The following is a 56,780-nucleotide window of genomic DNA, read 5'->3' as shown; positions in this document are numbered from 1 at the left end:
TTCGCGTTCGACGGTAAATTTCATATCAAGACGACAATGTTCTAATTAGGTTTGAATAATCTTCTTTTATATCGTGGCTTTCTTCACGCAGCTGCTCGATTTTGCGGCAGGCATGGAGCACCGTAGTATGGTCACGACCACCAAAGGCATCGCCGATTTCCGGCAGGCTATGGTTGGTCAGCTCCTTGGCCAGTGCCATCGCCATCTGGCGCGGACGGGCAACGGAGCGGGAACGGCGCTTGGACAGCATATCAGCCATCTTTATTTTATAGTATTCGGCCACGGTCTTCTGGATATTATCGATCGTTACCAGTTTTTCCTGCAGCGCCAGCAAATCGCGCAATGCCTCACGGACAAAGTCAATGGTTATGGCACGGCCGGTAAAGTTGGCGTTGGCTATCACCCGGTTCAGGGCCCCTTCCAGTTCACGGACATTGGAGCGCAGGCGCTTGGCTATAAAGAAGGCCACTTCGTCGGCCAGGCGGATATGGTGATCCTCGGCCTTTTTCATCAAAATGGCGACCCGGGTTTCCAGCTCCGGCGGCTCAATCGCCACCGTCAGCCCCCAGCCAAAGCGGGACTTCAGACGATCTTCAACACCGTTGATCTCGCGCGGATAGCGGTCAGAGGTCAGGATGATCTGCTGGTTACCTTCAAGCAGGGCATTAAAGGTGTGGAAAAACTCCTCCTGCGATCGCTCTTTGTTGGCAAAGAACTGAATATCATCGATCAGCAGGGCATCGACGCTACGGTAATAGCGCTTGAACTCTTCAATCGCATTGTTCTGCAGGGCCTTGACCATATCCTGGACAAAACGCTCGGAATGCATATAGACAACCCGGGCATTAGGCTTGCGATCGGCAATGGCATTGCCAACTGCATGTAAAAGGTGCGTTTTACCCAGACCGGTTCCGCCATATAAAAACAGCGGATTATAGGCGGCGCCCGGATTATCCGCCACCTGGCGGCAAGCGGCCAGTCCCAGCTGGTTCGACTTACCCTCAACAAAATTGTTGAAGTTATGCTTGGGGTTCACGTTCGACCGGTAGCCGGACTGAGACTCGGGCTGGACCGGTGACGGTGCAGGCTCCCAAGTACGCGGCGGCGTATCGTCCACCATCTGCGGGACTGCCGGCTCAACAACCGGCACCGAGGCTGCAGGCTGAGGTGGCGGCGGCACGGTGACCGGGCGGCTACCGACCTCAAATCGCAGGATCGGTACATCGTTGCCGCAAAATTCATTCAGCAGCCGGTTAATATTGTTGAGGTACTTATCCCGTACCCAATCAAGCACAAAACGGTTAGGCGCAAACAAGGTCAGCGTATTATCGTTCAACTCGGCCTGAAGCGGTCGAACCCACATACTGAATTCTGTTGCAGGGAGTTCTTCCTGAAGGCGTTGAAGGCACTGCAACCAAAGCGAAGATGACAAGCTCGACTCCACACTGAATAACAAAACACGAAAAGGGATGCAATTTTATACCTGCTGGCTCAGGATCGCCAGCAAAGAGATCGCAGATCCGGTGAATAAGATCAGACTTATTCACATAGATCGCACAATAAAACCCGAGATCAGCACAATTTTACCAGCCCTTACCCACAAAGCTATTAACAGCATGTAACCGTTACCTACGAACAATTGGTTATTTGAAATAACTCCAAGTTATTTAAAAAAAGCAGATATCAGCATATAGGATGTGAAAAACAGAGCATCATCACAGCCATCTGAGGAGTAAACAGGATGAAAAGCTGGATAAAAACAACATTCACAGCTGTCGCACTGACTTTGACAGCAAGCCAGGCTGCCATGGCCGCCACAGACGTGAAAGTCGGCATGTCAGGACGCTACTTCCCGTTTACCTTTGTAAAACAAGATCAGCTTCAGGGCTTTGAGGTCGACCTGTGGAACGAAATTGGTAAACGCAACGACTATAACGTCGAATTTGTGACCGCCAGCTTCTCGGGCCTGTTCGGTCTGCTGGAAACCGGCCGTATCGATACCATCTCCAACCAAATCACCATGACCGACGAGCGCAAGGCCAAGTACCTGTTTGCCGATCCGTATGTGGTCGATGGTGCCCAGCTGGTCGTGCGCAAGGGTAACGACAGCATCAAAAGCACCGATGATCTCAACGGCAAGACTGTCGGGGTCAACCTGGGTTCCAACTACGAGCAGTTGCTGCGCGAGCTGGATAAAGACGGCAAGATCAATATCAAGACCTACGATACCGGTATCGAGCACGATGTTGCCCTTGGCCGTACCGATGCCTTTGTGATGGACCGCCTGTCATCTGTCGAGCTGATCAAAAAGGCCAACCTGCCGCTGCAGCTGGCCGGCGAACCGTTCGAGCGTATCGAGAATGCCTGGCCGTTCATCAAGGGCGAAAAAGGCGAAAAGCTACGTGGCGAAGTGAACAAGGCCCTCAAGGCCATGCGCGAAGACGGTACCCTGGCAGAAATTTCAGTGAAATGGTTTGATGCCGATATCACCCAGTAATATCGCTGACGACGTTTCCCTCTAAATATCCATATACTTAAAGGCTCACCGCAAGGTGGGTCTTTGTCGCTTATTCACCCCTCAATAACGGAACTCTTATCCACATGGGCTTTGATTTTGACTACATGTTATCGCTGCTGCCTATTCTCCTGAAGTACCTGGGTACGACGTTGAATATGGCTGTCTGGGGTTTGCTTTTTGCCTTGGTCATTGCTGTGACGCTGGCGCTGGTCAGAGTGTACAAGCTGCCGGTACTGGATCAGCTCAGCCAGCTCTACATCAGCTTCTTCCGCGGCACCCCGCTGCTGGTTCAGCTTTTTTTGCTCTACTATGGCCTGCCGCAGGTGTTCCCTGTTTTTGTCGGCCTTGACGCCTTCAGCGCCGCAGTCATCGGCCTGAGCCTGCATTTTGCCGCGTACAAGGCGGAGAGTATCCGTGCTGCCATCATCGGGATTGACCGCAGCCAGATGGAGGCAAGCCTGTCGATCGGGATGACCGGCCTGCAGGCCATGAGACGGATCATTCTGCCGCAGGCAACCCGGGTCGCCCTGCCCTCGCTGATGAACTACTTCATCGACATGATTAAATCAACGTCACTGGCCTTTACACTGGGTGTGGCGGAAATTATGGCCAAGGCCCAGATGGAAGCCTCCTCAAGCTTCAAGTTCTTCGAGGCTTTTCTGGCCGTCGCCCTCATTTACTGGGGGATGGTATTGGTACTGACCCGGATCCAGAACTGGGCGGAAGCAAAACTCAACAAGGCATACACACGATGATCAAGCTTAACAATCTCGCCAAGCGCTTTGGCGACGCCACCATCTTTTCCGGCATTGACCTGACCATAGAGAAAGGCGAAATCGTCGTAGTGATCGGTCCGTCGGGTACGGGAAAATCCACCCTGCTGCGCTGTATCAACTTTCTTGAAACAGCCAACCGCGGCCACATTACTATCGGGGATGTCACCATTGACAGCCAGCAGGCCGCCAAGAGCGATATCATTGCCCTGCGCCGCAAAACCGGGTTTGTGTTCCAGAACTATGCCTTGTTTGCGCACCTGACGGCGAAGCAGAATATCGCCGAAGGGTTGATCACGGTAAAAGGCTGGAAAAAAGACGACGCCTTTCAGCGCGCGCAGCAGATTCTTGATGATATAGGCCTCGGCGACAAGGGAGAACACTATCCCGCCGCCCTGTCCGGCGGCCAGCAGCAACGGGTCGGCATCGGCCGTGCCATGGCCCTGGAGGCCGATTTGCTGCTGTTTGACGAGCCGACATCGGCGCTGGATCCGGAATGGGTCGGCGAAGTACTGACCTTGATGCAGAAACTGGCGACCCGCCACCAGACCATGCTGGTGGTCACTCACGAGATGCAATTTGCCCGCGAAGTCGCTGATCGGGTGATCTTTATGGCCGACGGTGGGTTCGTCGAACAAGGACCGCCAGAGCAGATCTTCACCAACCCGCAGGATCCTCGACTACAAAAGTTCCTGAATAAGGTTGGGATCCGCGAAGGATCCTTGCACTCAGCGACACAAGAAGTATAATTCAGCGCCCGTTGCTAACAACGGGTATAATTATTGACTATTTAGAGGTCAGTGATTACAATTCCGCCTCTTTGTTTAGAGGTACCGGTTGTTCGCAGTCGGAAACTCAGTAACAAACTTAAAAACTGATCAGTTAATTTAAGGTAAAACCATGAAACGCACTTTTCAACCTTCAGTTCTAAAGCGCAAGCGTAGCCACGGTTTCCGTGCACGCATGGCTACTAAGAACGGTCGCGCTGTAATCAACGCACGTCGCGCTAAAGGCCGTAAGCGTCTTTCTAAGTAATCTTTGATTATTTTGAATAAGCTCGCTTTCGCTCGGGAGTTACGTTTGTTAACTCCCGAACATTATAAAAAAGTCTTCCAGCAAGCTCACCGTGCTGGCTCTCCCCACTTAACTATTCTTGCCCGTAACAACGACCTTAATCATCCCCGTCTCGGCTTGGCTGTTCCCAAAAAACAGATCAAAACTGCTGTTGGCAGAAATAAGTTCAAGCGCATCGTGCGTGAAAGCTTCCGCCTCAAGCAAGCCGATCTGCCAGCCAAAGATTTTGTCGTTATCGCCAGGAAAAGCGCCAGTGAGCTGAGCAACGAAGAGCTCTTTAAATTGCTAGATAAACTATGGCATCGCCTGTCTCGCCCTTCGCGTGGCTAGTCGTTGGACTAGTCCGCTTTTACCAACTGGCAATAAGTCCGCTTATTGGACCACGCTGTCGCTATACCCCAACATGTTCCCAATACGCAATTGAAGCAATAAAAGCGCATGGAGCGATAAAAGGTTGTTGGTTCGCAGCGAAACGTCTATTAAGATGTCATCCTTTAACCGACGGTGGTTATGACCCCGTTCCGCCAACCAAGCATAACGACAGAGATAAGTAACGATGGATTCCCAACGCAATATTCTGTTAATTGCCCTACTGTTCGTCTCGTTCCTGCTGTATCAGCAGTGGAACATGGACAACGCCCCTCAACCACAAGGACAGGGTGTAGCGCAACAAGTCAACACAAGTGGTGATGTTCCTTCACATTCAGCTGACGGCCAGCCGATCACTGAACAAAGCACATCCGACAATCTAATCACCATCAATACAGATGTACTGGCGCTTACTGTCGATACGCTTGGTGGCGATGTGATCGAAGCCCAATTGCTGGCTTACGACAACGAACTCAATTCAGAAGACCCGTTTGTTCTTCTGAAAAACGAGCAGGGCCACAGCTATACGGCGCAATCTGGCCTTATCGGTGCCAACGGTATCGATACCACCGCCGGCCGTGCCCAGCTAGTGGTTGATGCAGACAGCTTTACCCTCGCCGACGGCCAGGATGAGCTGCGCGTACCGATGACGTATGAAAAAGACGGCATCCAGTACACTAAGACTTTCGTCCTTAAGCGCGGCAGCTACGCCGTTGATGTTGAATACAGCATCAACAACCAGTCAGCAGCACCGGCAAGCGTTCAGATGTATGCCCAGCTGAAGCAGAACCTGATGGATGACGGCGGCAGCCTGACGATGCCGACCTACCGCGGTGGTGCTTACTCGGCTGACGATACCAAATACAAGAAGTACAGCTTTGAAGATATGCAGGACAAGAACCTGAACCTGACTATCGCCAACCAGGGCTGGGCGGCAATGATGCAGCACTACTTCGTCTCGGCGTGGATCCCGCGTACCGACGAAGCCACCAACCTGTACACCCGTACCGGCAACGGCCAGGGTTACATCGGTGTACGTATGCCTGCAACCACGGTTCCTGCAGGTAGCGAGCAGACACTAACTGCCACTCTGTGGGTCGGTCCTAAACTGCAGGATCAGATGGAAGCCACCGCGCCTAACCTGAACCTGACCGTCGACTACGGCTGGCTATGGTTTATCGCCAGCCCGCTTCACATGCTACTGTCGTTCATCCAGGGCATCGTTGTGAACTGGGGTGTGGCGATCATGATGCTGACCTTTATTGTCCGTGGTGCGATGTACCCGCTGACCAAGGCTCAGTACACCTCAATGGCCAAAATGCGTATGCTGCAGCCTAAACTGCAGGCAATGCGCGAGCGTCTGGGCGACGATCGCCAGCGTATGAGCCAGGAAATGATGGAACTGTACAAGAAAGAGAAAGTGAACCCACTGGGTGGCTGTCTGCCAATCTTGCTACAGATGCCTATCTTCATTGCCCTGTACTGGTCACTGATGGAGTCTGTCGAACTGCGTCATTCACCTTTCTTTGGCTGGATCCACGATCTGTCAGCACAGGACCCGTACTACATCCTGCCGATCCTGATGGGTGTGTCGATGTTCATGATCCAGAAAATGAGCCCGACCACGGTGACCGACCCGATGCAGCAGAAGATCATGACCTTCATGCCGGTGATGTTTACCTTCTTCTTCCTGTTCTTCCCGTCAGGTCTGGTCCTTTACTGGCTGGTATCTAACGTCGTGACCCTGATCCAGCAGACGCTGATCTACCGTTCACTCGAGAAGAAAGGGCTGCATTCGAAGTAATGTGACCCCATGAACTCCCCAAAGGCGGCCAATGGCCGCCTTTTTACGTTATGCCACTGTGTCGCAGCGAAGCAAACCTGCCTCGCAGCCAACCATCTAAGCTATTACTAGGTTTTCCCACCGACTCTGTTTACAATTGCAGCGAATTTACAAAGCAAAGCCAAAATTATGATCGAACATACTGATACCATTGTTGCGCAAGCTACCCCTCCGGGCCGTGGCGGCGTCGGCATTATTCGCGTCTCGGGCCCAAAAGCCAACGAGGTCGCACTCGCGGTAGCCGGCCGTGAACTCAAAACCCGTTATGCCGAATACCTACCGTTCAAAAACGAGGACGGTAACGCACTGGATCAGGGCATCGCTTTATTCTTCAAGGGACCGAACTCCTTTACCGGTGAGGATGTGCTGGAGCTACAGGGCCACGGCGGCCCGGTACTGATGGATATGATGATCAAGCGTATCCTGAAAATTGATGGTATCCGCCCGGCGCGTCCGGGGGAATTTTCCGAACGCGCATTTATGAACGACAAGCTCGACCTGGCGCAGGCAGAGGCGATTGCCGACCTGATTGACGCCAGCTCGGAGGAAGCCGCCAAAAGCGCCTTCCAGTCGCTACAGGGTGCCTTCTCGGGCCGGGTCAACGAGCTGGTGGAGGCGCTCATCCATCTGAGGATCTATGTCGAAGCCGCTATCGACTTTCCGGAAGAAGAAATCGACTTCCTGTCTGACGGCAAGGTCAGCGGCGATCTCAACGGTATCATCGAACGCCTCGATGCCGTGCGCCGTGAAGCCAATCAGGGAGCGATCATGCGCGAAGGGATGAAGGTGGTTATCGCCGGTCGCCCTAACGCCGGCAAGTCCAGCCTGCTCAATGCCCTGTCCGGCAAGGATTCGGCCATTGTCACCGATATCGCCGGCACCACCCGTGACGTACTGCGCGAACATATCCATATTGATGGCATGCCCCTGCATATCATTGATACCGCCGGCCTGCGCGAAGCGACCGACGAAGTCGAGCGTATCGGTATCGAGCGCGCGTGGGAGGAAATCCAGCAGGCCGACCGCGTACTGTTCATGGTTGACGGCACCACCACCGATGCCATCGATCCCAAAGAGATTTGGCCGGATTTCATCGAACGCCTGCCAGACAGCATGGGCCTGACGGTGATCCGCAACAAAGTCGAACTGACCCACGAGGAAGCCGGGATCTGCCATGTCAACAACCCGACCCTGATCCGCCTGTCGGCACGCACCGGCGCCGGGGTCGACAGCCTGCGCGAGCACTTGAAGGAATGTATGGGCTTTGCCGGTACCACCGAAGGCGGCTTCATGGCCCGACGTCGCCACCTGGAGGCCCTGGAACGCGCGGCAGAACACCTCGAGACCGGCAAAGACCAGCTAGAGGGCTTCATGGCCGGAGAAATACTGGCCGAGGAGCTGCGCCTCGCCCAGCAGCACCTGAGCGAGATCACCGGCGAATTCACCTCTGACGATCTTCTCGGCCGGATCTTTACCTCGTTCTGTATCGGTAAATAGCAGATCCCACAACGCGATCGCCCCCCTAGCCTGTTCCGGATCCCCGGGACAGGCTGTGCATAACCCTTCAATAAAGATCCCCTCTCCAGCAAGATCATGCTTTCCTCCCTGTTCTGAAGCAGTACAATGCTGTGTATAGATTTGTTGTGAATATCTAAACGGACAGAGAGACCATGCGCTATATCACCTTGATCACCGGCAGTACCCTCGGCGGTGCTGAATATGTTGCCGACCATCTCAGCGAATTGCTGGAACAACACGGCCACAGCACAGACATCATCAATCAAGCCGACCTCGAACAGCTTTCCACCGACCATATCTGGCTACTCGTCTGCTCGACCCATGGTGCCGGTGAGTTTCCGGACAACATCCAGCCGTTTATCGAGCAGCTCACCAGCCAGAAACCCGATTTGTCGACATTGCAGTACGGGATCGTCGGGCTTGGCGACAGCAGCTATGACACCTTCTGCGCCGCGGCCAAAAACCTCGATCAGCAGCTCGCATCGCTTGGGGCAACCCGTCTCGGAGAGCGGCTTGATATCGATGTTTCCCAGGATCCCGTCCCTGAAGATCCTGCCGAACTGTGGCTGGAAACCTGGAAAAACACCCTCTGTGAATAAAATTCCGGCGAAAATTACTCAATATTTTCGCCTTTTTTAAACTTTTTTCTGTGGATAACTATAGATCTAAACGGTGATCAACCCATAGTTATCCATTGAATAAGTTTATCCCCCTCACAGCCCTGTTGATAAGTAGCTATTTTGATCCCAGCTAATCCTTGTAGAGATCCAAGCTGCTCCACAGCAAATGATCCTCTCTAACACCATGATCATTAGGATCATTTAACGGTTATCCACACGATCGGGGGATCTATATAATAGATCTAACAGAAGATCTCTTTAAAAAGATCTTATATATATTTAAAGAAGCCTTTCTTCTTGATCAAATGATCTTCACTAAAGATTCTCTCTTCCACGGAAAAAGGATAGAATAATCCACCTTTGCTCGCAGATACGTACTGGCAATTTCGAATACCTGAGGTAGTTTCATGTTTTACCAGGAAAATTTTGATGTCATCGTGGTTGGTGGTGGCCATGCCGGCACTGAGGCCGCGTTGGCAGCAGCCCGAATGGGACAAAAAACCTTACTTTTGACGCATAACATCGATACGTTGGGACAGATGTCTTGCAACCCTGCCATTGGCGGGATCGGGAAAGGACACCTGGTTAAAGAAGTTGATGCCCTCGGCGGCCTGATGGCTCAGGCGATTGACAAGGGCGGGATCCAGTTCAGAACCCTGAACTCCTCCAAAGGACCAGCAGTCCGGGCGACACGTGCCCAGGCAGATCGTGCCCTGTACAAGGCTGCCGTACGTGAAAAACTGGAAAACCAGCCTAACCTGATGTTGTTCCAGCAGTCCGTGGATGACCTGATCGTTGAAAACGATCGTGTGGTTGGTGTGATCACCGAAATGGGATTGAAATTCCGCGGCAAGGCCGTCGTGCTGACTGTTGGCACTTTCCTTGGCGGCAAGATCCACATCGGACTGGAAAACTACAGCGGTGGCCGTGCCGGGGATCCACCGTCGATCGCCCTGGCATCTCGCCTGCGTGAACTACCGTTCCGTGTTGACCGCCTGAAAACTGGTACACCACCACGGATTGATGCCCGCACCGTTGACTTTGGCCAGCTACAGGCCCAGCATGGTGACAACCCGACGCCGCTGTTCTCGTTCATGGGCAAGGCATCGGATCATCCGCGTCAGATCCCGTGTTACATCACCCATACCAACGAGCAGACCCATGAGGTGATCCGCAATAACCTCGATCGCAGCCCGATGTATTCCGGTGTGATAGAAGGTATCGGCCCGCGCTACTGCCCGTCGATTGAAGACAAGGTGATGCGGTTTGCCGACAAGAACAGCCACCAGATCTTTATCGAGCCGGAAGGCCTGACAACCCATGAGCTGTACCCGAACGGCATCTCGACCAGCCTGCCGTTTGATGTTCAGATGCAAATCGTACGTTCGATGAAGGGCTTCGAGAATGCGGCGATTGTCCGCCCGGGTTATGCGATTGAATATGATTTCTTCGATCCGCGCGATTTGAAACAGACATTTGAAACCAAGTTTATCCAGGGCCTGTTCTTTGCCGGACAAATCAACGGTACAACAGGCTATGAGGAAGCCGCCGCGCAGGGCTTGCTGGCCGGTATGAATGCCGCATTGCTGGCACAGGACAAAGAAGGTTGGAGCCCGCGTCGTGATCAGGCCTATATGGGGGTTCTGATCGACGATCTCTCGACCATGGGTACCAAAGAGCCGTACCGCATGTTTACCTCACGTGCCGAATACCGTCTGCTGCTGCGCGAAGACAATGCCGACTTGCGCCTAACCGAAATTGGCCGTGAGTTTGGTCTGGTCGACGACGAGCGCTGGGCTCGCTTCAACCAGAAGATCGAGAACATGGCGCAGGAGCGCCAGCGTCTGAAAGATATCTGGATCAATCCGGCATCGGATCATGCCGAGGCGCTGAACACGATCCTCAAGACACCGATCGCCCGCGAGGCCAGCGGTGAGGATCTTCTGCGCCGTCCCGAGGTGACCTATGAGCAGCTGACGGCCATCGAGGCCTTTGCCCCGGCCCACGATGATGCTCAGGCGAGCGAGCAAGTTGAAATCCAGGTGAAATACCAGGGTTATATCGATCGCCAGAAAGACGAGGTCGAAAAATCCCTGCGCCATGAAAACACCAAGCTACCGTTTGAGCTGGATTATAGCGTGGTGAAGGGCCTGTCTAACGAGGTCATAGCAAAACTCAATGATGCCAAGCCGGAAACTATCGGCCAGGCATCACGGATCTCGGGCATTACGCCGGCGGCAATTTCCCTGCTGTTGGTTTACCTGAAAAAACAAGGCATGCTTAAGAAAGGCGAATAGGAGTCACCGGTGAAACAACGTTTGGCGCAACTGATCGCGCAAACTGACCTCGAGGTCACAGATCAGCAAGTGGAGCAACTGGTCGGTTATGTTGCCCTGCTGCACAAGTGGAACAAAGCGTATAATCTGACCTCTGTTCGCGATCCCCAGGATATGTTGGTGAAACATATTATGGATAGTATTGTGGTAAGCACTCACCTTGACGGTGAGCGCTTTATCGATGTCGGTACGGGACCTGGCTTGCCGGGGATCCCGCTGGCGATTATGAATCCGGACAAGGACTTTACCCTGCTCGATAGCCTGGGCAAGCGAATTCGCTTTATTCGCCAGGTGATCCATGAGCTGGGCATCGAGAATGTGACGCCGGTGCAGAGCCGGGTTGAGGAGTTTCAGCCCGAAGTCGGTTTTGATGCCGTCTTGAGCCGTGCATTTGCGTCGATGAATGATATGGTGTCCTGGTGCCATCACCTGCCGAACACGAACGGGTGTTTTATGGCGCTGAAAGGACAGTTTAATCAACAAGAGGTCGTAGAGCTGCCGGAGTGGTGTTCTGTGACTGAGGTCAAATCTTTGCAAGTCCCTGAGCTAGAAGGTGAGCGCCATCTAGTAATCTTGACGGCAAAGGATTAATTGATGAGGTTTTTTCGTGGGAAGAGTCATAGCGGTTGCCAACCAGAAGGGAGGCGTGGGTAAAACCACCACTTGCGTTAATCTAGCGGCTTCACTGGCCGCAACACAGCGTAAAGTTCTAGTCATTGATCTGGATCCGCAGGGAAATGCCACCATGGCAAGCGGTATTGATAAATATCAGGTTGATGCAACAGCCTATGATCTTCTGGTCGAAGAAACCCCGTTTAGCGAAGTGGCGATCACTGACACCACCGGCGGCTATCACCTGATTGCCGCCAACGGCGATGTGACGGCCGCTGAAATCAAGCTGATGGAAGTGTTTGCCCGCGAAGTTCGCCTGCGTAACGCTTTGGAGGTAGTTCGTGATAACTATGATTTCATCTTTATCGATTGTCCTCCGGCATTAAACCTTCTTACAATCAACGCTATGACAGCAGCTGATTCTGTGCTTGTCCCTATGCAGTGTGAGTATTTTGCGCTGGAAGGCCTGACCGCATTGATGGATACCATCAGCAAATTGACCGCCGTGGTGAATGCCGACCTGAAGATTGAAGGGTTGCTTCGTACCATGTATGACCCGCGTAACCGGTTGGCCAATGAAGTCTCCCAACAGCTGAAAAAGCACTTTGGCGAGAAAGTCTACCGTACCGTGATCCCACGAAATGTCCGTTTGGCAGAAGCGCCTAGCCACGGGCGTCCGGCAATGTACTACGATAAGTATTCCAGCGGCGCCAAGGCATATCTGGCCCTGGCCGGTGAGATTATTCGTCGTGACGAAGTCGAGCGCAATGCCGGCGCTGTGGATGCATAAGGGTAAACAATGAACATGAATAAGCGAGGCCTTGGGAAAGGCCTTGATGCGCTACTGGCTACCAGCTCGGTCGCCCAGGCGAAACAAAAAAGTGCCGAGCAGGCACAATCGCTCTCTGAGGAAGGGACGCTGAAAGATCTTCCTGTCCAGGCGCTGCAGGCCGGTAAGTTTCAGCCTCGTAAAGATATGTCGGATGAGGCGCTGGCTGAACTGTCAGACTCGATTCGGGCCCAGGGGGTGATTCAACCAATTGTGGTGCGTAAGATCGCATCGCAACAGTACGAGATTATTGCCGGTGAGCGACGTTGGCGGGCAGCCCGTCAAGCTGGGCTTCAGAAAGTCCCTTGTATTATTAAGGATGTTAATGATCGGGCGACGGTCGCCATTGCGCTAATAGAGAATATCCAGCGGGAAGATCTCAATGCGATGGAAGAGGCGCAGGCACTGGAACGGCTGCAGAATGAATTTTCGCTGACCCACCAGCAGGTTGCCGAAGCCGTGGGTAAATCGCGCGCTGCCGTATCAAACCTGTTGCGTTTGAACCAGCTGTCGGAGCCGGTTAAGCGTATGGTCGAGCAGAGACAACTCGAAATGGGCCATGCCCGTGCCCTGCTTGCGCTTGAGCCAGAGCAGCAGCTGGAAGCGGCACAAATGGTTGTTGCCAAGCTGTTAACGGTTCGTGACACCGAGAAGCTGGTGAAGAAACTATTACAGCCTGTTGCCGAGCCAAAAGTGAAAGCCGTGAATGCCCAGCTCGAAGCGGCAGAAAATCACCTAAGTGAACACTTTGGCACCCAAGTGGCGATTAATCAGCAGAAAAACGGTAAAGGAAAAATCGTTTTCAGCTTTGACGAAGCCCACAAATTGAAGCAATTCATTGCAATGTTTGGTCACGAAATGTGACGTAAAACGTGCATATTTTGTTGCAAAATTTACAACGACGTGATCAGGTTATTGTGTTGTAAAATCTAACACTTTTTTTTGCTGCGATTAGATTGCATTCAATCTAATGAGCCGTATAATTTTCGCAGTTTTCCCAGCACGACGTTTGTGTAGTGGAATGGACTCGAGGAACGAATACATGGTATCGGCGCTAGTTAGACCGGGCCGCCAACTGGCGAAACGGTTGCTCTTGCTACAATCTGGCGTCGTTTTGACAACGGCATTACTGGCAGTGTTTGCTGTCAGTGTTGACTGGGGAATCTCCGCATTAATAGGTGGCGGCATTTTTGTAATTGCCAATGCTGTCTTTGCTAAATGCGCCTTTCTGTTCAGCGGAGCCCGCAGGGCCCGGCTGATCATGGCGTCATTTTACGGTGGAGAAGTGCTGAAAATCCTCATCACGGTCATCCTGTTTGCCATTGTTTACCTGTATGTCGAGGTGGAACTTGTTCCCCTCAAACTGACCTATTTGCTGGCTCTCGGTATTAATATCTTTGGGCCGGTTTTATTCATTAACAACAACAAATAGGATGAGTTATGGCTGCGCCAGGTGAAGCGCTAACGCCGTCAGGCTACATTACTCACCACTTGACTAACTTGTCGGTGGGTGAGGGTTTCTGGACGGTTCATATAGATAGCCTGTTTTTCTCCGCTTTCACAGGACTGCTCTTTCTAGGGCTATTCTACAAGGCAGCGAAAACAGCGACATCAGGAGTTCCAGGAAAACTACAGTGTTTTGTGGAGATAATGGTCGAATTCGTTGATAGCAGCGTTAAAGAGACCTTCCATGGCCGCAATAAACTGATAGCTCCTTTGGCTCTGACCATATTCTGTTGGATCATGCTGATGAACATCATGGACTTAGTGCCAATTGATTTTCTTCCGTATCCGGCGGAGCACTGGTTAGGTATTCCTTATCTTAAGGTAGTACCGAGTGCTGATGTCAACATCACCATGGCAATGGCGTTGGGTGTGTTTGCTTTGATGCTCTACTACAGCATCAAAATCAAAGGCCTTGGCGGTTTTGCAAAAGAACTGGCACTTCACCCGTTCAATCACCCGGTAATGATCCCGTTCAACTTGCTGCTTGAAGTAGTGTCGTTGCTAGCGAAGCCTATTTCGCTTGGTATGCGTCTGTTCGGTAACATGTTTGCCGGTGAGGTGGTGTTTATCCTAATTGCGGCATTAATGCCGTGGTGGGCACAATGGCTGGGCTCGGTCCCGTGGGCAATTTTCCACATCCTGGTCATTACAATTCAATCATTCGTGTTTATGATGTTGACTATTGTGTACCTGTCTCAGGCGCATGAAGACAATCATTAACGATTATTTGTAAATTTTTAATTTTTTACTGGCACTTTAGCCGACAACTATAAACTGGAGATAGTGATGGAAACTTTACTAAGCTTTTCTGCAATTGCCGTGGGCATCATTGTAGGTCTTGCTGCACTGGGTACAGCGATCGGCTTCGCACTTCTAGGCGGTAAATTCCTTGAAGGTGCAGCTCGTCAACCTGAAATGGCACCTATGCTGCAAGTTAAGATGTTCATCATTGCAGGTCTGCTTGATGCGGTTCCAATGATCGGTATCGTAATCGCTCTACTATTCACATTCGCAAACCCATTCGTTGGCCAACTAGCTGGTTAATAAATAAAAACGAACGGACCCATAGCAACCCTTTTTAAGGAGATGCGTTGTGAATATGAATGCAACTTTGCTGGGTCAGGCAATCGCCTTCTTCCTATTCGTGGTTTTCTGCATGAAATATGTATGGCCACCAATTATGGAAGCGATTGAAGAGCGTCAGAAGAAAATTGCTGACGGTTTGGCAGCCGCTGATCGTGCTGCCAAAGACCTGAACCTAGCGCAGGCAAATGCTTCTGAGCAATTAAAAGAAGCAAAACACACTGCAACTGAACTTGTTGAGCAAGCGAATAAACGCAAAGCTCAAATCATCGACGAAGCGAAGGCTGAAGCCCTTGCTGAGCGTGACAAAATTCTGGCTCAAGGTCTTGCTGAGATCGAAGCAGAACGTAACCGCGCGCGCGATGATCTGCGCAAACAAGTTGCAACTCTAGCTGTGATTGGTGCTGAGAAAATCATTGAGCGTTCTATCGATAAGGATGCCCATGCTGATCTTCTTAACAAAGTCACTGCAGAACTGTAATTAAAGGGGCAAGCACATGTCTGATATGACTACTATCGCACGCCCCTACGCTAAAGCAGCCTTTGATTTTGCGGTTGAGAAAGGTGAGCTGGCCCAATGGGCTGAAATGCTCACCTTTACTGCTGAGGTGGCAACGAATGACACTATTCAGGATGTCCTGGACAGTGGTTATGCTGCCGAGAAGCTGACTGAAATCTTTATTTCGGTTTGCGGCGAGCAACTCAACGAATTCGGTCAGAACTTGATTAAAGTGATGGCCGAGAACGGACGCCTGAAAGCGCTACCTGATGTCTGCGACGAGTTCCTGTTCCTGAAAAATGAACATGAAAAGACTATCGATGCGGAAGTAACCTCGGCGGTTACCCTCGACGATAGCCAACTTGCCGCGATCAGCGCGAAACTGGAAGAGCGTCTGGAACGTAAGGTTAAGCTGAATTGCAGTGTAGACGAGACCCTGATTGCCGGGGTTGTGATTAGAGCTGGAGACTTAGTCATCGATAACTCAGTACGCGGAAAACTAAACCGCCTGAGCGATACTTTGCAGTCTTGATTTGGGGAATTGGAGCATGCAACTTAATTCCACGGAAATTAGCGCACTGATCAAGCAGCGTATTGAAAAATTCAACGTTGTAAGTGAAGCGCGTAACGAAGGTACTATCATTTCCGTAAGTGACGGTATCATTCGTATCCATGGCCTTGCTGACGTAATGCAAGGTGAAATGATTGAATTACCTGGTGGCCGTTTTGCACTGGCACTTAACCTTGAGCGTGACTCGGTTGGTGCGGTTGTAATGGGCCCATATGCCGACCTACAGGAAGGCATGAAAGTAACGGGTACTGGTCGTATTCTTGAAGTACCAGTAGGCCCGGCGCTACTTGGCCGTGTTGTTAACACGCTGGGTGAGCCTATCGATGGTAAAGGTCCAATTGAAACCGAGACGTTCTCTCCGGTTGAAGTAATTGCACCAGGTGTTATCGACCGTAAATCAGTCGACCAGCCAGTTCAGACTGGTTATAAAGCGGTTGACTCAATGATCCCAATCGGCCGTGGCCAGCGTGAGCTAGTTATCGGTGACCGCCAGACTGGTAAAACAGCGATGGCGATCGATGCGATCATCAACCAGAAAAACTCTGGTATTTACTCTGTTTATGTTGCTATCGGCCAGAAAGCGTCAACTATCGCTAACGTAGTGCGCAAACTGGAAGAGCACGGTGCACTGGCAAACACAATTGTGGTTGTGGCATCGGCGTCTGAAGCAGCTGCATTGCAGTACCTTGCGCCATACGCAGGTTGTGCAATGGGTGAATACTTCCGTGACCGCGGTGAAGATGCGCTGATCGTATATGATGACCTGTCTAAGCAGGCTGTTGCGTACCGTCAGATTTCACTTCTTCTTCGTCGTCCACCAGGTCGTGAAGCATTCCCTGGTGACGTTTTCTACTTACACTCTCGTCTGCTGGAGCGTGCTGCTCGTGTAAACGAAAACTACGTAGAAAAATTCACTAACGGTGAAGTGAAAGGTCAAACTGGTTCCCTAACTGCGCTGCCGATCATCGAAACGCAGGCAGGTGACGTATCAGCATTCGTACCGACCAACGTTATCTCGATCACTGATGGTCAGATCTTCCTACAGACAGAGCTGTTCAACGCCGGTATTCGTCCAGCGGTTGACCCAGGTATCTCTGTATCGCGTGTAGGTGGTTCTGCTCAGACCAAGATCATCAAGAAGCTATCTGGCGGTATCCGTACTGCACTGGCACAGTACCGTGAACTAGCGGCGTTTGCCCAGTTCTCGTCTGATCTTGATGAAGCAACCAAGAAGCAGCTTGACCACGGTCAGAAAGTAACAGAGCTGATGAAGCAGAAGCAGTACGCGCCAATGTCTGTCTTCGAGCAAGCGCTTGTTATCTTTGCTGCGGAAAAAGGCTATCTGAACGATGTTGAGCTGACTAAGCTTGCTGACTTCGAAGCTGCGTTGCTTTCATATGCCAAAGCTCACTATGTAGAGCTTGTATCTCAGGTAGATGAAACGGGTGCTTGGAACGGCGAAATCGAAGAGCAGTTTGTAAAACTGGTTGAAGATTTCAAAGCGACCCAGACTTGGTAATTGGTTGGTGATCGCTTGCGATCACCTACTAACGGAGAGTAACGATGGCCAGCGCAAAAGAGATTCGTAACAAGATCGGCAGTGTGCAAAACACACAGAAGATCACAAAAGCGATGGAAATGGTGGCCGCGTCTAAAATGCGTAAAACGCAAGACGCGATGGAATCATCACGTCCATACGCACAAACTATGCGCAAAGTGATCGGTCATATCGCCCTTGGTAGCCTCGAGTATAAGCACCCTTATCTCGAAGAGCGTGAAGCCAAGCGCGTGGGTTACATCATTGTTTCTACTGACCGCGGTCTGTGTGGCGGTTTGAACATTAACCTGTTCAAACAAGTCATGACAGACGTTCAAGGCTGGTCAGAAAAAGGTGCAGACGTTGACTTGGCGCTTGTTGGTGCAAAGGCAACTGCATTCTTTAACAGCTACGGCGGTAACGTGGTCGCTCAGGTGTCAGGTCTGGGAGATTCCCCGACGGTTGACGAGCTGATCGGTACCGTTGGCGTAATGCTGAAGAAATATGATGAAGGCCAATTGGATCGCCTGTACCTGGTTTACAACAAATTTGTAAACACCATGGTTCAGGAACCAGTGATTGATCAATTGCTGCCTTTGCCTAAGTCAGAAGACGAAGAAATGCAGCGCAACCACTCTTGGGATTATATCTATGAGCCCGAGCCGAAAGCACTGCTGGATACCCTACTGATTCGCTATGCCGAATCACAGGTATACCAGGGTGTGGTCGAGAACCTTGCCAGTGAGCAAGCGGCTCGAATGGTTGCGATGAAAGCAGCGACAGACAATGCTGGAAACTTGATTGACGAACTACAGCTTGTGTACAACAAAGCCCGTCAGGCGGCGATTACACAAGAACTGTCAGAAATCGTTTCTGGTGCATCGGCTGTTTAAGGCAAAGAATTAATAAGTTTAGAGGATTAACGATGGCTACAGGTAAGATCGTACAGATCATCGGTGCGGTAGTCGACGTAGAGTTTCCGCAGGACTCTGTACCACAGGTATATGACGCCCTTCACGTTGATGCAAAAGAGAACGGTACGCTTGTTCTTGAAGTTCAGCAACAGCTTGGTGGCGGTGTTGTACGTGGTATCGCAATGGGTACTTCTGATGGCTTACGTCGTGGTTTGTCTGTTGAAAACACAGGCCGCCCAATTGAAGTTCCAGTTGGTACAGCTACTCTAGGACGTATCATGAACGTTCTGGGTCAGCCAATCGACGAGTGTGGTGATATCGGTGAAGAAGAGCGTTACGCGATTCACCGTGAAGCACCAAGCTACGAAGAGCAGTCAAACGCAACTGAGTTGCTTGAGACTGGCGTAAAAGTTATCGACCTGATTTGCCCATTCGCCAAGGGTGGTAAAATCGGTCTATTCGGTGGTGCCGGTGTAGGTAAAACCGTAAACATGATGGAACTTATCAACAACATCGCCCTACAGCACTCAGGTCTGTCGGTATTTGCTGGTGTTGGTGAGCGTACTCGTGAAGGTAACGATTTCTACTACGAGATGCAGGAAGCGGGCGTTGTTAACGTCGAGAATCCTGAAGAGTCTAAAGTAGCAATGGTTTACGGCCAGATGAACGAGCCACCGGGTAACCGTCTACGTGTTGCACTGACTGGTCTGACAATGGCTGAACGTTTCCGTGACGAAGGTCGTGACGTACTGCTGTTCATCGATAACATCTACCGTTATACCCTTGCGGGTACAGAGGTATCGGCACTTCTTGGCCGTATGCCATCTGCGGTAGGTTACCAGCCAACTCTTGCAGAAGAGATGGGTGTACTTCAGGAGCGTATCACGTCAACGAAGACTGGTTCTATCACATCGGTTCAGGCGGTATACGTACCTGCGGATGACTTGACGGATCCATCGCCGGCAACAACGTTTGCCCACTTGGATGCAACAGTTGTACTTTCTCGTCAGATCGCTTCTCTGGGTCTATACCCAGCGATTGACCCACTAGATTCAACATCTCGTATGCTTGATCCGCTAGTGGTTGGTCAGGAGCACTACGAGATCGCTCGTGGCGTGCAGAGCCTTCTGCAGCGTTATAAAGAGCTGAAAGACATCATTGCAATCCTGGGTATGGACGAGCTATCTGAAGAAGATAAGCAAGCTGTATCTCGTGCACGTAAGATTGAGCGTTTCCTAACTCAGCCTTACCACGTTGCTGAAGTCTTCACTGGTGACCCAGGTATCTACGTAGCCCTGAAAGACACGCTACGCAGCTTCAAGGGTCTTCTTGCTGGCGAATACGACGACATCCCAGAGCAGGCATTCATGTACTGCGGTGCGATCGAAGACGTATTGGAAAACGCGAAGAAGCTTTAAGCTGAGTAGGAGGCGACATGGCAGCGATAACCTTCCATCTAGACGTAGTCAGCGCAGAGAAGAAACTGTTCTCTGGCCGTGCTGAAAACGTTCAGGTGACCGGTAGCGAAGGTGAACTGGGTATTCACGCAGGACACACACCGCTGCTGACCGCTATCACGCCGGGCATGGTTCGAATCACTAAACAGCACGGCGAGGAAGAGATCATCTACCTTTCCGGTGGTATGCTGGAAGTCCAGCCGAGCTCCGTAACGGTGCTGGCTGACACTGCAATCCGTGGTGAAGATTTGGATGCTGCGAAGGCGGAAGAAGCGAAACGTCAGGCTGAGGAGCATATCCACAACCAGCACGGCGATATCGACTTTGCTCAAGCGGCCAGTGACCTGGCTAAAGCAATCGCTCAGCTACGAGTTATCGAGCTGACGCGAAAAGCGCGTTAATCAGGCGCATGACGCAAAAAAGCGACCCTAGGGTCGCTTTTTTTATAGCTGCTGCCTGGCGGTGCTGGCTGTCTATGAGTATCTGATAGTTTTGTCATTGTTTGCTGTACGCCGTGTGTTTTGTTGCATTTGCAGGCGATATCCGGTTATTACTCGCAAAAAAAAATCTATTTTCCTTAAACCTTCCTAGGTGAACCGATACAATGCGGGAAGTTAAAAATTGAATATGCATCAAGAAGGATTATCTATCATGAGCTTCAGTGCTGTGATCCTGGCGGCGGGTAAAGGAACCCGCATGTACTCGAATTTACCTAAGGTGCTGCATAAGTTGGCGGGCAAGCCGATGGCCAAGCATGTCATCGATACCTGTGGCGGCTTGGGTGCAGAGAATATCCACCTGGTCTATGGTCACGGCGGGGAGCAGATGAAGGCTGCCCTGGCTGAAGAGCAGGTAAACTGGGTACTGCAGGCTGAGCAGCTGGGGACGGGGCACGCGGTTAACCAGGCCTGCCCGGATCTAGCCGATGACGAGAAAGTGCTGATCCTGTACGGTGATGTGCCGCTGATCAGTGGCCAGACCCTGGAAAACCTCCTTGATGCCCAGCCAGAGGGCGGTATTGCCCTGCTGACCGTAGTACTGGACGATCCGACTGGCTATGGCCGCATCGTCCGCCGCAACGGCCCGGTGGTAGCGATTGTCGAGCAGAAAGATGCGTCTGAAGAGCAGAAGCTGATCAAGGAGATTAACACCGGGGTGATGGTTGCCAACGGCGGCGATCTCAAGCGCTGGCTGGCCGCGCTTAAAAACGATAATGCCCAGGGCGAGTACTACCTGACCGACATTATTGCGACGGCCCACAACGAAGGCCGCGCCGTTGAAGCCGTCCACCCGGTAAAGGCGATTGAAGTTGAAGGGGTGAACAACCGCATTCAGCTGGCAAGACTGGAGCGGGCTTATCAGGCGATGCAGGCAGAGCGCTTGCTTGAACAAGGTGTAATGCTGCGCGATCCGGCTCGTTTTGACTTACGCGGTGAGCTGCAGTGCGGCACGGATGTTGAGATCGACGTCAATGTGATTATCGAGGGCTCCGTGTCCCTGGGGGATAACGTGGTGATCGGCGCAGGCTGTGTGCTGAAAGACTGTGAGATTGATGACAACACGATTGTACGGCCATATAGCGTGATTGAAGGTGCGACGGTCGGCGAAGACTGTACGGTAGGGCCGTTTACTCGCTTGCGCCCGGGGGCCGAGCTGGTGGGTGACTCGCACGTCGGTAACTTTGTCGAAATGAAGAAGGCGCGCCTGGGCAAGGGCTCGAAAGCCAACCACCTGACCTATCTGGGCGATGCCGAGATTGGCGATCGGGTTAATATCGGTGCCGGTACGATTACCTGTAACTATGACGGTGCCAACAAGTTCAAGACCGAAATAGAAGATGATGTCTTTATTGGTTCTGATACCCAGCTGATCGCCCCGGTAAAAGTGGCCAAGGGCGCAACCATTGGTGCCGGCGCGACAATCAACCGTGATATCGGTGAAGGTGAGTTAGTCATTACTCGCGCCCCAGCCCGCACGATCAAAGGCTGGAAACGCCCGGTAAAACAAAAGTAACGGTCGTTTTTGGGTAATAAAAGGCAAGGGCTCTCCTTGCCTTTTTTGTATCCGAGCGACCACATTGATTCTCTTTCCTTCCCTCTCCTTTCTTCACTATATCTTCTTTTTTATGAAAAATTAATTGCATAATCTTGATCGAGAAAGTTTTGATCTGCTACCATTTCTTTCAAATCGAAACTTTAAACTATCAGTTCGTAATTTATGTCGAAGCGAAATACCCAGCAGCGCCGTCATGCCATTGTCTCCATGGTCAATGAAGCCGGTGAAGTCAGCGTTGATCAGCTGGCGAAGTTTTTTGCCACCTCGGAAGTCACCATTCGAAAAGACCTTGCCGCCCTGGAAAAGAACGGTTTATTGCTGCGCCGTTATGGCGGTGCAATTGCGATGCCGACTGAAATGGTTTGTGAGGTAGAGGAAAATGTTTCGGTTCGTAAGTTAGCGATTGCCAAGGCGGCTGCTGAGCGGATCCGTGACCATAACCGGGTCATCATCGACAGCGGCAGTACCACGGCGGGCCTGATTGGCTTGCTGGGTGGCAAGCAGGGGCTGATAGTGATGACTAACTCGCTGAGCGTCGCCAATGCTTTGAATGAGCTGGAGGACGAGCCGACTTTGCTGATGACCGGCGGTACCTGGGATCCGCATTCGGAAGCGTTTCAGGGCCAGGTGGCGGAGTCTGTGCTGCGCTCCTATGACTTTGACCAGTTGTTTATCGGGGCTGACGGCATTGATATTGCACGCGGTACCACGACGTTCAATGAACTGATCGGGCTGAGCCGGGTGATGGCCGAGGTGTCACGCGAGGTGGTGGTGATGGTCGAATCGAGCAAGGTTGGACGCAAGATCCCCAACCTTGAGCTTCCCTGGTCGAATATCAGTACCCTGATCACCGACGACGGCTTGAGTGACGAAGCGAAACAACAGATTGAACAGCATGGCGTACAGGTGATCTGTACGGCATCGGAATAAACTTTTAGAGAGAAACGATTATGTGTGGGATTGTTGGTGCAGTAGCACAGCGTGATGTGGCTGAAATTCTTGTCGAAGGCCTGCGTCGTTTAGAATATCGCGGCTATGACTCTGCCGGCGTGGCGGTGGTTGATAGCGAGAGTAATCTGACTCGCGTTCGCCGCCTGGGTAAAGTGCAGGAGCTGGCCGATGCTGTCGAGCAGTCACCGCTTGTCGGTGGAACCGGTATTGCCCATACGCGCTGGGCAACGCATGGCGAGCCGTCAGAGGCTAATGCCCACCCGCATATGTCCGGTGACAACATTGCGCTGGTCCATAACGGGATCATTGAAAACCATGAAGAACTGCGCGAGTTGCTGACAGAGCGCGGCTATGTTTTTGTTTCGCAGACTGACACCGAAGTGATTGCTCACTTGGTTGAGTGGGAGCTGCGCACGGCAGCTACTTTGCTTGAGGCGGTACAGAAAACAGCGGCTCAGCTTGAAGGTGCCTACGGGACGGTTGTAATGGATCGCCGCGATCCAGAGCGTGTTGTGGTTGCGCGTTCCGGTAGCCCGCTGGTGATTGGCCTGGGTGTCGGCGAGAACTTCCTGGCCTCGGATCAGCTGGCGCTGCTGAATGTGACCCGTCGCTTTATGTTCCTTGAAGAAGGCGATGTGGCTGAAATCACCCGCCGCGAAGTGAATATCTTTGATGTTGACGGCCAGCCGGCCACTCGTGAGGTGCACGAATCTAACCTGCAGCAGGATGCCGCTGACAAGGGTCAGTATCGTCACTACATGCAGAAAGAAATTTATGAGCAGCCTAGTGCGCTGATCAACACTATGGAAGGCCGTATCGGCAGTGATTCTGTGATTGTTGAAAGTATCGGCAACGGTGCAACCGATATTCTGGAGAATGTCGAGCATGTGCAGATTGTCGCCTGTGGTACTTCCTACAATGCCGGTATGGTTGCCCGCTACTGGTTCGAGGCAATGGCCGGTGTGAGCTGTGATGTCGAGATCGCCTCGGAGTTCCGCTACCGCAAGTTTGTTACCCGTCCAAATAGTCTGCTGATCACCCTGTCCCAGTCGGGCGAGACTGCCGATACGCTGGCAGCCCTCCGTTTGGCCAAAGAGAAAGGCTATATGGCAGCAATGACTATCTGTAACGTTGCTGGCTCATCATTGGTTCGTGAATCTGATCTGGCCTTCATGACCCGTGCCGGTACCGAAATCGGTGTGGCATCGACCAAGGCATTTACCACCCAGCTGGTAACGCTGCTGATGTTTGTGACCGCCCTGGGTAAAGAGAAGGGCCTGATTGATACGGCCAAAGAGAAAGCGATTGTTGATTCTCTGCATTCGCTACCGACCCAGGTTGAGAAAGCTCTGGCATTCGACAAGCCAATCGAGCAGCTGGCCGAAGATTTTGCCGACAAGCACCATGCCCTGTTCCTTGGTCGCGGTGAGTTTTACCCGATTGCCATGGAAGCGTCGCTGAAGCTGAAGGAGATTTCTTACATTCACGCCGAGGCCTATGCGGCAGGTGAGCTGAAGCACGGTCCGTTGGCGCTGATTGATGCTGACATGCCGGTTATCGTCGTGGCACCAACCAATGACTTGCTTGAGAAGCTGAAGTCGAATATCGAGGAAGTACGTGCCCGTGGCGGCTTGCTGTATGTTTTCGCTGACAGCGAGGCAGGCTTCGAAGAGGTTGACGGGATGAAGATCATTACCATGCCTCGTGTCGATGAAGTGATTGCCCCTATTTTCTACACAGTACCGATGCAGCTGCTGTCGTACCATGTCGCGCTGATCAAGGGAACCGATGTGGATCAGCCGCGTAACCTGGCGAAGGCCGTGACGGTTGAATAACTGACTTTTTGAGAGTCTCAGTAATGAGAAAAGGCGCCAACTTTGGCGCCTTTTCTCGTTTTTGAGCATGGGAGAAGCTACTCTCTAGACAAGATTGACTAGTTTTATTGCGAAATAGGAAAAAAGATCTGCATTGTGACGAACTGCAACTCATAATAAGAATCTCATCAATAACAATATTTTTAAGTGATTGATTTTTAAGTATTTTATTTCTTTCTGTAAAGTTGGCTTATGTTATGCACCCCTAGGATTGAAAGCTGGGCAGTATTCATTTAATTCTGTATTGGAGGTTAGACATGACAGATCCCAAAGCGAAAATTGCGGCGCGAATTAAGGAAGCGCGTGAGTGGAAAGGGCTTACCCAGGTCCATATGGCGCAGCAGTTGCGTGTCGCTCGCCAGACCTATCTCGATCTGGAAACTGGAAAGACCGAACCCAAAGTCAGGCTGCTATCTGAGATTTCGGAAATCACCGAGCGCCCCCTGACTTGGTTTGTCTACGGTGACGAAGGGATAGAAATCCTGGAAAGTGAGTACAAAGAGGAAATAGATCGTTTGTTACAATACTTTAGCCGTCTCCCCCACTCGGCCAGAAATGTTATTTTGCAGCAGAGTATTAATCTGGCCGGCTTTATGGCGGAATACACCCGGGCACTGACTCAGAAAGACAAATAAATTCCATATCAATACGCATTTAATTACTATGCTTTTTGTATGTATACAATATTTTACATTGGTGATTTAAGTTGTCTGCTTTGCTCGACATTGACTGTATAGGCTCACAGTTTCGTTAGATCTGTAGTGAACTTATGCAATTCTGTTAGATAATTTCCCGTTCTTTGACACTTTTTCCTGCAATTACAACTTGTTGTCTTTGCCTGAGAGGAAGGTTAGTTAGGGACATAATTAACAGATGGTGGCTAAATGCAAAGCTCAAAACCACACATTGCGGCGCGAGTTCGAGATGCCAGAGAGTGGAAAGAGATTTCGCAAGTTGCAATGGCAAAGCGCCTTGATATTGCAAGGCAAACATACCTTGACCTTGAGTCGGGGAAAACCGAGCCAAGGATAACAACCCTGATGAAGATTGCGGAGATCACCGGGCGACCATTGACCTGGTTTATTGAAGAGGGGACGATCCCGCAGTCTGTACACCAGCATGCTCAGAGCCAACAGTTGATCGAATTGTTAGATAAGGTGCCGGAGCCACTGAAAACCAAGATCATTGCTCACCAGATAGGCATGATAAGTAGCTATATCGAGCACTTGGATTCTGTGAAATAGCGCATCAGTACCGAATAAAAAGCAGCCCGAAGGCTGCTATTTTAGTGAGTCATACATGGCGTTACTGCGCCAGGAAGAACTTATAGGCAGGGTTATCTGTTTCATCCTTCCACTGGTACCCCAGCTCACGGAGATGGCTGGTGAATGACAGCAAATCATGGTCTTCCAGTTCGAACCCGCATAATACCCGGCCGTAGTCAGCACCATGGTTGCGGTAGTTGAACAAACTGATGTTCCAGTGTGTACCGAGCGTATTCAAAAACTTCAGCAGCGCCCCCGGGTATTCCGGAAACTCAAAGCTGTATAGCCGCTCTTTTAATGGTTTCGACGGTCGGCCACCGATCATGTAGCGGACGTGGACCTTGGCCATTTCATCGTCAGACAAATCAACCACCGGATAGCCGCCTTTGCGAAGGTCGTGGATGATGCTGTCCAGCTCTTCCTGTCCCTGCAGCAAGCGGACACCGACAAAGACATTGGCCAGAGCATCGTCGTTGTAGCGGTAGTTAAACTCCGTCACTGCCCGCCCGCCGATAATATGGCAGAAATCCAGAAATGCTCCCGGTCGCTCGGGGATCGTGACGGCCAGCAATCCCTCGCGTTTCTCACCCAGCTCGCAACGCTCCGATACATAGCGCAGGCCATGAAAGTTCAGGTTGGCCCCCGACAGAATGGCGGCTAGTTGCTGATCTTGCAGCTGGTGCACTTCGGCATATTTTTTCAGCCCGGCTAGCGACAGAGCCCCGGAAGGCTCGGCAATGGCACGGGTATCTTCGAAGATGTCTTTGACGGCCGAGCAGATTTCGTCACTGGTCACCGTGATCACATCATCGATATATTGCTGGCAAAGCCGGAAGGTTTCTTCTCCGATCCGTTTTACCGCGACACCATCGGCAAACATACCGACTTGATCCAGCGTCACCGGCTCACCGGCATCGAGTGCTGCCTTGAGGCAGGCCGAGTCTTCTGCCTCGACCCCGATAACCTTGATTTCCGGCATCAGTTGCTTGAGCAGTACTGACACCCCTGCGGCCAGACCACCACCACCCACTGGTACAAAGACATAGTTGAGATGGCCGTTTTGCTGGACCAGTTCAATGCCTATCGTGCCTTGTCCGGCAATGACGGACGGGTGATCGAACGGCGGAATGAAGGTATAGCTATGCTGGGCTGCCAACATCTCGGCATGGGCCTTGGCTTCGTCGAAGTTGCCGCCGTGAAGGACGACCTTGCCGCCGAAGCTTCTGACCGCATCCACCTTGATATCCGGTGTGGTACGCGGCATGACTATGGTGGTGCTGACCCCGAGCTGCTTGCCTGACAGCGCCAGCCCCTGGGCGTGGTTGCCTGCCGAGGCGGCAATCACCCCGGCCTGGCGTTGTGCCTCAGTGAGCTGGGCCATCATGGTATAGGCACCGCGCAGCTTGAATGAATGGACCGGCTGGCGGTCCTCCCGTTTAAGCTGGACGCTGTTGCCCAGCCTGGCGGCCAGGCGGTTCATGGTCTGCAACGGGGTGACCTGGGCCACCTCGTAAACCGGTGCCCGAAGAATATCGCGAAGGTAGTCGGCTCCGCTTGGTAGCGCTACATCCCCGGCCTGTTTCACTTCGCTCATCATTCTATCCTTCCAGCTTGGTTTTATCTCGGACAGCCCCTTTGTCGGCGCTGGTGGCAAGCAGTGCATAGGCACGTAACGCGTAAGACACCTCGCGCTGGCGGTCGGCTGGCTGCCAGCCCTGCTGGTTGTTCACCTCGCGGCGCTGAGCCAGCTCCTGCTCGTCGATTTGCAGTTCAATGCTGCGGTTCGGAATGTCGATATCGATGATATCGCCGTCTTTTATCAGACCAATGGTCCCGCCGGCAGCAGCTTCTGGGGAAACATGACCGATCGACAGGCCACTGGTGCCGCCGGAAAAGCGGCCGTCAGTGATCAGGGCGCACTCTTTACCCAGTCCCATGGATTTGAGGTAGGTGGTCGGGTACAGCATTTCCTGCATGCCCGGCCCGCCTTTAGGCCCCTCGTAGCGGATCACCACCACATCGCCCGCTTTCACCTTGCCGCCGAGGATCCCCTCAACAGCGGTATCCTGGCTTTCGAACACTACGGCCGGTCCGCGGAAGGTCAGGCAGCTTTCGTCGACACCGGCGGTTTTGACGATACAGCCGTCAACGGCCATGTTGCCCGATAGCACTGCCAATCCGCCATCCTGGCTGAAGGCGTGCTCTTTGCTGCGGATACAGCCGTTTTCACGGTCGTCATCGACGCTGTCCCAGCGGCAGTCTTGCGAGAAGGCCTTGGTGGTGCGGATACCGGCAGGGCCGGCGCGATAGAAATCTTTGACTTCCTGCGATTCTGTTACCGAAATATCATAATGGGCCAGCGAGTCGGCGAAGGTCTGTCCTAGTACGTTATAGCAGTCGCTGTGCAGCAGGCCAGCTCGGTTGAGCTCGCCCAGGATACCGTAGACGCCGCCGGCACGGTGAACGTCCTCCATATGGTATTGCTGGGTTGACGGTGCGACCTTGCATAGGTGCGGTACCAGGCGCGACATCCGGTCGATGTCTTCCATAGTAAAGTCGATTTCGCCTTCCTGCGCGGCTGCCAGCAGGTGCAATACCGTATTGGTCGAGCCGCCCATGGCGATATCCAGTGCCATGGCATTCTCGAACGCTTTCTTGGTGGCAATGCTGCGCGGCAGCGCGCTGGCATCATCTTTCTCGTAGTAGCGGCGGGTTAGATCGACAATGCGCTTACCGGCATTGATAAACAGTTGCTCGCGGTCGGCATGGGTGGCCAGCATCGAGCCGTTGCCCGGCTGGCTTAAACCCAATGCCTCGGTCAGGCAGTTCATCGAGTTGGCGGTGAACATGCCCGAGCAAGAGCCGCAGGTCGGACAGGCCGAACGTTCGATTTGCTCGCTCTGCTCGTCGGACACCGTCGGATCGGCACCCTGGATCATCGCATCAACCAGATCGAGTTTGAGGATCTGATCAGACAGTTTGGTCTTGCCCGCTTCCATCGGTCCGCCCGATACAAAGATCACCGGAATATTGATCCGCAGTGCGGCCATCAGCATTCCCGGGGTGATTTTGTCGCAGTTGGAAATACACACCATCGCATCGGCGCAGTGGGCGTTGACCATGTATTCGACAGAGTCGGCAATCAGCTCGCGTGACGGCAGGGAGTACAGCATGCCGCCGTGCCCCATCGCGATACCGTCATCGACGGCGATGGTGTTAAATTCTTTGGCGATCCCGCCGGCTTTTTCGATCTCGCCGGCCACCAGCTGCCCCATATCTTTCAGGTGGACGTGGCCCGGTACGAACTGGGTAAACGAGTTCACCACCGCGATAATGGGTTTACCAAAATCCTCGTCTTTTACACCGGTTGCACGCCATAGGGCGCGGGCGCCGGCCATATTGCGGCCGTGGGTCGTGGTGGCTGAACGGTACTTAGGCATAACTGCAAATTCCTTTTTCTAGCCGCCCGGAGGAAGGACCGGGCGGCTATGTGAGTTAACTTATTTATCGGCTGATTCTGGGTAAACCGGATCCAACCAGCCCCACTTGTCTTCGGTCTGGCCGTTGAACAGGCCAAAGAAGGTCGACTGGATCTTTTCGGTCACCGGACCGCGTCGTCCTTCACCGACGGTGATCTGGTCAACGCTGCGAACCGGTACGATTTCAGCAGCGGTGCCTGTCATAAACACCTCGTCGGCCAGATACAGCGCTTCGCGGGCAATGTTTTCTTCGCGGATTTCGTAGCCGAGCTCTTTGGCCAGCGTCATGATCGAGTCTCGGGTGATACCCGGCAAAATGGCACTGGTGGCCGGTGGCGTAGAAATCACCCCGTTGCGAACAACAAAGATATTCTCGCCGGCCCCCTCGGACAGGTAACCGTCAACGCTCAGGGCGATACCCTCGGCATAGCCGTGGCGTCGTGCTTCGCCGCCGACCAGCAGTGAGGACAGGTAGTTACCGCCGGCTTTGGCCGCGGTCGGAATGGTGTTTGGTGCGGCACGGTTCCAGCTGGAAATCATGGCATCGACACCGTTGGCCAGTGCGTCCTCACCCAGGTAGGTGCCCCAGGAGAACGCGGCGATGATCAGGTCCATCTCGGTTTCCGGCGGCGGGCAGACACCAAGGCCGACATTCGGCACGTAGCCGAGCGGGCGAATATAGGCCGACGTCAGCTTGTTTTCGCTTAGGGTCTGGCGGCAGGCTGCCATCAGTTCGTCGACTGAGTAGGGAATTGGAAAGCGGTAGATTTTCGCCGAATCCTTCAGGCGTTGCATGTGCTCCTTGTGACGGAATACGACCGGGCCGCTGGGGGTGTCGTAGCAGCGGATCCCTTCAAAAACAGAGGTCCCGTAGTGCATTGCGTGGGTCAGTACGTGTACTTTGGCATCTTGCCATGGAACAAGCTCACCGTTAAACCAAATATAATCTGCTGTGTTTGCCATTTTGTGTCCTTCCTTATGCGCTAATCACGCTGTTCCAATATTGTTGTTTTGACCGTGCGGATATCCCATAGCTTTTCTATTTGATTGATAAGCGTGCTGATGGGGCGGTCACTGTCTACGATTATTTCTACACTGGCTATCTTACTTTCATGGTTTTGTGTTGCCGTGACTTGCTTGATGATAAAACCACGGTGACGAATGACGCGTAGTACGCGCTCTAATAATACTGGCTTATCATCCGCTTTGATGTCGAGTAAATATCTATCCATTAAGTATTCTCCAGCATATCTTGGTTTGCTGCGCCGGGCGGAACGAGAGGCCACACATTTTCTTCTTCGGAGATCAGAACGTGAAGCAGGTACGATGTTTCGCTCTCCAGCATTTCTTTCAAAGCCGGCTCTACCTCGGCCTTGGTGGTGATGGTTTTGCCCGGAATGCCGAATGCACTGGCCAGGGTAACGAAATCCGGGTTGTCATCGAGGATGGTTTCGCTATGGCGGCCGTCAAAGAACAATGACTGCCACTGACGTACCATGCCCAGCCGCTGGTTGTTGATCAGGACCATCTTGACGGGAATTTGTCGGCGCTTGAGGGTGCCGAGCTCCTGGACGTTCATCATGAAGGAGCCGTCGCCCGAGACCAGAATTGACTCATCGTCCGGTCTGGCGACCTTGGCTCCCATGGCGGCCGGCAGACCGAAACCCATGGTGCCCAGTCCGGCCGAGGTTATGTAATTTTGCGGCTCGCGAGGCTGGACATGCTGCGCGGCCCACATCTGGTGCTGGCCGACATCGGTCGAGACCATCGCACTGTCTGGCATCATGTCCGACAGCTGTTTCAGCAGCAGCGGTGCGTAGATGAGATCGCCGGGGTGGTTATAGCGCCACTTGAACTCGGATCGCAGGCTCTCGCTGCGTTCTACCCACGGCGTAATATCCTGGGAAAGCTCAAGCTGCGGCAGAATGGTATTGATATCACCGCGCAGCGGGGCATGGGCATGACGTAGCTTGCTAAACTCGGCTGCATCGATATCCAGGTGGATCACCTTGGCGTGGGGGGCAAAGGTATCCAGCTTGCCTGTTACCCGGTCATCAAAGCGGGCGCCGACAACGATCAGCAGATCGGACTCCTGTACCACCAGGTTGGCGGCTTTGGTGCCGTGCATGCCGAGCATGCCCAGGTAGTGAGGGTCGTGGCGCTCGATGGTACCGAGCCCTTTTAGCGTACTCACCGAAGGCATTGGATTCATGGTCAGGAAATGACGTACGGTCTGGGTCGCCTTGGCCAGCTGTACCCCGCCGCCGACATAGAGCACCGGGCGCTGGCTTTGCGACAAAATGCGCTGGGCGTTGGCGATGCATTCATCGGAGGCGACCGGCATGGCCGGCGGCGCAACAAACGGCAGTGTCTCGACCGGCGCCTGAGCGAGCTGGACATCTTTGGCGATATCGACAATGACCGGACCGGGGCGGCCGCTCTTGGCGACTTCGAAGGCCTCGGCCAGCGTCGGGGCGAGCTCGTGGATATCGGTAACCAGGTAGCTGTGCTTGGTACAGGACAGCGACATACCGATGACATCCATTTCCTGGAACGCATCGGTCCCTATGTGCGAGCTGGCAACCTGTCCGGTGATGGCCACCAGCGGGATGGAGTCAAGAAAGGCATCCGCCAGGCCGGTAACCAGGTTGGTCGCTCCCGGACCGGAGGTGGCCATGCAGACGGCGACATCCTGGGTGGCTCTGGCCATGCCGATGGCTGCCATGGCGGCACCTTGTTCGTGGCGACAGAGGATGTGCTCGACCCCGCCGTCATAGAGTGCGTCATAGATGGGCATGATAGCCCCGCCCGGATAACCGAAGACCGTGGATATCCCCTGCTGCTGCAGCGCTTTAACAACTAACTCTGCTCCCGTCATCGCTGCTCCCCTTTTCCTTGCTCGTGTGTTGCTGAAAGCTGTATTGGTGGTATTTCCAGCATAATTACATCCAATGTCTAAAAAAAAGCCCCCGGACCGTTCGGTGCGGGGGCTTTCTGCGTTTGTTGTGTTTGTTGCTACTTTACGCCTGCCAGCCCCTCTCGCGGTGAAATAATCACCACGATGACGATGAGAATGAGTGCGATAGCGTTGGCGTTAAATGGCATCTACTGTCTGTCCAGTTTTATTGTTTATTTGTTGCTCTTCCTAAGTGGTAACACAGACATCTGTCGCATGACAAGTAAAAAGTGAAAATTAATTAGCAATCTTTGTGCATAAATAGGCTATTTGTGAAACGGAATTTCTTATTTTTATTAACTTAAATGGGTGATATTTCACCGGGGAAAGAGATCATGACTCTTGCGATTGTTCATAGCCGTGCCTGCGTCGGTGTCGATGCACCGCCAGTAACGGTTGAAGTGCATATCAGTAACGGGATGCCGGCGCTGACGCTGGTCGGGTTGCCGGAAACGACGGTCAAGGAAGCCCGGGACCGGGTACGCAGTGCGATTGTGAATGCCAATTTCGAGTTTCCCTCCCGGCGTATTACGGTGAATCTGGCACCGGCCGATCTGCCCAAGGAAGGCGGGCGTTTTGACTTGCCGATAGCCTTGGGGATCCTGGCCGCTTCTGAGCAAATACCGGCAGATAGCCTGCAAAGTTATGAATTTTTAGGCGAGTTGGCGCTTTCTGGCGAGCTGCGTCATGTCAAGGGAACCTTGCCTGCGGCGCTGGCGGCGAAGCAGGCTGGCCGTTGCCTGGTGGTGCCCGACAGCAACGGGGAGCAAGTGGCCCTGGTGGGTCGGCATATTCATAAATCGGCACCGGATCTGCTGGCCGTCTGCGGGCAGTTATGCGGGCAGCACCAGCTGGAACTGCGCGTTCGCAGCGAGGCGAAAAATGCGCCAGCGCCGCACTCTTCCGGCCGTGACATGCAAGATATCATAGGCCAGCAACAGGGCAAGCGGGCCCTGGAGATTGCTGCTGCCGGAGGCCATAATTTGCTGTTTCTCGGCCCACCCGGTACCGGTAAAACGATGCTGGCTTCGCGGTTGTGTGATTTGCTGCCGGAGATGACTGTTGATGAGGCGCTGGAAACCGCTGCAGTGGCATCGCTGACCCAGCAGGCATTGCATGAGGGTAACTGGCGCATCCGGCCGTTTCGGACTCCTCACCATTCAAGTTCGATGGCGGCACTGGTCGGCGGCGGCTCGGTGCCGAGGCCGGGGGAAATCTCTCTGGCCCATAACGGGATCTTGTTCTTGGATGAGATGCCGGAGTTCGAGCGCAAGGTGCTGGACTCACTGCGCGAGCCGCTGGAATCGGGGGAAATCGTGATATCGCGTGCGACCAGCAAGACCTGCTTTCCGGCGCGTTTTCAGCTGATTGGGGCGCTGAACCCGAGTCCGACCGGGTATTACGAGGGAAACCAGGCCCGAACCAATCCGCAGGCCATCCTGCGCTATCTCGGACGCCTGTCCGGCCCGTTGCTCGACCGTTTTGATATGTCGATTGAAATCCCGGCCCTGCCGCGCGGCACACTGGCCGAAGGTGGCGACCGGGGTGAACCGACGGCAGATGTCAAAAATCGGGTTTGGCAGGCCAGAGAAGAGATGCTGGTACGTTCCGGCAAGGTCAATGCCCTGCTGTCGACCCGGGAGCTGGACCGACACTGCGTACTTGCCAAAGCCGATGCCGAGTTTCTCGAGACGGCCCTGCATCAGCTTGGGCTGTCTATTCGTGCCTATCACAGGATCATCAAGGTTGCCCGGACCATTGCTGATCTGGCTGGTTGCGCACAGATAGAGCGGGGACATCTGGCCGAGGCGCTGGGCTACCGGGCGATGGATCGACTGTTGAAGCAACTGACGGCGCAGGTTGTCTAATGGCTGAGGTTTCGTCGGCTTTATTTAGGTTTTATCTTCGAGGCTGTTGAGGGCGAATGCTAGTTCGTCAAGCTGATATTCGCTAAATACTTTGATGCCGTGTGCGGTGAGGGCCGCCGCTGCCAGCCCCTGTCCGGTGACCTTGGTGCCGTCAAACTGGCCATTATAGATAAAGTGACTGCCGCAGGAAGGGCTGTTTTCCTTCAGCAGCGCAAGTTGGATATTGTGCTGCCGGCAAAGTGCAACGGCTGCCTGGGCACCGGCATGAAATGCGGCTGTCACATCATCGCCGGTGATGGTGGCGACGTTGCCGTCGGTCTGGATTTCGGCGGGTGGTCGCGGTGTCGGCAGACCGCCGCTGATCTCGGGGCAGAGGACGACAAACCGCCCCTGTTTTTTCCACTCATCAAGAAGCGGATGGGTAACGAGGTTGTCGTTACCGTCATACCGTACGGCATGGCCGTACAGGCAGGCACTGATCAGGATTTTTTCCACGCGCTCTTCCCTGGTCTCCAAAAAAAAAGAAGGGCCAAGCGGCCCTTCTTTTCAAGTGTAACGGGTTATTTTTTCAATAGGAAGTTAACCAGCTCGAAGTACTCGTCGGCCGATTTAACTTTGCCTGTCTGTACCAGGTACTTGTTGTTGACGATAACGGCTGGTACACCGGTCAGGCCGCTGTCCTGGAAGGCTTTGTTGGCACGGTTAACCATAGAGTTGACGGCAAAGCTGTTGAAGGCACCGTCGAAGTCATCGGCACTGATCCCCTCGTCGATGAAGATTTGGCGTAGTTCTTGGTCATTGCGAGGTGGTTTTTGCATCCCATGGACACGGTTGAACAGGACCGGCACCATTTTGTCCTCGACATTAAGGACCACGGAAGTGGCATAGGCCTTGCTCATTGATGGCCCCATGGAGCCACCCATGAAAGAGACATGGTTTTTCTGCAGTTTGGCATTGTCCGGCAGGGTTTTCTTCAGCTGCTGGATCATTGGCTCAAAGCTATTACAGTGCGGACAGAAAAATGAGAAATACTCAGTGACAACCGGGCTGGTGGACTGCGGCAGATCCAGCACTTTGTAGTAATCACCTTCTGTGAATTTAGCTGCCTGAACAGAGAAAGACAGTAAAGCGACGCTTGCCAGCGCGAGTAGTTTCTTAAACATGTTGCGAGGTACTCCCTTAAAAAGGACTGAAATAACCAAGGTTATTGTTCCATTTGTGTTTTCGTTTTCTTACCACTGCGGCATCAGCTGCAATGGTGGTTCGTTTAAAGCGGCGAGTTGTTCTTTGAACGCCAACACCTGTCCTTCCCAGTATTTGTTATCGGCAAACCAGGGGAAGGCACGGGGGAAGGCCGGATCCTGCCAGCGTTTGGCGAGCCAAGCCATATAGTGCACCATTCTAAGACCGCGCAAAGGCTCAATTAGTTGCAATTCTTTCTGATTGAAGTCCGCAAACTCGCTGTACGCCTCCAGTATAGTATCGAGCTGGGCGAGCTGGTCATGGTGATCGCCGTTGAGCATCATCCAGAGATCCTGTATGGCAGGGCCGTTGCGGGCGTCGTCCAGGTCGACAAATAACGGACCGTCACGCCAGAGGATATTGCCGGGGTGGCAGTCGCCGTGCAGGCGCAGTGACTGCCAGTCGGTATGCCAGTGCTGCTCCAGCTCTCGAATAAGCAGATCGAGATCGGCAAAGAAAACTGTCTTCAGGTGGTCGGGGATGAAATCGGCCTGTTCAAGAAGCTGTCGTGGCTGATGAAGGTATTCATCCAGCCCGATGGTCGGACGGTGCACAAAAGGCTGTCGCCGGCCTACCTGGTGAATGCGGCCGAGGTAGTGCCCGACCCATTCCAGCTGGTCAAAGTTATCGACCTCGAACTGGCGTCCGCCCATGCTGGGAAAGAGCGCCAGGCGGTGCTCACCGAAATGCTGCAGGGTATGGCCTTCAAAGGCGATTGGCGCGGCAACCGGTATCTCCTGCTCGAGCAGTTCATGGGTAAAGTCATGCTCTTCCTGGATTTGCTCATTGCTCCAGCGCTGCGGACGGTAGAACTTGGCAACGTAGCGGGCACCGTCTTCGGCACTGAACTGGTAGACCCGGTTTTCATAGCTATTTAGGGGAAGCAGGCCTGACTCAGCACGGACTCCGACACTGTCGAGTGCATCGAGCAGCAGCTCGGGGGTCAAATCAGAAAAGCTAAAACCATCTTGTTGTGTCATATGAAAAATTCCGCAGCCAGTATCAGAGCCTGTCAGTATATACCCAAGCGACTTCAAGATGCTCGCTCCGGCGAGAATTACTTGGGGATAGCATCATAATAAAAAAGGGCCGTCAGCGGCCCTTCTTTACATAACTTTGCTTTACTTTGCTAGAGGTTAGCGTAACTCTCCGATAAAGCGGCTTTCGGTCTGAAGTTCTATTTTATCCTCACCCTCTCCCCGCTCCATGATAAAGGTGATATCGGCAATCGGCGACTGCAACAGGTAGGGGTCAACCCCCAGGCTGACCGGCAGGGTGAAGACTTCACCGGCTTCGACAGTTACCTGCTGCTGACCGTACCATTCAATCTCTTCAATGCCCTTGACGCTCAGGGTGTAGACGGCCTGCTGCTGGGTTTTGTTGAGGATCTTCAGGGTATAGGTGTTTTCAACCAATCCTTCGGTGTTGACTCTGAACAGCTGGTTGCGATCGCGGATCACGTCCAGTCCCATTGGCTGTACCGAGGCCAGCAGGAAGAAGAACAACCCGACCATGGCGATCATCACCGCGCCGTAGCCGATGAGCTTCGGTCGCATAACATGGGTTGTGTGCCCTTCAAGTTTGTGCTCGGTGGTATAGCTGATCAGGCGCTTTTCGTAACCCATGCGGTCCATGGTCTCATCACAGGCATCGACGCAGGCGCCGCAGTTGATGCACTCGTATTGCAGTCCGTCACGGATATCAATGCCGGTCGGGCACACCTGGACGCACAGGTTACAGTCGATACAGTCACCGAGTCCCAGCTCCTTGGGATCTTTCTTGCGCGAGCGGGGGCCGCGGGCTTCGCCGCGATCGGTGTCATAGCCGACAATATAGGTGTCCTTGTCGAACATCGCCGACTGGAAGCGGGCGTACGGACACATGTGGATGCAGACAATTGAGCGCATCCAGCCGGCATTGGCATAGGTACAGACCGTAAAAAACAGTACCCAGAAACCTGCCCAGAAGCTGGCATTGAAGGTAAAGAAATCAACCACCAGTGTTTTGACCGGGAAAAAGTAGCCGACAAAGGTCAGGCCGGTGGCAAGGGCTACTGCCAGCCAGGCGGCATGCTTGAGGACTTTTCTGCCCAGTAGCTTGCCAGTTGGCTTCATGCTGTCCTGCTTGCGCCTTTTGTTGGCCGGCCCTTCAAGTTTTTCCTCGAACCAGATGTAGATGAAGGTCCAGACGGTTTGCGGACAGAAATAGCCACACCAGACCCGGCCCAAAAAGGTGGTTACAAAAAACAGGGCGAAGGCCGCGATCATAAACAGGGTTGCCAGCAGGGTGAGATCCTGTGGCCACAGGGTGGTGCCGAAGAAGTTAAACTGCTGCTGGCCGATATCCAGCAAGATAGCCTGGCGATCGCCATAGGGGATCCAGGGGATGCCCATAAACAGGATCATCAGCAGCCAGCCCATTTTCTGGCGTAGCTTCTGATAGATCCCCTTTACGGCCCGGACATAGATTCGATTACCCGGATTGAAGCGATCGGAGGTGCCTTTGTGGGTTTTGGGGTTGAATTGTTGCGGTGTGACATCCTTTATTTTGATTTTCTCATGGTTCATGACATTACTTTCCTTGGGTTACCCCATATTTTTAAATATAGCTAGGGGCGTCGGCAGGTACATTGCCTGACCGATAATGTTGTAATTAGCGAACAGATGTTATCAGCTGATTATATTACAGACGATTTTGTTATAACTCTAACAAGGTCATAGTTTGAGAAACAGATACAGATAGGGCGCTGGTGGGGTATAACAGAAGGGGGCTGATGGCCGAACGCTGGAGCATCAGGCTCGGCCATCGGGAAAGATTGGGGTTAACCGTCGCGGTTACTTGATGATGCCGCGTGCGCGCAGGATGGCGGTTTTAAAATCGTCTTCGCAGTCTTTGGCGATGCCCGGGATCATTTCCTGCTTGTCACTGTTGCGCATTTTCAGGTGGTAAATCAGCACATCATCGGTAAGCGCTTCCAGCTTGCCTTCGTATTTTGCTTCCTCAGCCAGCTTGAGCAGAAACTCGACCAGGTTGAGAGCCGGTTCTTTCTGCCATTCAGGATGCAATAGTTCAATCAGTTCGTTGACGCGATGGGTTTTCATTTCTTTCTCCACAAGTTAGGCCGAGTGAATCTATTTTGATTCTATAATCATATTTTTATTGGGGGTAAATTACCCCAAACCCGGCAACGATACAAACGGGATGCGACACCGGCACCAAAAGAAAAGACAGCCGCAGAGGGCTGTCTTTGGTATTGAACGCAGTGAGTCTATGCTGCCTGCTCGTTATCAGCACATTGCTGGGCAATGACGGGCTCTGCAGTCGTTATTGTATGGACCTCGGCGACATGCTGTGGCGCTTTCCTGGCCTTGAATGTCGGCGCATGGGAGGTTGCACGCAAACGAGAGGGACTACGAGGGGTACTTACATACCTGACGGGAGATGCTGGACGCATGGTTCACCTATTGTCAGGCGCATCCGTGGCCAAATTAATCGAAATATCTCCGCCGTTATTCTTGCTGGCAAAACCGATCCTGTGCGGAGATATTGGTCTGGTTGTATATTTTTCGCCGGGAGAATAGCAGTAAGCGATTGTGATGTCGAGCGAAAAGTAACCAATAAAAATTGCGCTTCAGGCCGCATTCGGCGGGTCTAAAGCAATAAAATGTTAGTTGAATCGGCATCTGTGAAGATAAGCTGTTTCTCGGCAGGAGCTTTGTGGTCTAATGCGCGTAGCTGGCAACTATTATAAAAAATAGCCCGGGAGGGACTGAATGGAACGGGAACAGCAGCGGTTGGTCACCAACCGTAATTTATCTTATAAACTGGCAGAGTCGATTGGCCAGCGGATTTTACGTGGAGAAACGGTTCCTGGTGATATTTTGCCGGGAGAAGTGGAATTGGGCGAAATGTATGGCGTGAGCCGGACAGCAGTACGCGAAGCGATCAAAATGCTGGCGGCCAAGGGGATGGTACTTCCCCGCCCACGGATCGGCACCCGGGTGCTGCCGAAAAAAAACTGGAACTATTTGGATCAGGATTTGCTTGCCTGGCTGAGCTTCGATCATCACACGGAACTGGTAAATGAATTCCAGCAGGTTCGTATGACCCTGGAACCGGAGGCGGCGGCACTAACGGCCATTCATGCCAGCGATGAGGATCGTGAAGAACTGCAGTCGCTAATGGATGAGATGTATAAACTGGGCGAGACGTTTGATCAGGAAAAATGGATTGAAGTCGATACCCGATATCATCAGCTGATTTATTTTGCCTCGGGCAACCACTTTATCAGCCCGTTCGGCAATTTGTTCAAGGCGGTTTTTGAAAGCTATTTTAGGATCATTACCCGTGACCGGGTTCTCAAGCTGGACATCCATCAACGGATCGTGGACGGCATTATGGCCCGGGATCCCGAGGCTGCCCGTCAGGCAACGATCGAATTGCTGAAATAAGCTGAAATAAACCGAGTGACTTTTTGAAGCGGAGCCCAGGCTCCGCTTTTTGTTCCTGGTTTTATCTCCGGTTACTCCTTGCAGCATAATGCTATTCGCTGCACTATAAACCTGTTTCATAGCTTGCTACAGGAGTGAGGAGTCGTTATGTCTTTGTTTCGTAAAAGTCTCGCCAGCCTTGGGATCGGGGCGGCGAAAGTCGATACTGTTTTGCAGCGTGATGTGTTGATCCCCGGAGAAACCCTGCCTGTGTCTATCCATGTTCATGGTGGAGAGACTGCGCAGGCGGTCAGTAATATCCATTTGTTCCTGTGCTGCCGCTATGAAGAAGAAGTAGCATCAAGCCGGGGCGACAGCCAGCACCGCACCGAGAAAGTCAGCCAGACCTGCACGCTGGCAACCTGGTCTCTGCCCGAGGCGTTTACCATCGAAGCCGGCGAGGAACGCCTGTTCGACGCCGAACTGGCACTGCCGTTGAATACCCCTATTACCATCGGTGATGCCAAGGTCTGGCTGGAAACCCATCTGGATATTCCGCTGGCATTCGATCCCAAGGATAAAGATATCTTGACGGTTCGCCCGGATCCCTTGATGGACGGTGTGTTTACCGCGCTGGAGCAAGCCGGCCTGCGGATCCGGCAGGTCGAGTGCGAGGCGGCTGATGGCTTTGAGCTGCCTTTTGTCCAGGAGTTTGAGTTTGTGCCGGTGTCCGGCCCGTTTCACGGCCGCTGGCGAGAGCTGGAAGTCGTTGCCTACCGCGACAGCGACGGCCTGCAGCTATGGTTCGAGGTCGATCGGCGACTGAATGGTTTGTCCGGTATGTTGTCTGGCTTCCTCGGTCGTGGCGAGCTTAAGCGGCAATACCATGTACCGGCCACGACCTGTCCGCAACAGGCGGGAGAGCTGATACTCGACTATCTTGATCAGACGACCTGACAAGAACGCTGGGGCGAATCCGGGCGGCTTGCGTCAGGCCGGGACTGAATTGGAATTTCAGCTTACACCTGTAAGCTAAACTGTGCCATACTAGCTATCTATTGAGTTTTAACTCTAGTAAGGACAACAGTGGATGGCTAAGAGTATGGCGTCAGACCCCGGATATTCTGTGGCAGAAGAAGTGGCAAACAGCGTGAGCCATGGCTTGGGCATGATTTTTGGCATCGTGGGCCTGGTATTGCTGCTCAACCAGGCTATCGAGGCCAATGCGGATGCGCTGAGCATTACCAGCCTGAGCATCTATGGTGGCAGTATGATTTTGCTCTACCTGGCATCGACGCTGTATCACGCCATCCCGTTTGAGCGAGCCAAGCGCGCGCTTAAAACCTTTGATCACTGCGCGATTTATTTGCTGATCGCCGGTACCTATACCCCTTTCCTGCTGATCTCGCTGCGCACCCCGCTGGCTATTGGCCTGATGACCGTGATCTGGGCCATTGCATTGGCTGGTATTGTGCTGAAGATAGCCTTTGTCTACCGGTTCAAGCGCCTGTCGCTGGCAACCTATCTGGTGATGGGATGGCTGGCGCTGGTGGCGGTCTACCCGCTGGCGCTGTCACTATCGACAGGCGGGTTGGTGCTGCTGGGACTCGGCGGGGTGATCTATTCGCTGGGAGTTATCTTTTATGTTAATGACCGCCTGCCCTATAACCATGCGATTTGGCATGTGTTTGTGCTGGGCGGAACGGTGTGCCACTTTTTGGCCGTCTATTATTATGTGACACCAGTCTAGGGCGCATACAGCCGATAGAAAAAGAGAGCCTCAGGCTCTCTTTTGGTTTCTACAGGTAATTGGTTTCTGCGGGTAACTAGTTACGCCAGAAGGCCGGGAAGAAGACCACCAGTACGGTCAGGATCTCCAGTCTTCCCATCAACATGCCAAAGCTCAGGGTCCATTTGGCCATATCCGGCAAGGTTGCAAAATTGCCGGTCGGGCCAATGACCTCTCCCATTCCCGGTCCGACATTGGCGACGGCGGTTACAGCCCCGGTAATACTGGTGATAGCATCGAGCCCCATCATGCCAAGGATTGCGGCAACAATCACAATGGTAATGATGAAGGTTAAGGCGAAGGCCACCACTGAGCGGACGATACCGTCTGTGACCGGTCGGCCGTTATAGCGCTGGATAAAGACGCCGGACGGATGGATCAGCTGCATCATCTGCTTGCGCAGCAGGGCAAAGGCCACCTGGAAACGGAAGATTTTGACCCCGCCGGCCGTCGAGCCGGAGCAGCCGCCTACCAGCATGACGAAGGCAAAAATAATCGTCGGGAACGGGCCCCAGGCGGTAAAGTCTTCCAGTCCGAAGCCGGTCGTGGTTACGACCGAGATAATATTAAACAGCGACACCCTGAAGGCATCGATAAAACGGTAATCGAGCTGCCAGGTCAGCCACAGGGCGACGGCCAGCCCGGCGGAGAACACCAGCAGGGTAAAGCCGCGCACCTGGGCATCGCTCAGTAAGGCCGTCGGTTCTTTCTTGCGCAATGCCTGGACAAACAACAAAAACGGCAGGCCTCCGGCAAACATGAACACGATCGCGACCCAGTGGGCGCTGTTGGAAAAGTGGTTCATCGAGCCGTCAGAGGTCGAGTAGCCGCCGGTCGACAAGGTGGTAAAAGCGTGGTTAATGGCATCGAAGGTATTCATCCCGGTGAGCTGGTAGCCAATCACGCAAAGTCCGGTCAGGATCAGGTAGACGTTGACGATATTCTTGGCCACGCTCTTGGTTCGCGGCGAGCTTTTATCTGACCAGTCTGACGACTCGGTCTGGAACAGCCGCATACCACCGACGTTGAGCATCGGCAGGATGGCAACACCCATGACGATAAACCCGATCCCGCCAAGCCACTGCAGGGTGGAACGCCACAGCAGAATACTCGGGGCCATCGTGTCGAGTCCGCTGAGTACGGTGGACCCGGTGGTGGTGATCCCCGACATGGTCTCGAAATAGGCATCGGTAAAGCTGATATGGTTGATGAACACAAACGGCAGTGCGGCGAAGGCGCTGGCAATGGTCCACACAAAGGTGGTGATCAGGAACATCTCCCTGACCCCCAATTTGAACTCAGCCGTACGACCAAACGTCAGGCACAGGAAAGCCACCGAGTGGGTGAGCAGGACGGCAGTAGCAAAGTCGATGAAACCACCGGTGCCGGTAAAGAAGGCCACCAGAGTGGGTACATACATGAATAGGGCGATCTTGGATAAGACCAGCCCTATAACAAATAAAATGGGACGGTAATTGACCATAATTTTTTACAGGAAGAACGGACTAGGTTGGAACAGGCGTTCTACGTCTGGGATATATTTCTTGTCGACCAGGAACATCACAACGTGATCATCTTGCTCGATAACGGTTCGGTCGTGGGCGATCAGAACTTCGTCACCACGAACCACGGCACCAATGGTCGTGCCCGGTGGCAGTTTGATATCGCCGATAGCCTTGCCGACCACTTTCGAGGTGCTCGAGTCACCGTGGGCAATGGCCTCGATGGCTTCTGCCGCACCGCGGCGTAGCGACGAGACGTTGACAATATCGGCTTTGCGCACATGGGTAAGGAGTGCCGAGATGGTTGCCTGCTGCGGCGAGATGGCAATATCGATGGTACCGCCCTGTACCAGATCGACATAGGCCCCGCGCTGGATCAGCACCATGACTTTCTTGGCCCCCATCCGCTTGGCCAGCATCGCCGACATAATGTTGGCTTCGTCGTCATTGGTCACGGCAATGAAGACATCGATTTGCTCGATATGCTCTTCACTCAGCAGTTCCTGATCCGAGGCGTCACCACAGAAGACTATGGTATTTTCCAGCATCTCGGACAAGTTTTCTGCCCGCTCCGGATTACGCTCGATCAGCTTGACGCTGTAGGTCTGCTCCAGGCGGCGGGCCAGACCGGCACCGATGTTACCCCCGCCGACGATCATCAGGCGCTTGTAGGGCTTCTCCAGTCGCTGCAGCTCACTCATTACCGAGCGGATATGGTTGCTGGCTGCAACGAAGAAGACCTCGTCATCGGCTTCGATAATGGTAGTCCCACGCGGGCGGATTGGTCGTCCCTGGCGGAAAATGGCGGCGACACGGGTATCGACATGCGGCATATGTTCGCGCAGGGCCGATAGGGCATTCCCGACCAGCGGACCGCCATAGTAGGCCTTGACGGCAACCAGGCCGACTTTGTCTTCGGCAAAGCCGACGACCTGCAGGGCGCCCGGGTATTCGATCAAGCGTTCGATATAGCCGGTGACCAGTTCTTCCGGAGCGATGAGGTGATCGACGGGCACGGCATCGGACTGGAAGAGGTGTTCTTTTTCTTTCAGGTATTCCGGAGAGCGAATACGTGCGACCCGGTTCGGGGTGTTAAACAGGGTGAAGGCTATCTGGCAGGCAATCATATTGGTTTCGTCGGAGTTGGTGACCGAAACCAGCATGTCGGCATCCTGCGCACCGGCTTCCCGTAAGGTACGGGGGTGGCTGGCAAAACCTTGTACTACTCGCAGATCGTACTTGTCCTGCAATTCTCGAAGACGCTCGGGATCTTTGTCGACGATGGTGATGTCGTTATTCTCGCCGACCAGGTTTTCCGCCAGTGTGCCACCGACCTGACCTGCGCCAAGGATGATAATTTTCATAGCATATGCCTGATGATTCTTTCTGCCTAGATTACTACGTTTCTTGTCAGAGGCTACATTCATAACCTCTGATTTCGAAGGACTTAGTTTTTTATATTAGGGCTTTACGTATGACGGCGTAGTAAAAACCGTCCATATCGTGCTCGCCGGGAAGGATCTGGCGACCGGGTTGGGCCGGGTCGCTGTCAATGAGCTTTGCATCACTGGTACGGCCAAGGAAAGCCTTCACCTGCTCGCTGTTTTCCTGCGGGGTGATTGAACACGTCGCATACACTAGGGTACCGCCAGGCTTGAGCTGCTGCCACATGGCATCGACAATTTCTGCCTGCAGTTGGGCCAGTGCCTCAATGTCATCGGCACGGCGCAGCCACTTGATGTCCGGGTGGCGTCGGATCACCCCGGTGGCTGAGCAAGGGGCATCCAGCAAAATGCGGTCGAATTGCTCGCCCTGCCACCATTGCGCCGGGTAGCGGGCATCGGCACATAGAACCTTGGCATCGAGTTTCAGGCGTTGCAGGTTGTCGTGTACCCGGGCCAGACGCTGTTCGTCGCAGTCGATAGCAACAACTTGCGTTTCGGGCTGGCGCTCCATGATATGGGCCGTTTTGCCGCCGGGGGCCGCGCAGCAGTCGAGGATCAGCTCGCCGGCTTGCGGGGCCAGGTATTCTACCGATAGCTGGGCCGCTGCATCTTGCACCGAGACCCAACCGTCGGCAAACCCCGGCAGCTTGCTGACATCACAAGGGATGTGCAGTCGAAGGGCATCCTGGGCCTCGGGATGGAGGTCGGTGGCAATGCCTTCGGCATCCAATAGCTCACGGTATTCATCACGGCTGTGGTGACGGCGGTTGACGCGCAGCCACATTGGCGCCTTGGTGTTGTTGGCGTCAACGACCGATTCGAATTGCGTCGGGTAGCTTTGTTTCAACAGTTTAAGCAGCCAGCCAGGATGGCCGTATTTGCCGGCATCGTGGCTGAGTGATTGTTCGTCAAGGCTGTCTTGCTGACGCTGGTAGTTGCGCAGGACGGCATTGATCAAACCGCGAAGTTGAGGTTTTTTCAGGTTCTTGGTCGCATTCACGGTTTCTGCCACGGCGGCATGGGCCGGAATACGCATGTAGCCGAGCTGGTACAGGCCGACAAGGATCAGGTGATGGAAAACCCGTTGCTTGCCTTTGAGTGGTTTGTCCATCAGCTGGTTGGTGACCGATTCCAGGCGAGGAAGCCAGCGCAGTACGCCATAACAGATTTCCTGTAGCAGGGCATGGTCACGTTCTCTGATATCTTGCTGGGCAGCAGGCAGAGCGTTAGAAAGGGATTGGCCCTGATCAACAACCTGATAGACCACCTTGGCTGCAGCGGCTCTTACATTCATTCGTATTTCCTGAAGTTGTTTCCGTCAACATACCGTGATGGTTCAGCGGGCACGTTAGCGGCAGAATAGTTTCGATTCCGTTGGCGGAAAAGAAAAGCCAGTGCAAGCACTGGCTTGGGTTATTACAGTACGGTGCCGGGCTCGAACCAGTCACGGCGCGAGTTGAGTAAATCTTGCACCTTCATGGCTTTTTTGCCTGGAGGTTGCAGCTCGGTAAGACGCAGTGCGCCCTCTCCCGTCGCAACCAGGATGCCTTGCTTGTCGGCACTGAGGATGGTGCCAGGTGCTTTGCCCTGGTTGTCGGTCTCAACTTCGGCTCGCCACACTTTGACATTTTGCTCGGCAACCGCAAAGTAGCTCATCGGCCAAGGATTAAAGGCACGGATACAGCGCTCAATAGCGGCTGCATCCATCGACCAGTCGATCTTGGCTTCTTCTTTGCTGAGCTTCTTGGCGTAGTTGGCCTGCTCGTCATTTTGCTTTTCGGCGACGGCGGTGCCAGCTGCAATCTCTGTCAGACAGTCAACCAGTGCATCCGGACCCAGCTCGGCCAGTTTTTCATACATAGTGGCGCTGGTATCGCTTGCCTCGATTGGCAGGGTGGCAATTTTTAGCATATCGCCGGTATCCAGCCCTTCGTCCATCTGCATGATGGTGACACCGGTTTCTGTGTCGCCGGCCCAGATAGAGCGCTGGATCGGGGCAGCACCACGCCAGCGCGGCAAAATAGACCCGTGGACATTAATACAACCCAGCTTCGGTGTTTCCAGCACCTCTGTTGGCAGCAGCAGGCCATATGCGACGACGACCATGATATCTGCATTGAGTGCTGCCAGTTCCTGCTGAGCGTCGGCATTGCGCAGCGAGGCCGGTTGGTAAATCGGAATATCGTGCTCAAGGGCAATATTCTTGACCGGGCTGGCGGTTAATTTTTTGCCGCGCCCTGCCGGACGGTCCGGTTGAGTATAGACGGCAATAACATCATGCTGTGAAGACAACAACGCCGCCAGGTGACGGGCGGCGAAGTCTGGGGTACCAGCAAATACAATACGTAACGGTTTGCTCAAGGTAACCTCGATTATTGGTTCTTGTCGTTGAAACGCTTAATTTTCTCTAGCTTTTGCTTGATGCGCTGACGCTTCAGAGGCGACAGGTAGTCAACAAACAGTTTGCCGGCTAGGTGATCCAGCTCGTGCTGGACGCAGATAGCGAGTAAATCATCAGCGTCGAAAGTGAATTCTTTGCCGTCGCGGTCAAGGGCTTTGACGGATACTTCCGCGGCACGCGGCACAAGTGCTCGTGCACCCGGAACAGACAGACAGCCTTCTTCAATTCCGTCTTCACCGCGCTTTTCGGTGATCTCAGGATTGATCAGTACCATTGGCTGATTGCGCTCTTCAGAAATATCGATCACGACGATACGCTGATGGATATCAACCTGAGTCGCTGCCAGGCCAATGCCTTCTTCGTCGTACATGGTTTCCAGCATGTCGCCGACAATTTTTTGGATCTCAGGTGTTACGGCTTCAACAGGCTTGGCGACGGTGCGCAGGCGCTCATCAGGGAATGTTAATACTTGCAATACAGACATAGGTACTCGTAAAAATAGACAGTGCTGAAAACTAACGTAGCTTATTTGCTCTAATTCTAGTCATTTTAAAGCGCAAATAATAGCACCTGACGGGATTAGATGATGCGAGTTTTGCTGATTGGCAACGAATGTTGGCACTCTTGCGCTTTCATCTTTCCGCAAAACTGTCTGCCGGGAGCACAATCACGCGTGCCCGGGTGTAAAACGGGGCTGTTGGCAGTGAAGTGCGCCGAAAAACAGTGCCATTGCTGCTGGCAGCCGTAGACACCAGCTGCCAGAGGTGCCACTTTTCAATGGATAGTGATTATAAGTGTATGTTTCGGGAGGATAATGCGTGAGGCTGTTTGTGTTGCTCTGGGGGCTGATCCTGCCGGTGTCGAGCTGGGCCAATGCTTCTCAACCGAAGGTAATAGCCAGCGCGCCGTCGGAATATACCGTCAAAGAAGGCGATACCTTATGGGATATCTCTGCCCGTTTCCTCGCCAACCCGTGGTTGTGGCCCAAGCTATGGCAGGCCAATTCCTATATTGATAATCCGCATTTGATTTATCCCGGAGATCAGCTGCGTCTTGTCTGGCGCAATGGCCAGCCGCACCTGCTAAAGAAAAAGGTGGTCAGGCTCTCACCGAGTATCCGGATCAAACGATCGCCGATCACGACCTTGCAGGCATCGGTGTTACTGCCCTATCTGGCCGAACACCGGCTGTTGACCTCGGGCGATGTCGAGCGCTTGCCGAGAGTGCTGGGAGACAGCAAGGAAAAGAGTTACATGTCACCCGGCGATACAATATGGGTTGATTCGGTGTTGGAACCCGGTGAGTGGTGGGTGTATCGACCCGGAAAGCTCTTTACCCGGCAGCTATCACAAGGGGAGGATATCGATCCGGTCAGGGGGCTGAAAGAAATTGCCAAGGTAACCGTCGTTGGAACAACAGAGGAGCTCAGCCAGGTCCGTCTCCAGTCTCTTCGCCAGGAACTCCGTCAAAATGATGTGTTGCTGCCAGCTTCTTTGCCCCATACACAAGGCTCGCTCAGTTTTGTTCCCTCCGAGCCGCCACGGGATATCCGGGCTATGCTGTTAGGCCACTTCGACAACCAGAGCTATATTGCCGCCTCGGATGTTGTTGTGATTGATCGCGGCCATCTGGATAACGTCTCGGCGGGCCATGTCTTCCGTCTGTATCGGTCCGGCGCTGTGGTGGAAGGTGAGAAAGGCGGGTATCAGTACAAAAGCAGCCGTTATATCAGCAATCAGTATCCATTGAGCAAGATCGGGCTTGGGGAGGCCATGGTGATCCGGCCGTATGAGCACTTTAGCCTGGCAGTAGTCATGAAGGCGACTGAACCTTTTGTGCCAACGGTACTGGCTTTGCCGCCGCCTGTTACCGATGCGCCGCTATGATGAATGATCTCGAGAGTTGGCTAACCCTGGCTGCAGTACCGTATCTGGGTGGGAATCGAATCAGTCAGTTATTGCAACATGCAACGCCGCAGCAGCTTTGCCGGATGTCAGCCGAACAGCTCCAGGCTATCGGGTTCAAGCCTAAGCAGGTATCCAGTCTGCTCCGGCCGCAGTACCAGCGTATTGAACGTTGTCTGGAGTGGGCTGAATGCGACCGGCATACTATCTTGACGCTGGACTCGCCCGGTTATCCGCCATTGCTGAGAGAAATAGCGTCGGCCCCTCCCCTATTATTTGTTCGTGGTGAACCTCATTGGCTGCACGAACCCCAGATAGCCGTGATTGGCAGTCGCTCAGCCAGTATTGATGGCCGTGAATCGGCCTATGAATTTGCCGCATCGCTGGTTGCCGCAAATTATGTTGTCACCAGCGGTCTGGCGCTTGGCATCGATGGGCTGGCGCACTACGGAGCGTTAAAAAATGGTGGGGCGACTGTTGCGGTGTTGGGCTCGGGACTGGAACAGATTTACCCTGCCCGCCACCGGGAGTTGGCCGGCAAAATTATCGAGCAAGGCGCCTTGGTGTCGGAGTTCTGGCCGGATGAGAAACCGCGCCCGCAAAATTTTCCCCGGCGTAATCGAGTGATCAGCGGGTTGTCCGTTGGCGTATTAGTGATAGAGGCTGCCGAAAGAAGTGGTTCATTAATCACAGCGCGTTACGCACTGGAGCAAGGACGGGAAGTTTTTGCCCTTCCCGGTTCGATTCATTCACCGGGAAGCCGAGGATGTAATGCATTAATTAAATCTGGTGCTAAATTGGTAGAAAGCCCGGTCGATATTTTTGAAGAGGTTGGTTCGCTGACGGAGTGTGTGAAAAATAACCAGTTAGACTCATCGTTACCGCAACCTGAAAATGAGGAATTGCCATTTTCATCGGTGTTGGCTAACGTAGGCAATGAAGCAACACCCGTAGATGTAGTTGCTGAACGCTGTAAACAACCCGTACATGAAGTTATGATGCAATTGTTGGAATTAGAATTGCAAGGTGTTGTCACTACAGTGCCCGGTGGCTATATCAGAACGAGGAGGGGCTAGTTATGATGGATATCCTTATGTACCTGTTTGAAACCTATATCCACAGCGATGTGGAATTGCTGGTTGATCAGGACGAACTTTCAGACGAGCTTCTGCGTGCAGGCTTTCATCAGGACGATATCTATAAAGCTCTGACATGGTTAGAGAAGCTGGCTGCATTGCAAGACACCGAGAACACCCCTTACATGAATAACAGTGCTGTCACTTCTATTCGTGTATACACCGCCCAGGAAATGACTCGGCTGGATATTACCTGCCGCGGCTTCCTTACTTATCTTGAGCAGATCCATGTACTGAGTGGCGATACCCGTGAGATGGTTATTGACCGGGTGATGGAGCTGGAAACCTCTGAATTTGCCCTAGATGATCTGAAGTGGATTATTTTGATGGTGCTGTTTAATGCACCTGGCAATGAAAGTGCCTATAGCCAGATGGAAGAGCTGTTATACGGTGCGGAAGACGGGTATATCCACTAATTGACTCCTCTCTGGCTGGCGAATAAAGAGTTGTATGACTGGTAAAATTAACGATCAATTGTTTTCAGCTCATGAGCATGCTTTGGAGCAGGAGCAGAGCTGTCCCCTGTGTGGGGCGGAGCTGGTTATCCGCAATAGTAAGCGCGGTCCTTTTCTCGGGTGTTCTGGGTATCCCGAGTGCGGCTACATCAAGTCGCTGAACCACAATGATGGCCATGTGGTGAAATACTTGGGCAAACCCTGCCCGGATTGCGGTGACGAATTGCTGCTTCGCCAAGGGCGGTACGGTATGTTCATTGGCTGTGCGGGATATCCGGACTGTCAGCATATCGAATCGCCTGAGAAAAAGGCTGAGGATACCAAGCTGACTTGCCCGCAATGTGGCAAGGGGCACCTTATGGAGCGCAAGTCTCGCTACGGAAAGCTGTTTTATGCCTGTGATCAATACCCGGGCTGCCGCTTTGCAGTGAATAACAAGCCGGTTGCAGGCCAGTGCCAGGCTTGCGGATTTGGCCTGCTGATCGAGAAGAAGCTGGCGAGTGGTGTGAAGTACCAGTGTGCCGACAGAAAGTGTCACACCTATCAAGATTAAGAAACGGTTATTGATATAAAAAGCCAGCTGATGCTGGCTTTTTTAGTATTGGGGTGTACCGGCTGCCTAATAGCGAACAGCAGGAAAGGCGACGGGATCTAATTGTTCGGCAAGCTCATCCAGTGTGGTTTTCAGATCTGCCGTGGAGCTGGCGCAGACATTGATGTGGCCCATTTTTCGCCCTGGGCGCTTTTCCTTGCCATACCAGTGAATATGGCATTGCGGTAGATCCATGACCGTATCCGGCAGCGTGTCTTCGCCGAGGATGTTGACCATCGCTGTTGGGCGCAGCAGGCTTGTATCGCCTAGTGGCATGTCGCATACGGCTCTGAGGTGGTTCTCGAACTGGCAGGTTTCCGCACCTTGCTGGGTCCAGTGACCGGAGTTGTGGACCCGGGGAGCAATTTCATTGACCAGTAGCTTGCCGCCCACATCAAAGAACTCAATGGCCAGTATCCCGATGTAGTCGAGCGACTCGGCCAGTGCCCGGAACATGGTTTCAGCCTGGGTTTGCAGCTCGCAGTTGCCTTCTTTTGCAATCGACAGGCTGAGGACACCGTTACTGTGAATATTTTCTGTCAGTGGATAGATGGCGATCTCGCCGTTCTTGCCACGGGCACCGATCAGCGAGACCTCGCGGTCAAACGAGACGAATTCCTCGGCAACAATTGCCTGATCAGGGGTTTCTTTGAGGAAGTTGCTTATCTCTTGCCAGGTTGGTTCAACATCTTCCTGAGACTTTATTCGCCACTGCCCTTTCCCGTCATATCCGCCCAGGGCACTCTTTAGCACCATCGGAAGTCCGACCGTGTCGATGGCACGCTCCAGATCGTCACGGGTGTTGACGAGTTGGTACTTTGCATTGGCAACGCCAGCGCGATCAAGCAGGTGTTTTTCCAGGCGACGATCACCGCCGGCCTTGATAGCCTCGGTGGTCGGTCGAAATTTTCCGCTGGCAGCACAGGCGTCAAGAATATCGTGCGGGATATGCTCAAACTCTGCGGTAATGACATTGGCATAGGTGATGGCGGTATCCAGCCCTTTCATCATCAACTGCTGGGTCAGCGGGTGGACCACATGGCCGCTGGTGACATCATAGGCGAAGACTTCGATATTTAACGGAGCCCCGGCCAGTGCCATCATACGTGCCAGTTGTCCGGCTCCAAGTACCAAAACCTTCATTATGCATCCTCTGCTGGATTGGGATTGTCCAACACCGTGTCGGTTTGTTCTTTGCGGAACGCATCAACGGCGGCCATCACTGTGGCATCCTGGGTGCCAATGATTTGCGCGGCTAACAGGCCGGCATTCGCCGCACCGGCATCACCAATAGCCAGGGTACCGACTGCGACGCCTTTTGGCATCTGGACGATTGAAAGTAGTGAGTCCATTCCTTTGAGTGCACGGGACTGAACAGGCACTCCCAGTACCGGTACGCTAGTGAAAGCTGCTGTCATGCCGGGAAGATGTGCAGCACCGCCGGCACCGGCAATAATGACTTTGATCCCGCGCTCGTGGGCTGTTTCGGCATATTCGGCAAGTAGATGTGGAGTACGGTGAGCAGAAACCACCTTGGTTTCATAAGGCACGTTGAAGCGATCTAGCATTTCAGCTGCATGCTGCATGGTTGGCCAGTCAGACTTGGAGCCCATGATAATCCCAACTTTCATCCCTATCTCCTTTGGGTTGCATAATATGAAGGCGTGAATACTTTTGCGCGCATTATACGGTGATTTTTTCAGAAGGAAAACGTTTGCGTCAGTGATTTTGTCTCATTATGTTACGAGCATGGAGTTGCGAGGTTGGAGTGGGTAAAATAGGTAAACAGATGGTTAAATCTGGCGTCAGCTGGGATCAATAATGAGGATAATGTGGAAAATTTAGCGCAAGTAGTTGCTGCCCTTCAGCAAGGTGAGGTTGTTGCCTACCCTACCGAGGCGGTTTTTGGTGTAGGGTGCGACCCCGATAATGAGCAAGCGGTACAGAAGCTTCTGGCACTGAAACAACGCCCGGTCGAAAAAGGGCTGATCTTGATTGCTGCCGACTATGAGCAGTTGAAGCCTTATGTTGATGATAGCCAGCTAACTGCCGAGCAAATGCAGCGGATTCAATCCACTTGGCCGGGGCCGGTCACCTGGGTGATGCCAACCAAGGCCGGAGTACCGAGTTTTCTTACCGGCCAGTTTTCTACCATAGCCGTTCGGGTGACCGATCATCCGCTGGTGCAGCAGTTATGTCGTCAGTTTGGTAAGCCGCTGACCTCAACCAGTGCTAACCTGACAGGACAGGAGCCGGGACGCAGTGCCGAAGAGGTGAAAGAAAAGTTAGGCCAGTATCTACCGGCTATTTTACAAGGGGAGACAGGAGGACGGCAAAATCCTTCTGAGATCCGTGACGCCCAGACAGGGGAAGTTTTCCGCCAAGGATAAAAACAATATGCAAGATGTCAGCAAACAAGCGGTAAAGGCGTTTCTGTTAGATCTGCAGGACCGTATTTGTCAGGCTGTAGAACAGCAAGACGGTGCGGCTGTTTTCGAACAGGATCAGTGGGAGCGAAAGGAAGGCGGCGGTGGTCGCAGTCGGGTATTGCGCCAGGGGCAGGTGTTTGAGCAGGCCGGCGTCAACTTCTCTCATGTGTTTGGTAACCAAATGCCGGCATCGGCTACGGCCCATCGGCCGGAACTGGCGGGGCGCAGCTTTGAGGCGATGGGGGTATCTCTGGTTATTCATCCAAACAACCCTTATGTGCCCACCTCGCACGCCAATGTCCGTTTCTTTATCGCCGAAAAGGAAGGAGAAGCCCCGGTGTGGTGGTTTGGCGGTGGCTTTGATCTGACACCTTTCTACCCTTTCGAAGAAGACTGCCAGTACTGGCATGATACCGCGAAAGCCTTGTGCGGCCCTTATGGCGAGGATGTGTATCAGCAGCATAAAGAATGGTGTGACAGATACTTCTTCCTGCCTCACCGTAATGAAACCCGCGGTGTTGGCGGATTGTTTTTTGATGATCTCAACCAATGGGGATTTGAAAAGTGCTTTAGTTATATGCAGGCTGTCGGCAATGGTTATATTGATGCGTATCTGCCGATCGTTGAAAAGCGCCACCCTACCCCGTTTGGCGAGCGAGAGCGTAACTTTCAGCTCTATCGCCGTGGGCGTTATGTCGAATTTAATCTGGTGTATGACCGCGGTACCCTGTTTGGTTTGCAAAGTGGCGGCCGGACAGAGTCTATCTTGATGTCCATGCCGCCGCTGGCCCGCTGGGAGTATTGCTATGAGCCGGAGCCGGGAACGCCTGAGGCTGAGTTGTATCAACATTACCTCAAACCACGAGAGTGGTAACCGGATACGAAACGTTTGAGCTTGTGATATAGCAATGATAGGGTCGATTTATCGACCCTGTTTTATTTGGAATGCATAGCCACATGGATAAGTACGTTGTTTTCGGCAATCCGATTGCCCAGAGTAAATCCCCCTATATTCATACCTTGTTTGCTCGCCAGACCGCTCAGGCCATGACGTATACCGCGCAGCTTGCACCTGTTGATGGTTTTAAGGCGGCTGCTGATGACTTCTTTGCCTCAGGTGGCCGCGGCTGCAATATTACTGCTCCCTTTAAAGAAGATGCCTATCAGTATGCCTCTCAACTGACGGAGCGGGCTAAATTGGCGGGCGCTGTGAATACGTTGAAGAAACTGGATGATGGTGTCATTCTGGGTGATAACACCGATGGTGAAGGCTTGGTACAGGATCTGCTGCAAAACCAAGTCGAGCTGGCCGGTAAACGCATTCTCTTAATCGGGGCTGGTGGTGCTGCTCGTGGGGTGATTTTGCCTATCCTGGCGCAACAGCCCGAACAGGTGGTAGTGACAAACCGAACATTGGCCAAGGCCGAGCAGTTGGCCGAGTTGTTTTCAGGGTATGGCAATATTGATGCCGTGGCACTGGAAGCGCTGGAAGAACCAGACTTTGATGTGATCATCAATTCAACATCTGCGGGACTTAGCGGCCAGCTCCCTGGTATTTCGGATAAACTAATTAAGCCGGCTGTTACCTGTTATGACATGGTATATGGCCCGAAGCCGACGGCTTTCAACCATTGGGCCCGAGATCTGGGCGCAGGCAAGACATTAGATGGCCTGGGTATGCTGGTTGGCCAGGCCGCTGAGAGCTTTATGCTATGGCGGGGGATTCGCCCGGGAGCCAAGCAGGTGAAAAACGAGTTACGCCGAGCAATGCAGGAATAAAGATGAATCAAGATATATTATTTGCTGATATCCAGTTGTGGGACAGTGAAAAACAAGCGGTTAACTTTCCGGCCCAGCAGGCAGGGGCATTAATTACTTGTTGGGTAAGCCTTTCCTGGCTTCAGAAAAAAGCGGCGCAGCCGCTGGTCGAAGAAGCCGATATCCTTAGTGTCTTTGCTGCCAACCGCTTTGACTTGGAAGAGTTGGCAGAAACGATGATTGAAGATGAAGAGTTCAATCAAGGTGGGGATATCGAGATTGAGTAATCTTGATTATTGCTCGGCAAGATATTCGTTTTTCAGCCGGACATAGTTGTCGGCGGAAGCTGGCAAGAAAGCCCGTTCCTTATCACTGAGGGGGCGGGCTTGTTTGACTGGGCTGCCGACATACAAATAACCGCTAGCCAGTTGCTTTCCTGGAGGTACTAAACTTCCCGCCCCGATGATTACATCATCTTCTATAACAGCGCCATCGAGTAAAATTGCTCCCATGCCGACTAATACTCGGTTCCCCACCTGACAACCATGCAACATCGCCTTGTGACCGATTGTCACATCATCGCCTATAATTAACGGGTGGCCATTTGGGGTCTCCGCTGATTTACGAGTGACATGCAACACCGAGCCATCTTGTACATTGGTACGGGCACCAATGCGGATGTGGTTTACATCGCCACGCGCGGCAACCAAAGGCCAAATGCTGGCGTCATCCCCTAATAGAATATCGCCGATTAACACTGCTGAGTCGTCAACGTACACATTATTAGCATGTGTCGGGTAAATTCCCTTATAGGGACGTAATGAAGATGGCATGACAGTGACCTTTTCTTATTTATATAGATGAGAATAGCGAAGCCATGGTGTGATTTGCATCAAAAAGTGCGTCATTGTTCGATAATTGCGCGCTTAAGCTAAAATGACAGATTTATTTCAAAAAGCCCCTTGCCAACGTGATCGAAGTCTCTATAATGCGACCTCACTGACACGGAGCAAGGCGCTAAGCCAGCAACGATAAGTCAGTCTGTTCTTTAACAATTTGACCATGCAATCTGTGTGGGCACTCGTGAAATGATTAGTCAAACCTTTTGTCTTCACTTTTTAAAAGTGAAAGCAAATTTGGCATCAGTGAACTGAGTGACCAATACAAAATAGCTTATGTTATTTTGGCAC

At 53.0% G+C, this 56,780-nt stretch carries 60 protein-coding genes (1 of these 60 running past the window's edge); 40 read left to right on the top strand and 20 right to left on the bottom strand.

Annotated elements, in window-relative coordinates; genetic code table 11:
* Positions 1 to 24: the 5' end (the start) of a DNA polymerase III subunit beta gene (gene dnaN / locus EIZ48_RS22685; protein ID WP_160656677.1), read on the bottom strand. The gene continues 1,077 nt to the left of window position 1, outside the view; 24 of the gene's 1,101 nt are visible here — the first part of the coding sequence; its start codon is at positions 22 to 24; its stop codon lies beyond the left edge, outside the window.
* Between the two features lies 1 nt (position 25).
* A complete protein-coding gene (dnaA, locus tag EIZ48_RS22680) occupies positions 26 to 1,432 on the bottom strand; it encodes a chromosomal replication initiator protein DnaA (protein WP_160656674.1) in 1,407 nt (468 codons plus the stop codon).
* Between the two features lie 309 nt (positions 1,433 to 1,741).
* Here dnaA and EIZ48_RS22675 point away from each other — a divergent pair, with 309 nt between their 5' ends.
* The 27 genes from EIZ48_RS22675 to EIZ48_RS22545 all read left to right on the top strand — a co-directional run bounded on the left by EIZ48_RS22675 (position 1,742) and on the right by EIZ48_RS22545 (position 26,183).
* The gene (locus tag EIZ48_RS22675; protein WP_160656671.1) at positions 1,742 to 2,497 is read left to right on the top strand and encodes an amino acid ABC transporter substrate-binding protein; all 756 of its coding nucleotides are present in this window, start codon (positions 1,742 to 1,744) and stop codon (positions 2,495 to 2,497) included.
* 104 nt (positions 2,498 to 2,601) lie between these two features.
* Positions 2,602 to 3,273: an amino acid ABC transporter permease gene (locus tag EIZ48_RS22670; protein WP_075762027.1), complete on the top strand. Its 672-nt coding sequence runs from the start codon at positions 2,602 to 2,604 to the stop codon at positions 3,271 to 3,273.
* Positions 3,270 to 4,040, top strand: coding sequence for an amino acid ABC transporter ATP-binding protein (locus tag EIZ48_RS22665; protein ID WP_160656668.1), 771 nt, complete (start codon positions 3,270 to 3,272; stop codon positions 4,038 to 4,040). The genes EIZ48_RS22670 and EIZ48_RS22665 overlap by 4 nt, the downstream gene beginning before the upstream one ends.
* 151 nt (positions 4,041 to 4,191) lie before the next feature.
* Positions 4,192 to 4,326: a 50S ribosomal protein L34 gene (rpmH, locus tag EIZ48_RS22660; protein ID WP_075762025.1), complete on the top strand. Its 135-nt coding sequence runs from the start codon at positions 4,192 to 4,194 to the stop codon at positions 4,324 to 4,326.
* Between the two features lie 12 nt (positions 4,327 to 4,338).
* Positions 4,339 to 4,695, top strand: a complete 357-nt coding sequence (rnpA, locus tag EIZ48_RS22655; RefSeq protein ID WP_075762051.1) for a ribonuclease P protein component — start codon at positions 4,339 to 4,341, stop codon at positions 4,693 to 4,695.
* Complete coding sequence (gene yidD / locus EIZ48_RS22650) at positions 4,662 to 4,919, top strand: membrane protein insertion efficiency factor YidD (RefSeq protein WP_075762024.1); 258 nt, start codon at positions 4,662 to 4,664, stop codon at positions 4,917 to 4,919. The genes rnpA and yidD overlap by 34 nt, the downstream gene beginning before the upstream one ends.
* Before the next feature lie 2 nt (positions 4,920 to 4,921).
* Positions 4,922 to 6,538, top strand: coding sequence for a membrane protein insertase YidC (gene yidC, locus EIZ48_RS22645; protein WP_075762023.1), 1,617 nt, complete (start codon positions 4,922 to 4,924; stop codon positions 6,536 to 6,538).
* Between the two features lie 168 nt (positions 6,539 to 6,706).
* On the top strand, positions 6,707 to 8,074 hold the full coding sequence (mnmE, locus tag EIZ48_RS22640; protein WP_160656665.1) for a tRNA uridine-5-carboxymethylaminomethyl(34) synthesis GTPase MnmE: 1,368 nt from the start codon (positions 6,707 to 6,709) through the stop codon (positions 8,072 to 8,074).
* 173 nt (positions 8,075 to 8,247) lie between these two features.
* The gene (mioC, locus tag EIZ48_RS22635; protein ID WP_160656662.1) at positions 8,248 to 8,694 is read left to right on the top strand and encodes an FMN-binding protein MioC; all 447 of its coding nucleotides are present in this window, start codon (positions 8,248 to 8,250) and stop codon (positions 8,692 to 8,694) included.
* A gap of 428 nt (positions 8,695 to 9,122) precedes the next feature.
* Entirely contained in the window at positions 9,123 to 11,012 is a 1,890-nt protein-coding gene (mnmG, locus tag EIZ48_RS22630; RefSeq protein ID WP_160656659.1) for a tRNA uridine-5-carboxymethylaminomethyl(34) synthesis enzyme MnmG, read from the top strand.
* Between the two features lie 9 nt (positions 11,013 to 11,021).
* Entirely contained in the window at positions 11,022 to 11,642 is a 621-nt protein-coding gene (gene rsmG, locus EIZ48_RS22625) for a 16S rRNA (guanine(527)-N(7))-methyltransferase RsmG (protein WP_160656656.1), read from the top strand.
* A 16-nt stretch (positions 11,643 to 11,658) separates the two neighbouring features.
* Positions 11,659 to 12,453, top strand: coding sequence for an AAA family ATPase (locus tag EIZ48_RS22620; RefSeq protein WP_160656654.1), 795 nt, complete (start codon positions 11,659 to 11,661; stop codon positions 12,451 to 12,453).
* A 9-nt stretch (positions 12,454 to 12,462) separates the two neighbouring features.
* Positions 12,463 to 13,356, top strand: coding sequence for a ParB/RepB/Spo0J family partition protein (locus EIZ48_RS22615; protein WP_160656651.1), 894 nt, complete (start codon positions 12,463 to 12,465; stop codon positions 13,354 to 13,356).
* Between the two features lie 178 nt (positions 13,357 to 13,534).
* On the top strand, positions 13,535 to 13,924 hold the full coding sequence (locus EIZ48_RS22610; RefSeq protein WP_075762016.1) for a F0F1 ATP synthase subunit I: 390 nt from the start codon (positions 13,535 to 13,537) through the stop codon (positions 13,922 to 13,924).
* A gap of 8 nt (positions 13,925 to 13,932) precedes the next feature.
* Positions 13,933 to 14,718: a F0F1 ATP synthase subunit A gene (gene atpB, locus EIZ48_RS22605; RefSeq protein WP_160656649.1), complete on the top strand. Its 786-nt coding sequence runs from the start codon at positions 13,933 to 13,935 to the stop codon at positions 14,716 to 14,718.
* 66 nt (positions 14,719 to 14,784) lie between these two features.
* Positions 14,785 to 15,042, top strand: a complete 258-nt coding sequence (gene atpE / locus EIZ48_RS22600; RefSeq protein WP_005302247.1) for a F0F1 ATP synthase subunit C — start codon at positions 14,785 to 14,787, stop codon at positions 15,040 to 15,042.
* Between the two features lie 49 nt (positions 15,043 to 15,091).
* Entirely contained in the window at positions 15,092 to 15,562 is a 471-nt protein-coding gene (gene atpF / locus EIZ48_RS22595) for a F0F1 ATP synthase subunit B (RefSeq protein ID WP_160656646.1), read from the top strand.
* Between the two features lie 16 nt (positions 15,563 to 15,578).
* Positions 15,579 to 16,112: a F0F1 ATP synthase subunit delta gene (atpH, locus tag EIZ48_RS22590; RefSeq protein ID WP_075762013.1), complete on the top strand. Its 534-nt coding sequence runs from the start codon at positions 15,579 to 15,581 to the stop codon at positions 16,110 to 16,112.
* A gap of 16 nt (positions 16,113 to 16,128) precedes the next feature.
* A complete protein-coding gene (gene atpA / locus EIZ48_RS22585) occupies positions 16,129 to 17,670 on the top strand; it encodes a F0F1 ATP synthase subunit alpha (RefSeq protein ID WP_075762012.1) in 1,542 nt (513 codons plus the stop codon).
* 44 nt (positions 17,671 to 17,714) lie between these two features.
* Positions 17,715 to 18,581 (top strand): F0F1 ATP synthase subunit gamma, encoded by an 867-nt coding sequence (gene atpG, locus EIZ48_RS22580; protein WP_160656643.1) that lies wholly within the window; start codon positions 17,715 to 17,717, stop codon positions 18,579 to 18,581.
* A gap of 32 nt (positions 18,582 to 18,613) precedes the next feature.
* Positions 18,614 to 20,020 carry a F0F1 ATP synthase subunit beta gene (gene atpD / locus EIZ48_RS22575; RefSeq protein ID WP_075762010.1) on the top strand — a complete coding sequence of 469 codons (1,407 nt, stop codon included), beginning with the start codon at positions 18,614 to 18,616 and terminating at the stop codon, positions 20,018 to 20,020.
* A 17-nt stretch (positions 20,021 to 20,037) separates the two neighbouring features.
* Positions 20,038 to 20,460 carry a F0F1 ATP synthase subunit epsilon gene (locus EIZ48_RS22570; protein WP_075762009.1) on the top strand — a complete coding sequence of 141 codons (423 nt, stop codon included), beginning with the start codon at positions 20,038 to 20,040 and terminating at the stop codon, positions 20,458 to 20,460.
* A 250-nt stretch (positions 20,461 to 20,710) separates the two neighbouring features.
* Positions 20,711 to 22,072, top strand: coding sequence for a bifunctional UDP-N-acetylglucosamine diphosphorylase/glucosamine-1-phosphate N-acetyltransferase GlmU (gene glmU / locus EIZ48_RS22565; RefSeq protein WP_160656640.1), 1,362 nt, complete (start codon positions 20,711 to 20,713; stop codon positions 22,070 to 22,072).
* 204 nt (positions 22,073 to 22,276) lie between these two features.
* The gene (locus EIZ48_RS22560) at positions 22,277 to 23,044 is read left to right on the top strand and encodes a DeoR/GlpR family DNA-binding transcription regulator (RefSeq protein WP_160656637.1); all 768 of its coding nucleotides are present in this window, start codon (positions 22,277 to 22,279) and stop codon (positions 23,042 to 23,044) included.
* Positions 23,045 to 23,064: 20 nt separating this feature from the next.
* Positions 23,065 to 24,900 (top strand): glutamine--fructose-6-phosphate transaminase (isomerizing), encoded by a 1,836-nt coding sequence (gene glmS / locus EIZ48_RS22555; protein WP_160656634.1) that lies wholly within the window; start codon positions 23,065 to 23,067, stop codon positions 24,898 to 24,900.
* A 296-nt stretch (positions 24,901 to 25,196) separates the two neighbouring features.
* Positions 25,197 to 25,574 carry a helix-turn-helix transcriptional regulator gene (locus EIZ48_RS22550; protein WP_075762005.1) on the top strand — a complete coding sequence of 126 codons (378 nt, stop codon included), beginning with the start codon at positions 25,197 to 25,199 and terminating at the stop codon, positions 25,572 to 25,574.
* A gap of 249 nt (positions 25,575 to 25,823) precedes the next feature.
* Complete coding sequence (locus tag EIZ48_RS22545) at positions 25,824 to 26,183, top strand: helix-turn-helix transcriptional regulator (RefSeq protein ID WP_160656631.1); 360 nt, start codon at positions 25,824 to 25,826, stop codon at positions 26,181 to 26,183.
* A 61-nt stretch (positions 26,184 to 26,244) separates the two neighbouring features.
* Here EIZ48_RS22545 and ilvA read toward each other — a convergent pair whose 3' ends face one another.
* Genes ilvA through ilvG form a run of 5 tightly spaced genes read right to left on the bottom strand, consistent with a single transcriptional unit; the run spans position 26,245 to position 32,561 of the window.
* Entirely contained in the window at positions 26,245 to 27,798 is a 1,554-nt protein-coding gene (gene ilvA / locus EIZ48_RS22540; protein WP_160656628.1) for a threonine ammonia-lyase, biosynthetic, read from the bottom strand.
* 4 nt (positions 27,799 to 27,802) lie between these two features.
* Positions 27,803 to 29,644, bottom strand: a complete 1,842-nt coding sequence (ilvD, locus tag EIZ48_RS22535; protein ID WP_160656624.1) for a dihydroxy-acid dehydratase — start codon at positions 29,642 to 29,644, stop codon at positions 27,803 to 27,805.
* A 60-nt stretch (positions 29,645 to 29,704) separates the two neighbouring features.
* Complete coding sequence (locus EIZ48_RS22530) at positions 29,705 to 30,646, bottom strand: branched-chain amino acid transaminase (RefSeq protein WP_160656621.1); 942 nt, start codon at positions 30,644 to 30,646, stop codon at positions 29,705 to 29,707.
* 20 nt (positions 30,647 to 30,666) lie between these two features.
* Positions 30,667 to 30,915, bottom strand: coding sequence for an acetolactate synthase 2 small subunit (ilvM, locus tag EIZ48_RS22525; protein WP_075762001.1), 249 nt, complete (start codon positions 30,913 to 30,915; stop codon positions 30,667 to 30,669).
* The gene (ilvG, locus tag EIZ48_RS22520) at positions 30,915 to 32,561 is read right to left on the bottom strand and encodes an acetolactate synthase 2 catalytic subunit (RefSeq protein WP_160656618.1); all 1,647 of its coding nucleotides are present in this window, start codon (positions 32,559 to 32,561) and stop codon (positions 30,915 to 30,917) included. Before ilvG ends, ilvM begins: the two co-directional genes overlap by 1 nt.
* A 413-nt stretch (positions 32,562 to 32,974) precedes the next feature.
* Between ilvG and EIZ48_RS22515 the strand changes: the two genes are divergently transcribed.
* Positions 32,975 to 34,507, top strand: coding sequence for a YifB family Mg chelatase-like AAA ATPase (locus EIZ48_RS22515; RefSeq protein ID WP_160656615.1), 1,533 nt, complete (start codon positions 32,975 to 32,977; stop codon positions 34,505 to 34,507).
* 24 nt (positions 34,508 to 34,531) lie between these two features.
* On the opposite strand, the gene EIZ48_RS22510 is transcribed toward EIZ48_RS22515, so the two are convergent.
* The 5 genes from EIZ48_RS22510 to EIZ48_RS22490 form a co-directional block, all read right to left on the bottom strand.
* Complete coding sequence (locus EIZ48_RS22510) at positions 34,532 to 35,002, bottom strand: 2-thiouracil desulfurase family protein (RefSeq protein WP_160656612.1); 471 nt, start codon at positions 35,000 to 35,002, stop codon at positions 34,532 to 34,534.
* A 65-nt stretch (positions 35,003 to 35,067) separates the two neighbouring features.
* Positions 35,068 to 35,670: a thiol:disulfide interchange protein DsbA/DsbL gene (locus EIZ48_RS22505; protein WP_160656609.1), complete on the bottom strand. Its 603-nt coding sequence runs from the start codon at positions 35,668 to 35,670 to the stop codon at positions 35,068 to 35,070.
* A gap of 69 nt (positions 35,671 to 35,739) precedes the next feature.
* A complete protein-coding gene (locus EIZ48_RS22500) occupies positions 35,740 to 36,729 on the bottom strand; it encodes a serine/threonine protein kinase (protein WP_160656606.1) in 990 nt (329 codons plus the stop codon).
* 156 nt (positions 36,730 to 36,885) lie between these two features.
* Positions 36,886 to 38,316: a cytochrome c oxidase accessory protein CcoG gene (gene ccoG, locus EIZ48_RS22495; protein ID WP_160656603.1), complete on the bottom strand. Its 1,431-nt coding sequence runs from the start codon at positions 38,314 to 38,316 to the stop codon at positions 36,886 to 36,888.
* A 267-nt stretch (positions 38,317 to 38,583) separates the two neighbouring features.
* Entirely contained in the window at positions 38,584 to 38,850 is a 267-nt protein-coding gene (locus EIZ48_RS22490) for a YihD family protein (RefSeq protein ID WP_160656600.1), read from the bottom strand.
* 204 nt (positions 38,851 to 39,054) lie between these two features.
* Here EIZ48_RS22490 and EIZ48_RS22485 point away from each other — a divergent pair, with 204 nt between their 5' ends.
* The 4 genes from EIZ48_RS22485 (at position 39,055) to trhA (ending at position 41,929) form a co-directional block, all read left to right on the top strand.
* Positions 39,055 to 39,330 carry a hypothetical protein gene (locus EIZ48_RS22485; protein ID WP_160656597.1) on the top strand — a complete coding sequence of 92 codons (276 nt, stop codon included), beginning with the start codon at positions 39,055 to 39,057 and terminating at the stop codon, positions 39,328 to 39,330.
* Positions 39,331 to 39,522: 192 nt separating this feature from the next.
* Positions 39,523 to 40,200: a FadR/GntR family transcriptional regulator gene (locus tag EIZ48_RS22480; RefSeq protein WP_160656594.1), complete on the top strand. Its 678-nt coding sequence runs from the start codon at positions 39,523 to 39,525 to the stop codon at positions 40,198 to 40,200.
* Between the two features lie 147 nt (positions 40,201 to 40,347).
* The gene (locus tag EIZ48_RS22475; RefSeq protein WP_160656592.1) at positions 40,348 to 41,136 is read left to right on the top strand and encodes a sporulation protein; all 789 of its coding nucleotides are present in this window, start codon (positions 40,348 to 40,350) and stop codon (positions 41,134 to 41,136) included.
* A gap of 133 nt (positions 41,137 to 41,269) precedes the next feature.
* Entirely contained in the window at positions 41,270 to 41,929 is a 660-nt protein-coding gene (gene trhA, locus EIZ48_RS22470) for a PAQR family membrane homeostasis protein TrhA (protein WP_160656590.1), read from the top strand.
* Between the two features lie 76 nt (positions 41,930 to 42,005).
* Here trhA and EIZ48_RS22465 read toward each other — a convergent pair whose 3' ends face one another.
* The 5 genes from EIZ48_RS22465 to def all read right to left on the bottom strand — a co-directional run bounded on the left by EIZ48_RS22465 (position 42,006) and on the right by def (position 47,800).
* A complete protein-coding gene (locus EIZ48_RS22465; protein WP_160656588.1) occupies positions 42,006 to 43,451 on the bottom strand; it encodes a TrkH family potassium uptake protein in 1,446 nt (481 codons plus the stop codon).
* A 6-nt stretch (positions 43,452 to 43,457) separates the two neighbouring features.
* Positions 43,458 to 44,834 carry a Trk system potassium transporter TrkA gene (gene trkA, locus EIZ48_RS22460; RefSeq protein WP_075761989.1) on the bottom strand — a complete coding sequence of 459 codons (1,377 nt, stop codon included), beginning with the start codon at positions 44,832 to 44,834 and terminating at the stop codon, positions 43,458 to 43,460.
* Between the two features lie 91 nt (positions 44,835 to 44,925).
* Positions 44,926 to 46,215, bottom strand: a complete 1,290-nt coding sequence (rsmB, locus tag EIZ48_RS22455; RefSeq protein ID WP_338046942.1) for a 16S rRNA (cytosine(967)-C(5))-methyltransferase RsmB — start codon at positions 46,213 to 46,215, stop codon at positions 44,926 to 44,928.
* 116 nt (positions 46,216 to 46,331) lie between these two features.
* Positions 46,332 to 47,276 carry a methionyl-tRNA formyltransferase gene (gene fmt, locus EIZ48_RS22450; RefSeq protein ID WP_160656584.1) on the bottom strand — a complete coding sequence of 315 codons (945 nt, stop codon included), beginning with the start codon at positions 47,274 to 47,276 and terminating at the stop codon, positions 46,332 to 46,334.
* Between the two features lie 11 nt (positions 47,277 to 47,287).
* Positions 47,288 to 47,800, bottom strand: a complete 513-nt coding sequence (gene def / locus EIZ48_RS22445) for a peptide deformylase (RefSeq protein WP_160656582.1) — start codon at positions 47,798 to 47,800, stop codon at positions 47,288 to 47,290.
* A gap of 334 nt (positions 47,801 to 48,134) precedes the next feature.
* On the opposite strand from def, the gene EIZ48_RS22440 reads away from it, so the two are divergent.
* The 4 genes from EIZ48_RS22440 to EIZ48_RS22425 are packed head-to-tail and all read left to right on the top strand — an operon-like array spanning position 48,135 to position 51,364.
* The gene (locus EIZ48_RS22440; RefSeq protein WP_160656580.1) at positions 48,135 to 49,202 is read left to right on the top strand and encodes a LysM peptidoglycan-binding domain-containing protein; all 1,068 of its coding nucleotides are present in this window, start codon (positions 48,135 to 48,137) and stop codon (positions 49,200 to 49,202) included.
* Positions 49,199 to 50,296 carry a DNA-processing protein DprA gene (gene dprA, locus EIZ48_RS22435; protein WP_160656578.1) on the top strand — a complete coding sequence of 366 codons (1,098 nt, stop codon included), beginning with the start codon at positions 49,199 to 49,201 and terminating at the stop codon, positions 50,294 to 50,296. Before EIZ48_RS22440 ends, dprA begins: the two co-directional genes overlap by 4 nt.
* A 2-nt stretch (positions 50,297 to 50,298) precedes the next feature.
* A complete protein-coding gene (locus EIZ48_RS22430) occupies positions 50,299 to 50,772 on the top strand; it encodes a DUF494 family protein (protein ID WP_160656576.1) in 474 nt (157 codons plus the stop codon).
* A 34-nt stretch (positions 50,773 to 50,806) separates the two neighbouring features.
* The gene (locus EIZ48_RS22425) at positions 50,807 to 51,364 is read left to right on the top strand and encodes a DNA topoisomerase family protein (protein WP_160656574.1); all 558 of its coding nucleotides are present in this window, start codon (positions 50,807 to 50,809) and stop codon (positions 51,362 to 51,364) included.
* A 66-nt stretch (positions 51,365 to 51,430) separates the two neighbouring features.
* On the opposite strand, the gene EIZ48_RS22420 is transcribed toward EIZ48_RS22425, so the two are convergent.
* Positions 51,431 to 52,546, bottom strand: a complete 1,116-nt coding sequence (locus EIZ48_RS22420; RefSeq protein ID WP_160656572.1) for a 5-(carboxyamino)imidazole ribonucleotide synthase — start codon at positions 52,544 to 52,546, stop codon at positions 51,431 to 51,433.
* A complete protein-coding gene (gene purE / locus EIZ48_RS22415; RefSeq protein ID WP_075761980.1) occupies positions 52,546 to 53,034 on the bottom strand; it encodes a 5-(carboxyamino)imidazole ribonucleotide mutase in 489 nt (162 codons plus the stop codon). The genes EIZ48_RS22420 and purE overlap by 1 nt, the downstream gene beginning before the upstream one ends.
* A 201-nt stretch (positions 53,035 to 53,235) precedes the next feature.
* On the opposite strand from purE, the gene tsaC reads away from it, so the two are divergent.
* The 4 genes from tsaC (at position 53,236) to EIZ48_RS22395 (ending at position 55,877) form a co-directional block, all read left to right on the top strand.
* The gene (gene tsaC, locus EIZ48_RS22410; protein ID WP_160656570.1) at positions 53,236 to 53,793 is read left to right on the top strand and encodes an L-threonylcarbamoyladenylate synthase type 1 TsaC; all 558 of its coding nucleotides are present in this window, start codon (positions 53,236 to 53,238) and stop codon (positions 53,791 to 53,793) included.
* A gap of 7 nt (positions 53,794 to 53,800) precedes the next feature.
* A complete protein-coding gene (gene hemF, locus EIZ48_RS22405; RefSeq protein WP_160656568.1) occupies positions 53,801 to 54,706 on the top strand; it encodes an oxygen-dependent coproporphyrinogen oxidase in 906 nt (301 codons plus the stop codon).
* Positions 54,707 to 54,777: 71 nt separating this feature from the next.
* Entirely contained in the window at positions 54,778 to 55,611 is an 834-nt protein-coding gene (gene aroE / locus EIZ48_RS22400; protein WP_192928693.1) for a shikimate dehydrogenase, read from the top strand.
* Positions 55,612 to 55,613: 2 nt separating this feature from the next.
* Entirely contained in the window at positions 55,614 to 55,877 is a 264-nt protein-coding gene (locus EIZ48_RS22395; protein WP_160656562.1) for a DUF1488 family protein, read from the top strand.
* A 6-nt stretch (positions 55,878 to 55,883) separates the two neighbouring features.
* Here EIZ48_RS22395 and EIZ48_RS22390 read toward each other — a convergent pair whose 3' ends face one another.
* Positions 55,884 to 56,423 (bottom strand): gamma carbonic anhydrase family protein, encoded by a 540-nt coding sequence (locus tag EIZ48_RS22390; RefSeq protein ID WP_160656559.1) that lies wholly within the window; start codon positions 56,421 to 56,423, stop codon positions 55,884 to 55,886.
* Positions 56,424 to 56,780 lie beyond the last annotated feature (357 nt).

Source organism: Photobacterium alginatilyticum (genome assembly GCF_009910675.1).
GTDB lineage: Bacteria > Pseudomonadota > Gammaproteobacteria > Enterobacterales > Vibrionaceae > Photobacterium > Photobacterium alginatilyticum.
This window is presented reverse-complemented; position numbering and strand designations above follow the sequence as displayed.

Coding starts and splice junctions, on each gene's coding strand:
- EIZ48_RS22430 (WP_160656576.1), top strand. CDS start 50,299: ATGATGGATATCCTTATGTACCTGTTTGAAACCTATATCCACAGCGAT.
- trhA (WP_160656590.1), top strand. CDS start 41,270: ATGGCTAAGAGTATGGCGTCAGACCCCGGATATTCTGTGGCAGAAGAA.
- atpD (WP_075762010.1), top strand. CDS start 18,614: ATGGCTACAGGTAAGATCGTACAGATCATCGGTGCGGTAGTCGACGTA.
- rpmH (WP_075762025.1), top strand. CDS start 4,192: ATGAAACGCACTTTTCAACCTTCAGTTCTAAAGCGCAAGCGTAGCCAC.
- ccoG (WP_160656603.1), bottom strand. CDS start 38,316: ATGAACCATGAGAAAATCAAAATAAAGGATGTCACACCGCAACAATTC.
- mioC (WP_160656662.1), top strand. CDS start 8,248: ATGCGCTATATCACCTTGATCACCGGCAGTACCCTCGGCGGTGCTGAA.
- glmU (WP_160656640.1), top strand. CDS start 20,711: ATGAGCTTCAGTGCTGTGATCCTGGCGGCGGGTAAAGGAACCCGCATG.
- EIZ48_RS22570 (WP_075762009.1), top strand. CDS start 20,038: ATGGCAGCGATAACCTTCCATCTAGACGTAGTCAGCGCAGAGAAGAAA.
- glmS (WP_160656634.1), top strand. CDS start 23,065: ATGTGTGGGATTGTTGGTGCAGTAGCACAGCGTGATGTGGCTGAAATT.
- yidD (WP_075762024.1), top strand. CDS start 4,662: ATGGCATCGCCTGTCTCGCCCTTCGCGTGGCTAGTCGTTGGACTAGTC.
- atpB (WP_160656649.1), top strand. CDS start 13,933: ATGGCTGCGCCAGGTGAAGCGCTAACGCCGTCAGGCTACATTACTCAC.
- EIZ48_RS22530 (WP_160656621.1), bottom strand. CDS start 30,646: ATGGCAAACACAGCAGATTATATTTGGTTTAACGGTGAGCTTGTTCCA.
- purE (WP_075761980.1), bottom strand. CDS start 53,034: ATGAAAGTTGGGATTATCATGGGCTCCAAGTCTGACTGGCCAACCATG.
- hemF (WP_160656568.1), top strand. CDS start 53,801: ATGCAAGATGTCAGCAAACAAGCGGTAAAGGCGTTTCTGTTAGATCTG.
- EIZ48_RS22480 (WP_160656594.1), top strand. CDS start 39,523: ATGGAACGGGAACAGCAGCGGTTGGTCACCAACCGTAATTTATCTTAT.
- EIZ48_RS22475 (WP_160656592.1), top strand. CDS start 40,348: ATGTCTTTGTTTCGTAAAAGTCTCGCCAGCCTTGGGATCGGGGCGGCG.
- EIZ48_RS22670 (WP_075762027.1), top strand. CDS start 2,602: ATGGGCTTTGATTTTGACTACATGTTATCGCTGCTGCCTATTCTCCTG.
- EIZ48_RS22505 (WP_160656609.1), bottom strand. CDS start 35,670: ATGTTTAAGAAACTACTCGCGCTGGCAAGCGTCGCTTTACTGTCTTTC.
- atpA (WP_075762012.1), top strand. CDS start 16,129: ATGCAACTTAATTCCACGGAAATTAGCGCACTGATCAAGCAGCGTATT.
- EIZ48_RS22420 (WP_160656572.1), bottom strand. CDS start 52,546: ATGAAGGTTTTGGTACTTGGAGCCGGACAACTGGCACGTATGATGGCA.
- aroE (WP_192928693.1), top strand. CDS start 54,778: ATGCATAGCCACATGGATAAGTACGTTGTTTTCGGCAATCCGATTGCC.
- dprA (WP_160656578.1), top strand. CDS start 49,199: ATGATGAATGATCTCGAGAGTTGGCTAACCCTGGCTGCAGTACCGTAT.
- EIZ48_RS22485 (WP_160656597.1), top strand. CDS start 39,055: ATGACGGGCTCTGCAGTCGTTATTGTATGGACCTCGGCGACATGCTGT.
- EIZ48_RS22610 (WP_075762016.1), top strand. CDS start 13,535: ATGGTATCGGCGCTAGTTAGACCGGGCCGCCAACTGGCGAAACGGTTG.
- trkA (WP_075761989.1), bottom strand. CDS start 44,834: ATGAAAATTATCATCCTTGGCGCAGGTCAGGTCGGTGGCACACTGGCG.
- ilvD (WP_160656624.1), bottom strand. CDS start 29,644: ATGCCTAAGTACCGTTCAGCCACCACGACCCACGGCCGCAATATGGCC.
- EIZ48_RS22675 (WP_160656671.1), top strand. CDS start 1,742: ATGAAAAGCTGGATAAAAACAACATTCACAGCTGTCGCACTGACTTTG.
- EIZ48_RS22615 (WP_160656651.1), top strand. CDS start 12,463: ATGAACATGAATAAGCGAGGCCTTGGGAAAGGCCTTGATGCGCTACTG.
- EIZ48_RS22490 (WP_160656600.1), bottom strand. CDS start 38,850: ATGAAAACCCATCGCGTCAACGAACTGATTGAACTATTGCATCCTGAA.
- atpE (WP_005302247.1), top strand. CDS start 14,785: ATGGAAACTTTACTAAGCTTTTCTGCAATTGCCGTGGGCATCATTGTA.
- EIZ48_RS22515 (WP_160656615.1), top strand. CDS start 32,975: ATGACTCTTGCGATTGTTCATAGCCGTGCCTGCGTCGGTGTCGATGCA.
- ilvA (WP_160656628.1), bottom strand. CDS start 27,798: ATGAGCGAAGTGAAACAGGCCGGGGATGTAGCGCTACCAAGCGGAGCC.
- EIZ48_RS22560 (WP_160656637.1), top strand. CDS start 22,277: ATGTCGAAGCGAAATACCCAGCAGCGCCGTCATGCCATTGTCTCCATG.
- mnmG (WP_160656659.1), top strand. CDS start 9,123: ATGTTTTACCAGGAAAATTTTGATGTCATCGTGGTTGGTGGTGGCCAT.
- EIZ48_RS22550 (WP_075762005.1), top strand. CDS start 25,197: ATGACAGATCCCAAAGCGAAAATTGCGGCGCGAATTAAGGAAGCGCGT.
- EIZ48_RS22390 (WP_160656559.1), bottom strand. CDS start 56,423: ATGCCATCTTCATTACGTCCCTATAAGGGAATTTACCCGACACATGCT.
- EIZ48_RS22500 (WP_160656606.1), bottom strand. CDS start 36,729: ATGACACAACAAGATGGTTTTAGCTTTTCTGATTTGACCCCCGAGCTG.
- EIZ48_RS22465 (WP_160656588.1), bottom strand. CDS start 43,451: ATGGTCAATTACCGTCCCATTTTATTTGTTATAGGGCTGGTCTTATCC.
- EIZ48_RS22395 (WP_160656562.1), top strand. CDS start 55,614: ATGAATCAAGATATATTATTTGCTGATATCCAGTTGTGGGACAGTGAA.
- atpG (WP_160656643.1), top strand. CDS start 17,715: ATGGCCAGCGCAAAAGAGATTCGTAACAAGATCGGCAGTGTGCAAAAC.
- yidC (WP_075762023.1), top strand. CDS start 4,922: ATGGATTCCCAACGCAATATTCTGTTAATTGCCCTACTGTTCGTCTCG.
- EIZ48_RS22665 (WP_160656668.1), top strand. CDS start 3,270: ATGATCAAGCTTAACAATCTCGCCAAGCGCTTTGGCGACGCCACCATC.
- def (WP_160656582.1), bottom strand. CDS start 47,800: ATGTCTGTATTGCAAGTATTAACATTCCCTGATGAGCGCCTGCGCACC.
- EIZ48_RS22425 (WP_160656574.1), top strand. CDS start 50,807: ATGACTGGTAAAATTAACGATCAATTGTTTTCAGCTCATGAGCATGCT.
- mnmE (WP_160656665.1), top strand. CDS start 6,707: ATGATCGAACATACTGATACCATTGTTGCGCAAGCTACCCCTCCGGGC.
- atpH (WP_075762013.1), top strand. CDS start 15,579: ATGTCTGATATGACTACTATCGCACGCCCCTACGCTAAAGCAGCCTTT.
- ilvM (WP_075762001.1), bottom strand. CDS start 30,915: ATGGATAGATATTTACTCGACATCAAAGCGGATGATAAGCCAGTATTA.
- ilvG (WP_160656618.1), bottom strand. CDS start 32,561: ATGACGGGAGCAGAGTTAGTTGTTAAAGCGCTGCAGCAGCAGGGGATA.
- EIZ48_RS22545 (WP_160656631.1), top strand. CDS start 25,824: ATGCAAAGCTCAAAACCACACATTGCGGCGCGAGTTCGAGATGCCAGA.